The 57,671-nt window shown below is 55.3% G+C and carries 51 protein-coding genes (2 of these 51 running past the window's edge); 43 read left to right on the top strand and 8 right to left on the bottom strand.

From position 1 onward, the window contains the following. The 15 genes from H0S68_RS18775 to H0S68_RS18705 all read left to right on the top strand — a co-directional run. On the top strand, window positions 1–371 hold the 3' portion of the coding sequence (locus H0S68_RS18775) for a phage baseplate assembly protein V (RefSeq protein WP_410528928.1). The gene continues 244 nt to the left of window position 1, outside the view; 371 of the gene's 615 nt are visible here — the last part of the coding sequence; its start codon lies beyond the left edge, outside the window; the stop codon is at window positions 369–371. A 32-nt stretch (window positions 372–403) separates the two neighbouring features. Beyond that, window positions 404–754: a GPW/gp25 family protein gene (locus tag H0S68_RS18770; RefSeq protein ID WP_410528927.1), complete on the top strand. Its 351-nt coding sequence runs from the start codon at window positions 404–406 to the stop codon at window positions 752–754. Then, window positions 738–1,658 (top strand): baseplate J/gp47 family protein, encoded by a 921-nt coding sequence (locus H0S68_RS18765; protein ID WP_410528926.1) that lies wholly within the window; start codon window positions 738–740, stop codon window positions 1,656–1,658. The genes H0S68_RS18770 and H0S68_RS18765 overlap by 17 nt, the downstream gene beginning before the upstream one ends. After that, window positions 1,651–2,199, top strand: coding sequence for a phage tail protein I (locus H0S68_RS18760; protein WP_410528925.1), 549 nt, complete (start codon window positions 1,651–1,653; stop codon window positions 2,197–2,199). Before H0S68_RS18765 ends, H0S68_RS18760 begins: the two co-directional genes overlap by 8 nt. Continuing rightward, window positions 2,199–3,785: a phage tail protein gene (locus tag H0S68_RS18755; protein ID WP_410528924.1), complete on the top strand. Its 1,587-nt coding sequence runs from the start codon at window positions 2,199–2,201 to the stop codon at window positions 3,783–3,785. Before H0S68_RS18760 ends, H0S68_RS18755 begins: the two co-directional genes overlap by 1 nt. A gap of 2 nt (window positions 3,786–3,787) precedes the next feature. Further along, window positions 3,788–4,213 (top strand): tail fiber assembly protein, encoded by a 426-nt coding sequence (locus H0S68_RS18750; RefSeq protein ID WP_410528923.1) that lies wholly within the window; start codon window positions 3,788–3,790, stop codon window positions 4,211–4,213. A 55-nt stretch (window positions 4,214–4,268) separates the two neighbouring features. Continuing rightward, on the top strand, window positions 4,269–5,732 hold the full coding sequence (locus H0S68_RS18745; protein WP_410528922.1) for a phage tail sheath C-terminal domain-containing protein: 1,464 nt from the start codon (window positions 4,269–4,271) through the stop codon (window positions 5,730–5,732). Next, window positions 5,729–6,235, top strand: coding sequence for a phage major tail tube protein (locus H0S68_RS18740; protein ID WP_410528921.1), 507 nt, complete (start codon window positions 5,729–5,731; stop codon window positions 6,233–6,235). Before H0S68_RS18745 ends, H0S68_RS18740 begins: the two co-directional genes overlap by 4 nt. Before the next feature lie 42 nt (window positions 6,236–6,277). Next, entirely contained in the window at window positions 6,278–6,580 is a 303-nt protein-coding gene (locus tag H0S68_RS18735; RefSeq protein ID WP_410528920.1) for a phage tail assembly protein, read from the top strand. A gap of 102 nt (window positions 6,581–6,682) precedes the next feature. Beyond that, on the top strand, window positions 6,683–8,395 hold the full coding sequence (locus H0S68_RS18730) for a hypothetical protein (protein ID WP_410528919.1): 1,713 nt from the start codon (window positions 6,683–6,685) through the stop codon (window positions 8,393–8,395). Next, entirely contained in the window at window positions 8,395–8,865 is a 471-nt protein-coding gene (locus tag H0S68_RS18725) for a phage tail protein (RefSeq protein WP_410528918.1), read from the top strand. The genes H0S68_RS18730 and H0S68_RS18725 overlap by 1 nt, the downstream gene beginning before the upstream one ends. Then, window positions 8,840–9,055, top strand: coding sequence for a tail protein X (locus H0S68_RS18720; RefSeq protein WP_410528917.1), 216 nt, complete (start codon window positions 8,840–8,842; stop codon window positions 9,053–9,055). Before H0S68_RS18725 ends, H0S68_RS18720 begins: the two co-directional genes overlap by 26 nt. A 5-nt stretch (window positions 9,056–9,060) precedes the next feature. Next, window positions 9,061–10,176, top strand: coding sequence for a contractile injection system protein, VgrG/Pvc8 family (locus H0S68_RS18715; protein WP_410528916.1), 1,116 nt, complete (start codon window positions 9,061–9,063; stop codon window positions 10,174–10,176). A gap of 45 nt (window positions 10,177–10,221) precedes the next feature. Further along, window positions 10,222–12,378: a GDSL-type esterase/lipase family protein gene (locus H0S68_RS18710; protein WP_410528915.1), complete on the top strand. Its 2,157-nt coding sequence runs from the start codon at window positions 10,222–10,224 to the stop codon at window positions 12,376–12,378. Between the two features lie 9 nt (window positions 12,379–12,387). After that, a complete protein-coding gene (locus H0S68_RS18705) occupies window positions 12,388–13,149 on the top strand; it encodes a hypothetical protein (RefSeq protein WP_410528914.1) in 762 nt (253 codons plus the stop codon). 262 nt (window positions 13,150–13,411) lie between these two features. Here the strand turns inward: H0S68_RS18705 and H0S68_RS18700 are convergent, their stop codons facing one another. Further along, window positions 13,412–13,654: a DinI family protein gene (locus tag H0S68_RS18700; protein ID WP_410528913.1), complete on the bottom strand. Its 243-nt coding sequence runs from the start codon at window positions 13,652–13,654 to the stop codon at window positions 13,412–13,414. Window positions 13,655–14,256: 602 nt separating this feature from the next. Further along, the gene (locus H0S68_RS18695; protein ID WP_041414843.1) at window positions 14,257–15,105 is read right to left on the bottom strand and encodes a MurR/RpiR family transcriptional regulator; all 849 of its coding nucleotides are present in this window, start codon (window positions 15,103–15,105) and stop codon (window positions 14,257–14,259) included. A 168-nt stretch (window positions 15,106–15,273) separates the two neighbouring features. On the opposite strand from H0S68_RS18695, the gene murQ reads away from it, so the two are divergent. From murQ to yfhb, 3 genes are read left to right on the top strand one after another with little or no spacing between them, the layout of a single operon-like run. After that, a complete protein-coding gene (gene murQ, locus H0S68_RS18690) occupies window positions 15,274–16,167 on the top strand; it encodes an N-acetylmuramic acid 6-phosphate etherase (RefSeq protein WP_122080034.1) in 894 nt (297 codons plus the stop codon). An 18-nt stretch (window positions 16,168–16,185) separates the two neighbouring features. Beyond that, window positions 16,186–17,553 (top strand): PTS transporter subunit EIIC, encoded by a 1,368-nt coding sequence (locus H0S68_RS18685; RefSeq protein ID WP_020828195.1) that lies wholly within the window; start codon window positions 16,186–16,188, stop codon window positions 17,551–17,553. A 3-nt stretch (window positions 17,554–17,556) separates the two neighbouring features. Further along, window positions 17,557–18,213: a phosphatidylglycerophosphatase C gene (gene yfhb / locus H0S68_RS18680; protein WP_020828194.1), complete on the top strand. Its 657-nt coding sequence runs from the start codon at window positions 17,557–17,559 to the stop codon at window positions 18,211–18,213. Window positions 18,214–18,253: 40 nt separating this feature from the next. On the opposite strand, the gene yiaY is transcribed toward yfhb, so the two are convergent. Beyond that, complete coding sequence (gene yiaY, locus H0S68_RS18675) at window positions 18,254–19,405, bottom strand: L-threonine dehydrogenase (protein ID WP_122080033.1); 1,152 nt, start codon at window positions 19,403–19,405, stop codon at window positions 18,254–18,256. A gap of 199 nt (window positions 19,406–19,604) precedes the next feature. Continuing rightward, window positions 19,605–20,657 carry a DUF2157 domain-containing protein gene (locus H0S68_RS18670; protein WP_410528912.1) on the bottom strand — a complete coding sequence of 351 codons (1,053 nt, stop codon included), beginning with the start codon at window positions 20,655–20,657 and terminating at the stop codon, window positions 19,605–19,607. Window positions 20,658–20,840: 183 nt separating this feature from the next. Here H0S68_RS18670 and tadA point away from each other — a divergent pair, with 183 nt between their 5' ends. Further along, entirely contained in the window at window positions 20,841–21,353 is a 513-nt protein-coding gene (gene tadA, locus H0S68_RS18665; RefSeq protein WP_410528911.1) for a tRNA adenosine(34) deaminase TadA, read from the top strand. On the opposite strand, the gene mltF is transcribed toward tadA, so the two are convergent. Then, entirely contained in the window at window positions 21,354–22,814 is a 1,461-nt protein-coding gene (gene mltF / locus H0S68_RS18660; RefSeq protein ID WP_128865118.1) for a membrane-bound lytic murein transglycosylase MltF, read from the bottom strand. 276 nt (window positions 22,815–23,090) lie between these two features. On the opposite strand from mltF, the gene purL reads away from it, so the two are divergent. The 15 genes from purL (at window position 23,091) to H0S68_RS18585 (ending at window position 45,857) form a co-directional block, all read left to right on the top strand. After that, entirely contained in the window at window positions 23,091–26,984 is a 3,894-nt protein-coding gene (gene purL, locus H0S68_RS18655; RefSeq protein ID WP_217331814.1) for a phosphoribosylformylglycinamidine synthase, read from the top strand. A gap of 809 nt (window positions 26,985–27,793) precedes the next feature. After that, entirely contained in the window at window positions 27,794–29,230 is a 1,437-nt protein-coding gene (locus tag H0S68_RS18650; RefSeq protein WP_046372891.1) for a sensor histidine kinase, read from the top strand. 2 nt (window positions 29,231–29,232) lie between these two features. After that, window positions 29,233–30,105, top strand: coding sequence for a two-component system QseEF-associated lipoprotein QseG (qseG, locus tag H0S68_RS18645; protein ID WP_130016682.1), 873 nt, complete (start codon window positions 29,233–29,235; stop codon window positions 30,103–30,105). Further along, complete coding sequence (gene glrR, locus H0S68_RS18640) at window positions 30,102–31,439, top strand: two-component system response regulator GlrR (RefSeq protein ID WP_020828186.1); 1,338 nt, start codon at window positions 30,102–30,104, stop codon at window positions 31,437–31,439. Before qseG ends, glrR begins: the two co-directional genes overlap by 4 nt. Before the next feature lie 128 nt (window positions 31,440–31,567). Further along, window positions 31,568–33,190, top strand: a complete 1,623-nt coding sequence (locus H0S68_RS18635) for an NAD+ synthase (RefSeq protein WP_115058250.1) — start codon at window positions 31,568–31,570, stop codon at window positions 33,188–33,190. A 10-nt stretch (window positions 33,191–33,200) separates the two neighbouring features. Beyond that, the gene (gene glnB, locus H0S68_RS18630; RefSeq protein WP_004847623.1) at window positions 33,201–33,539 is read left to right on the top strand and encodes a nitrogen regulatory protein P-II; all 339 of its coding nucleotides are present in this window, start codon (window positions 33,201–33,203) and stop codon (window positions 33,537–33,539) included. A 669-nt stretch (window positions 33,540–34,208) separates the two neighbouring features. Then, complete coding sequence (locus tag H0S68_RS18625; protein WP_020828183.1) at window positions 34,209–35,132, top strand: LysR substrate-binding domain-containing protein; 924 nt, start codon at window positions 34,209–34,211, stop codon at window positions 35,130–35,132. A gap of 116 nt (window positions 35,133–35,248) precedes the next feature. Further along, window positions 35,249–36,712, top strand: coding sequence for a gamma-aminobutyraldehyde dehydrogenase (locus H0S68_RS18620; RefSeq protein ID WP_259218298.1), 1,464 nt, complete (start codon window positions 35,249–35,251; stop codon window positions 36,710–36,712). A 247-nt stretch (window positions 36,713–36,959) separates the two neighbouring features. Beyond that, window positions 36,960–38,114, top strand: a complete 1,155-nt coding sequence (gene ydcS / locus H0S68_RS18615; protein WP_259218296.1) for a putative ABC transporter substrate-binding protein YdcS — start codon at window positions 36,960–36,962, stop codon at window positions 38,112–38,114. Window positions 38,115–38,308: 194 nt separating this feature from the next. Continuing rightward, on the top strand, window positions 38,309–39,337 hold the full coding sequence (locus H0S68_RS18610; RefSeq protein ID WP_044554556.1) for an ABC transporter ATP-binding protein: 1,029 nt from the start codon (window positions 38,309–38,311) through the stop codon (window positions 39,335–39,337). A gap of 1 nt (window position 39,338) precedes the next feature. Further along, complete coding sequence (locus tag H0S68_RS18605) at window positions 39,339–40,283, top strand: ABC transporter permease (protein ID WP_046372894.1); 945 nt, start codon at window positions 39,339–39,341, stop codon at window positions 40,281–40,283. Further along, window positions 40,273–41,079, top strand: a complete 807-nt coding sequence (locus H0S68_RS18600) for an ABC transporter permease (protein WP_128865093.1) — start codon at window positions 40,273–40,275, stop codon at window positions 41,077–41,079. Before H0S68_RS18605 ends, H0S68_RS18600 begins: the two co-directional genes overlap by 11 nt. A 172-nt stretch (window positions 41,080–41,251) precedes the next feature. Next, entirely contained in the window at window positions 41,252–42,676 is a 1,425-nt protein-coding gene (patD, locus tag H0S68_RS18595) for an aminobutyraldehyde dehydrogenase (protein WP_410528910.1), read from the top strand. 86 nt (window positions 42,677–42,762) lie between these two features. Beyond that, complete coding sequence (locus H0S68_RS18590) at window positions 42,763–44,673, top strand: NAD(P)-binding protein (protein ID WP_046372897.1); 1,911 nt, start codon at window positions 42,763–42,765, stop codon at window positions 44,671–44,673. Continuing rightward, window positions 44,670–45,857, top strand: coding sequence for a c-type cytochrome (locus tag H0S68_RS18585; protein ID WP_142814573.1), 1,188 nt, complete (start codon window positions 44,670–44,672; stop codon window positions 45,855–45,857). The genes H0S68_RS18590 and H0S68_RS18585 overlap by 4 nt, the downstream gene beginning before the upstream one ends. A 163-nt stretch (window positions 45,858–46,020) precedes the next feature. On the opposite strand, the gene hmpA is transcribed toward H0S68_RS18585, so the two are convergent. Then, window positions 46,021–47,211 (bottom strand): NO-inducible flavohemoprotein, encoded by a 1,191-nt coding sequence (hmpA, locus tag H0S68_RS18580; RefSeq protein ID WP_020828174.1) that lies wholly within the window; start codon window positions 47,209–47,211, stop codon window positions 46,021–46,023. Window positions 47,212–47,584: 373 nt separating this feature from the next. Between hmpA and glyA the strand changes: the two genes are divergently transcribed. Together glyA and H0S68_RS18570 are read left to right on the top strand one after the other, a co-directional pair. Then, on the top strand, window positions 47,585–48,838 hold the full coding sequence (glyA, locus tag H0S68_RS18575; protein ID WP_020828173.1) for a serine hydroxymethyltransferase: 1,254 nt from the start codon (window positions 47,585–47,587) through the stop codon (window positions 48,836–48,838). Window positions 48,839–48,993: 155 nt separating this feature from the next. Further along, window positions 48,994–50,145 carry a 3-phenylpropionate MFS transporter gene (locus tag H0S68_RS18570; RefSeq protein WP_020828172.1) on the top strand — a complete coding sequence of 384 codons (1,152 nt, stop codon included), beginning with the start codon at window positions 48,994–48,996 and terminating at the stop codon, window positions 50,143–50,145. Here H0S68_RS18570 and csiE read toward each other — a convergent pair. Further along, window positions 50,142–51,407 (bottom strand): stationary phase inducible protein CsiE, encoded by a 1,266-nt coding sequence (csiE, locus tag H0S68_RS18565; protein WP_142814575.1) that lies wholly within the window; start codon window positions 51,405–51,407, stop codon window positions 50,142–50,144. The genes H0S68_RS18570 and csiE overlap by 4 nt on opposite strands. Before the next feature lie 144 nt (window positions 51,408–51,551). Between csiE and H0S68_RS18560 the strand changes: the two genes are divergently transcribed. Both H0S68_RS18560 and H0S68_RS18555 read left to right on the top strand, forming a co-directional pair. Beyond that, entirely contained in the window at window positions 51,552–52,220 is a 669-nt protein-coding gene (locus tag H0S68_RS18560; protein ID WP_115058255.1) for a DUF1007 family protein, read from the top strand. Beyond that, complete coding sequence (locus H0S68_RS18555) at window positions 52,211–53,233, top strand: nickel/cobalt transporter (protein WP_410528909.1); 1,023 nt, start codon at window positions 52,211–52,213, stop codon at window positions 53,231–53,233. The genes H0S68_RS18560 and H0S68_RS18555 overlap by 10 nt, the downstream gene beginning before the upstream one ends. 175 nt (window positions 53,234–53,408) lie before the next feature. Here H0S68_RS18555 and suhB read toward each other — a convergent pair whose 3' ends face one another. Further along, window positions 53,409–54,212 (bottom strand): inositol-1-monophosphatase, encoded by an 804-nt coding sequence (gene suhB, locus H0S68_RS18550; protein WP_020828168.1) that lies wholly within the window; start codon window positions 54,210–54,212, stop codon window positions 53,409–53,411. A 119-nt stretch (window positions 54,213–54,331) separates the two neighbouring features. Between suhB and trmJ the strand changes: the two genes are divergently transcribed. From trmJ to iscA, 5 genes are all read left to right on the top strand, one after another. Continuing rightward, window positions 54,332–55,066: a tRNA (cytosine(32)/uridine(32)-2'-O)-methyltransferase TrmJ gene (gene trmJ / locus H0S68_RS18545; protein WP_020828167.1), complete on the top strand. Its 735-nt coding sequence runs from the start codon at window positions 54,332–54,334 to the stop codon at window positions 55,064–55,066. Between the two features lie 195 nt (window positions 55,067–55,261). Beyond that, window positions 55,262–55,756, top strand: coding sequence for a Fe-S cluster assembly transcriptional regulator IscR (iscR, locus tag H0S68_RS18540; RefSeq protein WP_020828166.1), 495 nt, complete (start codon window positions 55,262–55,264; stop codon window positions 55,754–55,756). Window positions 55,757–55,811: 55 nt separating this feature from the next. After that, the gene (locus H0S68_RS18535) at window positions 55,812–57,026 is read left to right on the top strand and encodes an IscS subfamily cysteine desulfurase (protein ID WP_020828165.1); all 1,215 of its coding nucleotides are present in this window, start codon (window positions 55,812–55,814) and stop codon (window positions 57,024–57,026) included. 24 nt (window positions 57,027–57,050) lie between these two features. Beyond that, window positions 57,051–57,437: a Fe-S cluster assembly scaffold IscU gene (gene iscU / locus H0S68_RS18530; RefSeq protein WP_020828164.1), complete on the top strand. Its 387-nt coding sequence runs from the start codon at window positions 57,051–57,053 to the stop codon at window positions 57,435–57,437. A 125-nt stretch (window positions 57,438–57,562) separates the two neighbouring features. Then, window positions 57,563–57,671, top strand: partial view of an iron-sulfur cluster assembly protein IscA gene (iscA, locus tag H0S68_RS18525; RefSeq protein WP_004952089.1) — the start only. Its footprint extends 215 nt past the window's final position; 109 of the gene's 324 nt are visible here — the first part of the coding sequence; its start codon is at window positions 57,563–57,565; its stop codon lies beyond the right edge, outside the window.

The following is a 57,671-nucleotide window of genomic DNA, read 5'->3' as shown; positions in this document are numbered from 1 at the left end:
TTCCTGGCTGGAATACGGGTGCAATGCCGGTGCCAGAGGGCAGTGAAAGTGAACATATCACGCGTTACAGCGATGGTACGGAGATCCGCTATGACCGTGAGGCTCACGAATTAAAAATCATTATTGCCACTGGCGGCAGTTATGAAATTGTGGGCAAAGGCACCCTGCGCGGTCCTGTGGAAATCACGGAAGGGCTGACAGTGCAAGGGATAAGCCAGCTCAACTCTGACGTTAACGTTACCGGTGACCTTGCGGCAACCGGTGAAATTTCGGATAAGAAAAGCACGCTTGACCGGGTGCGAGAGATATTCAACGGGCATAACCACCCGGAGACCGGCTCCACCACGGAGAAACCAAATCAACCAATGTAACCCGCCATGAGCGGGTTTTTTATGGGGGTTATATGCAGGGAGTGAATGCCGGTAACGGCAAGCGGTTGTCCGGTGATGCGCATTTGCGCCAGTCAATTACCGATATTCTCACCACCCCAAAAAAGAGCCGGGTTTTGTTGCGTGATTACGGCAGTGACTTACCGATGCTGGTGGATAACCCCCAGGATGAATTGACCCGTGTACGGATCATCGCCGCCAGTGCATCGGCGTTGGCACGTTGGGAGCCACGTCTACAGGTGAAGCGCATTTCGGTCAGTTTCCAAAGCCACGGTGTCACGACATTGGCGATTGAAGGCGTGAATACCGAAACCGGCAAACCATTAACACTTGATGGAATTCAACTCTATGGCAACCAGCCCTAACATCATCAACCTGTCCGCATTGCCGGTACCGGATGCGGTTCAGGTTCCAGACCCCAGCGCCATCTTTTCGCAGTGGCTGATTCGTTTGCGCGAACTGGACCCGGATTTTGATGCGCTGGTGGAGTCTGATCCGGTATTCAAACAAGGGGAGATTAATGCTTATCAGATCACGTTGCTGTTGCAGCGTGTGAATGATGCGGTGCGTGCGGTGTTCCTTGCCAGTGCGAAAGGCAATGACCTTGACCAAATTGGGGCCGGATTCAATGTCGCCAGGCTGATTATCACACCGGCAGAACCGGATGCGGTACCGCCGATTGATGCCGTAATGGAAAGCAACGATGCCTATCGTGAACGCATTCAGTTGTCCTGGTCACAACTGAATACAGCCGGTTCGCGCAATGCTTACCGGTTCCATGCCAAATCTGCCGATCCTGACGTGTTGGATGCTGAAGGATATGGACCTAAAACGCACAACCGTCCTGGTGAAGTGGATGTTTATGTTTTGTCGCGTACTGGGGAAGGGACCGCATCGGCTGCGCTGCTTGCGAGGGTTTCCGGCGCGTTGAGCGAAGATGAAAAACGGCCATTGACTGATTATGTTCAGGTGAAAAGTGCCACATTAACCCGCTTCGAGACCGAGGCCGATCTGGAAATACCTGACGGTCCGGATGCAGAGACCGTTTTCAATAACGCGAAAGAGACCTATGCCAACTATTTGTCACTGGCCAAGCGTATCGGCGGCGTGGTGCCTTTGTCCGCTATTTATGCGGCATTACAGCAATCTGGCGTGACGCGCGTCCGGTTAACAAAGCCGGTGGCTGATATTGAGCGAGCAATGGGGGCTGCACCATTTTGCGCAGCTCCCACATTGACTCGCAGCACTGGGAGCAATGCCGATGTTTAAAACGTTGCTCCCTCCCAATGCCATACCGGCAGAGCGTGCGCTGGAACAGGCAACGGTAGAGCCGGTTGTTGCCGTCCCCGCCAATGTCGTCAGGGAGGTTAAGACGCCGGATAATTGCCCGGTTCATCTGTTGCCCTGGTTAGCCTGGGAATATGCGGTGGATTATTGGGACCCCGCGTGGAGTGAAGAAAAAAAGAGGCAGGTAATAAAGGATGCGGCTTATGTCCATCAGCATCGGGGAACAGCTGGAGCGGTTCGAAGAGCACTCAGTTCCGTAGGGCTTCCCACAACGATTATAGAGTGGTGGCAGGAGTCGCCGAAACGGGCGCCTTACACCTTTCGGGTTGAAGTTTACACAGCGCCGCCGATCTCCAGTGACCTTTACGACCAAATTGAACGGTTAGTAGAAGGCAGTAAAAACCTGCGTAGCGCGTTGACAACCATTGATGTGATCGCGGATGTGGGGGCTACGGGCATTTATTATATGGCCGGTGCTGTCACCGCGCATTTTGATATTGATATAACTGCAGGGGAGGCCTGATGGCGGATTATTACGCAATACTCACCAACACCGGTAAGGCGCTGGAAGCAGCAGCGACAGCCAATGGCACAAAGATAACGCTGAATAAATTTGTCGTGGGTGACGGTAACGGCCAGGCGCAAATCCCCGACCCAGCACGTACGGCATTGGTCCATGAAGTCTATCGCAACAGCATTTCTGATTTAACGGTATCAACCGAGCAACCCAATCAAATTATTGCGCAGTTAGTCATGCCAGCGAACGTGGGCGGTTTCACTGTGCGTGAGATTGGCCTGCTGACGGATAAAGGTGAGCTGTACGCTATTGCTAACTGCGCCACTTTCGATAAGCCCGTTAATGGTGTCAGTATCACCATGCAATTTCGTTTGGCTGTTTCAGAAACCGACAACGTAACGTTAAATGTTGCTACCGGAGAGGGGCTATTCTTACGCCAGGACGCAAATCTTTCTGATGTAAAAGATAAGCAAAAATCTCGGGAAAACCTTCAGCTTGGTTCTGCGGCTACAAAAGATGTCGGTATTGCTGATGGCAATGTCTTGCAGGCTGGCGCATTTGGGTTGTCATCTTCACTGCCTGCTCAATCAGGTGTGAATCTCGATACAATCGATTCCTTTGGCTTTTATGTTGTCAGGGATGCAATTAATGCACCCAATAATGATAAAGGCGTGTGGTTTTTATCGGTTCGTGTATGGGATTCAAAATCAGGTGTGGACCCGTTTCGCATCGTTCAGATTGCCGAGGGTTATGGAAATTCCGGGTCGCTTAGAAATCGCTCATTTCATCGAGTGTACTCAGGTTCGACTGTCGGTTGGTCGGCGTGGGTTGAGTTTTATTCAGAGGCCCATAAACCTTCCGCGACGGATACCGGTGCTTTGCCGATTACGGGTGGCACATTAACGGGTCAGTTGGGTATTAACCATGCCGACTTCATCAATAAAAATGGCTATACAACGTATAACGATGGCGATGGCAAACTACACCGCCAGGCAGGTGGACTACGGCTAACAATCGCTGACACTATACTTGCCGAGCTATATTACAATGAAACAGCCGGGAACAGTGCCGAGCTTTCATTTCACAACAAATATGGATCGACGGATTCATATTATTCGTTGCGTAACGATGCATTATTCAGTATTTCCGGCTCCGACCCTAGAATTGGTTTTAGTAATGGCACATTGTACGCCAGTGACGGCAATGTTAAGGGTGCTGTTTGGGATAATGGCTATTTAAGTAATTGGATTTTAAATAAAGCCAACGCGGCCAAAGATGCTGCCATAGACTGGGCAAATACTAACTGCGCGAGAAAGCCTACATCATGGCTACAACCTACAGGGTGGTTCCGTGACGCCACTACGGGGTTAATAACTCAGTGGGGGATTGTTACACGTACAGGTGATTCCACTCGTGTTCTGTTTCCTGCGGCATTTCCTAATACTTGCGTTAATGTGCAACTCACATTGAGGAATTCCAATGCCGCCGGTAGTAGCGCTAACGTTTTTGCAAATGGAGAAGACGGGCAGGGATTCAATTATATATCTCCCAGTAATGAAGTTCAGTCATTTTGGATGGCAATAGGATACTGATTATGAGTAAGTATAAATTCAGTGCAAAAACCAAGAGTTTTTACCCTGAAGTCTTACTAGAATACTACGAAGAAGCGGGTACATTGCCGGATGATTTGTTAGACGTCTCTGACGAAATATACAGTATATTCAGCGGCCCGCCGCCGGAAGGAAAAGTCCGTGGCAGTAAAAAAGGCAAACCCGTGTGGGCGAATATCCCTCCACTTACGAAAGAACAGCTACAACAACAAGCTGCAATCCAGAAACAATCTGATATGGATAAAGCAAATAATATCATCGCACCCTTGGAACGTGCAGTGAGGCTTGGCTTGGCGACAAGGGAAGAGCAATCGGCTCTTAATGAGTGGGAAACGTATAGTGTGTTACTGAGCCGTATTGATACTTCAGAAGCCCCCAACATTAACTGGCCCAATCCCCCATCGCTGTAGTCACGAAATTATAACGAACCGCCTTATTGGCGGTTTTTTTATGCCTGGAGAAAATATGTCTGAATTACATGGTGTAGAGACGATTGAGCTGATGGCGGGTACGGTGGCCGTCACCACAATTCAAACGGCTATTATTGGCCTGGTGGGAACCGCGCCCAATGCATCGAAAGGGAGTTATGCGGCGGTGGCGGTAGGGACCTCTTTGCTGGATAACGTCCTGAACTTTGCTGCAGCAGTGCAGGGGCGTGGCGGCAATGCTTTGTCGGTTAAGGCAGTGGCGGGCATTCCCGACCCAATAACGCCGAAAGAGCTACCTACAAGCGCAGCCTATGCTGGTGGTGTGCTGTCGATCACGCTGGGCTGTGACATTACCGGAAACGTTACGGCTACTGCCGCTGAGGTGGCCGCAGCTGTGAAAGCCGTGGCGACCTCCGCGATCAAGGTGGAGGAAACGGCAGCGGTTGGCATCGTTTCTCCGTTCTCTGTATCGCTGAGTGGTGGTGAAGATGAGCCGTTTCCACTTAATACGCCGGTGGCGGTCGTTGGCAGCTCGCAGGTCAGCAAGCTGGGTGCTGCTGGGTCATTGAAAGCAGCCATGGCCGATATTAACGATCAAACCACGGGGTTGGTGATTGTGGTTCGTGTCGAGGAGGACCCAGAGGTGGCCAAACAACGCGCCGCCATTCTTGACGGTATCAAGGCATGGTCAAACAGTGAATCCATCACCGGTTATAAGCCGCGCATCCTGCTTGCTACGGGATTCAGTGAAGATGATGCGGTGGGTAAGGCACTGGAAACAGCAGCCAACAAATTACGGGCAGTGGCCTATGTGGACTGCGCATCAATGGCGACGGCGCAAGAAGTTGTCCAGCGCCGACAAATTTATGGGGCCCGGACGGAGCTTATGCGCCCACGCGTATCCGTTGCTAATGCCGCCGGTGAGATTGTGTTTCGCGCCTATTCGGCCCGCGCTGCCGGACTGCGAGCCCGCATTGATGTTGATAAGGGCTGGTGGTGGAGCAAGTCCAACCAGGATATTGCCAACATCCTCGGTGTTGAACAGGTCGATGAATTCATTTTGGGTGAGCCTAACTGTCAGGCCAACCTGCTCAACATGGAAAACGTCAGCACCATCATTCGACGCGATGGCTTCAAACACTGGGGGAACCGCTTATGCACCTCCGATCCACAGTGGCGCTTTGAATCTGTCCGCCGTACCGCTGATGTGATTGAAGACAGCATTCAGGAAGCCCTGTTGCCTTACGTTGATCGGCCCCTCGATAAAGACAACGCAGATGACATCATCGGCACAATCAACGCCTATATGCGCCAGCTTGTGGGGCTTCGTGCCATTTTCGGTGGTCGTGCCTGGCTGGATGAAGAACTGAATACGGCTGAATCGTTGGCGTCAGGGGTGATTTACATCAACTACGATTTTGGTCCGAAATCCCCGACAGAACGTATTAGCCTGCGGGTTCGCGTTAATAACAACTATGCCCTTGAGGAGCTGGAAGCATGAGTTCAAAAAACACATTACGCGCCTGGACCTTCTTTTCAAACGGCATTCGCATTGAAGGGGCGCATGAGTTTACGCCGCCAGCGCTGAGTATCGTCAAGGGCGATCTTCGTACAGGCGCACAGGATGCGCCGACGCCGGTAGATGACGGCATGGAGGCGCTAACCTGCCAGGTCAAATTTTATGGCATTGATACAGATATCTTGTCCCGGTTTGGTTTTACCAGTGGCTCAACAAGTCGGTTTACTGCTTACCAGGGGTATCTCAGCAACGGTACGGCGATGGGGACGATCGAAGAGATTGAAGGGTTTGTTTTCACGGTAACCCCAGATGCACGCGGTAAAGATAACCTGAGTGAGAACGCCATCACCGTAGATATCGCGCTTCGCTATTACAAGCAGAGCAAGGACGGTCGAGAATTATTCGAAATTGATACTGAACGGTTTATCCGCCGTGTGAACGGTGTCGATCAGTTGCGAAATATCGCCTCAAAAATTCGCCTTTAATCTGACAGCGGCCTGCGGGCCGCTTTTTATTTGGAGTCACAGATGACTAACTTTCCAGGCACGACCACCGAAATCACACTCTACAGCCCCCTGACGTTGGAGAACGGCAGCAAACTGACCACCGTGACAATGCGAGAACCTCAGGTTCGGGATCGTATCGAGTTTAATAAAGGTCCGGGCAGTGATTACGAAAAAGAGGCGAAGATGATCGCCACCCTCTGCAACATGAATCTTGAGGATATCTATTCGCTGACTGCCGCTGATTACACCCAGTTCGAGGAAGCCTTCAATGTTTTTTTGCTGTCTCCCGCAAAACGACCGAAGCCGAAATCCGCAAAACGCTGAGGTTCCTCGGGCGGCGTATGCACTACACCATGAGCGATTGGTTGAGCATGCCCTTTTCTGAGTTTTATAACTTCGTCATAGAGGAAGTGGAGGATATCGCCCGTGGGGTCAATAAGCCAAAATCTTAAGGCATCTATTTCGTTTGGCGGCAATATCGATGCCAGTTGGGGACGGTCTACGGAAGGGTTGAAAAAGGGTATCAAGACCGTAGAGAAGCAGTCAGAGAAACTGACCAAACAACAGCGCGATCTGGCTGACCAGATGAAAAAGACCAAGCTGGGGGGTAAGGATATCAGCGGTCTAAAAAAAGATTACGCCGGGGTTACACGGGAAATTAAGAAGGCGGAAGCCGCACAGGAGGCGCTTAATCGCGACCTGCAGAAGGCTGAACGTTTGAAGCGGTTCGGTTCCATGGGGCGAGGGACGTTCAGTAAAGCCCTAAACATTGCTCGCCAATCCTTCCCCGGCGGCATGGCATTTGGCGGCGGTGGTCTTGCCGCTGCTGCCATCGGTGCCACTTTGTCACCGGTTGGATTGAACAGTAAGACAGCCGAGAAAGCCGGTATGGCCAGGAACTACGGTGTCGGCATTGAAACCTACAACGCCTGGGACAGCCTGGCGAAACAGATGGGTATGAACGGTGAGAACATTGGCGATCTGGCTGAGGAACTGAAAAACAAGGTCGGTGAGTACAAGTCCCTCGGTAAAATGTCGTCACTGGAAGATGCATTTTCGATGATGGGATTTGGCAGCAAATCGTTCAAAGGGCTGAACAACGAACAGCAGATGTCCAAGATTTTTGAACGTGCGTTGAAAATGCAGGATGAGCAAAAAGCCGCCTCGGCGGTGGATATGCTGATGGGTGGGGAAGCCAACAAAATCCTGACCTATATGCGTGCTACCGGTAAATCTTACCAACAGCTTATGGAAGAGCAGAAGCGCTATAACGTGGTCACCCAGCAGGGCGCGGATGGAGCACTGAAAGGCAATATTGCTTTCAGCAATCTGCAAACCGTGCTGACCAGCGGTGCAGAAGAGATCGCCGGCGCTCTAGGTGATGAACTGGCACCAGAGGTTACCAAGGTGGCCAATGACCTGAGCGGCTGGTTGAAGAACGGCGGTGTCACCAAAATCAGTAATGCCCTGCAGAATGAGTGGTATCCAAAGCTTATCGGGTTTGGCCAGGGCTTAATCTATGTCGGGAAGATTGCCTATGCCTTGGCGCAAAAGTTGTCTTGGCTTATACCCGATGATGCCGACAATAAAAAACGCATCATCCAAGGGTTGGCCAGTGGCGATACTAAACTTGATACCGCACGAATTTTTGCCAAAAACGATGGGCTTGAAGATTGGTTTTCCAAAAATCTGGATAGCCCAGAGAAGGTCAACGACTTAAGAGATAAATGGAGATCAGAAGAGGAATCTGTCGGCTTTATTGATAGAAGAACAAGCAAGTTTATGGATGCAACCACTGACAAATTATTGTTATCTATTGATGGCGAAGGAAGTTCAGATCCGTTAAGTGAGTTAAAGAAGTTAGGAGCAAATCCCCCTCCCATAGCGGCTACCACCGCGACCGCTCAAAATCAGAATGGCACCTGGCCAACGTTAACCGATGTGCTCAGTAAAGCTGATGCAGCGCCTCAACATAAGCCTGAGGTCAACGACAACCGCCGTCAACAAATGACCGTTAATGTTTATGCCTCTGAAAATCAGGACCCCAAACAGGTTGCGGAGGAAGCGATCGGCAGTGCCCGGCGCAACGATATTTTCAACGGCAATAATTCACTCTATGACATCCCGGAGGCCGGCTAATGTCTGACATTATCAATACGGTCATTGGAGGGTATGAGCAAGGTATGTCAGACCGCCGCACTACCGATGAGCCGCGGGTCATGATGATGCTGGGGGATTTTGAATTCTCCATTGATACGGCCACGTATAACCAAATTTCACGGGAGGCCAGCTGGCGCTGGGGAGAGCAGGAGCGGATTGGTAAAGCGGACCTGCTTCAATACACCGGGAAAGCGGCTCGCAGCGTAAAGATGGAAGGTGAGGCCCATGCGTTGTTCAGAAAGGGCGTCGCGTCTATTGATGCACTGTATGATCTGGCCGATAAGGCAGAGCCTCAGCAACTGGTCAGCGGGGTGGGCGACGTGCTGGGCTGGTGGGTGATCACTGATTTTAGTGATGTGACACCATCATTTTTGCCCGGCGGTGGCCCACGTAAAAAAACGTACTCAATGACGATGAAACATTATGCCGACGATATATCAAACCCGTGATGGCGATGTACTTGATGAAATCTGCGCCGACCATTACGGCATGGAGAACCTGGCTGAAACCGTTGTGATTGTCTTGGAAACCAACCAAGATCTTGCGGCTTTGGGCGCGGTGTTCAATGCCGGGGTGGTTATCACTTTGCCCGATATCACAGCACCTGTAGCTGAATCAGCCGTTCAATTGTGGGATTAATGATTATGGACACGACAACCCCGGTAGAGTATCGGCCAGAATTTAGCGTAACCGCCGAAGGAAAGGATATCACTGAGGCTATCCGTGATCGTTTGGTAGAAATTACCTTAACAGATCACGGCGGAGCGACAGCAAAGGCGGATGAGCTGCAAATTACGCTGATGTCTGAAACGTTAAAACTACCCTCTAAGGGTGCCCGACTGCAGCTTGCACTTGGCTTTAATGGCAACCTGATTAATAAAGGGTGGTTTGTCGTCAGCCGGGTGTCCAGCAGTGGCCCGCCGCGTAAAGTGGTGATCTACGGCACGGCGGCCCCGATGAATGCCGAAAAGCAGCCTGGTAACGTGCAGAGCCAAAAAACACGCAGTTGGGACAGCATGACGATCGGCGACATTGTGAAAACCGTGGCGCAGGATAATGGTCTCAAACCCCGTGTTACCGAAAAGTTGGCCGGTATCATGGTCGATCATATCGATCAGGTTCGTGAGTCAGATGCTTCTCTGTTAACACGGATTGCCCGCAACTACAGCGCGATTAGCAAACCTAGCGGTGGTTATTGGCTTTTTCTGGAACAGGCGGCAGCTGTAGCTGCTAGTGGTAAGGAGATGCCGTCGGTAACGGTCGTGCCCTCAATGCTATCCAGTTGGAGTTACTCAAGCGGCGATCGTGGCGCGAGTACAGGAAAGGTATCAGGTTCGGGTGGGGATAAAAAGAAAAGCAAGGTGGGGGTGGACTACTTCGATGAGGCCGATGGTAAAACAAAAACGGCACACGTTGACCATGACGGGCCAGATATCACCAACCCTTTCACACAGCCAAGTAAAGCCCATGCAGACCACCGAGTTAAATCTCGGGCAACGCAGGCTAACCGTAACGAATTTCGAATGACGCTGACTGGCCCCTGTCGTCCTCAATACTTGCCATTAACGGCGGAAAGCCGGGTGACAACATCCGGATTTGGTGAGGTGGAGGATCGGGATTGGGTGATTGAGTCACTTGCTTTTAGCCTTACGTCGAAGGGCATGACAATGGATTTTAATGTGGTGGACAATATCAGGAGCACGAGTAATAAAGAGAAAAAAGTGAAGAAAGAAGAAAAGAAAGGCATTGATTACTTCTAACTCAATCGTGTTGCTTTAATTTAAACTTAATAAGAGTGCTTATATATGGCAGAGCTTATCGTCATTTCTGGCGTTTTCACTACGCCAGAGGGTAAAATATTCCCAAATGTTAGAATTGGTATAACCCTAAGAAGGAATACTAATGACTCATTTAGAAAGCTAACAGCAACGCAAATAACAGATGAGTTAGGTGAGTATAGTTTTGAGTTGTTGCCAGGTGAGTATGATGTCGCTGCATTATATCCAAGTGGAAAAAGTGAAATACTTGGTTCAATAATATTATTGGAAAACAGCCAGGCTGGATCACTTAATGATTACTTAGTGGCATTTACCCCAGGGCCAAATTTACTAAAAGAGATGACTGAAATTTTGTCCCAAATGTCTGTTAGCTCTAGTGAAGCATTGATGGCAGCTAGTTTTGCCTCGGAATCAAAAGATGGGTCAAAATTCTATTGTGATCTTGCAGAAGTAAAGGCCGGTGAAGCATCACAATACAGTAATGTGGCAGTAGACAATGCTGGCATTTCTCGTGTTGCTGCTGCCATAAGCATAAACGCCAGAGATGATGCAAAGTTGGCATCAGAATCTGCGAAAGTGAGCGCAGGAAATGCCCAGAATATCGCTGATGCTAATACTTATAACATCACCCCAGAAGACCCAGATGGCACGTTAGCTGGTATTGCTGGAACTCCTTTTGGAAAGTCATTCCGTGTTGGGCTCGGTATAGGCAAGGGGTTTAAGACATATATAAATGATAACGGAGTGGCCTTAGAGATATCGGAAAGCCCATCGGCAGAGAAAGTAAACGAATTATATGGAAAAATTAAAACTGTTGAACTAGAACTAACAGAAGAGTCTTCATATCCTGTTGCAGGAAAAAATGGAGAGGCTCATATATATGTTGAAAATAAAAAAATTGGTGGTAGTGGGCTGAGTGACTCCCTTCATAAGGATATCCAAGAAAAGTTAGGAGGGAGCATACTTTCTTCTCAAGATGGAGAGTTGATCGATGAGAATGTTTGGCCAGCGCTGGTCAGGAATGGCAAGGTATTTGGTCATTTTGAAGGCAGGCGACTGAGTGTTTACGACATTATCATAGAAAACCCTGATGCCTTCGACTTGACTCAAGCAAAATCATTTGCGCCACTAATTACTAATGGTCGTACTCTATATCGCTGGCGAGCAATACGAGCGATGCTTGATAGATTGGTGAATACCCGTGGGAAAGTATTAGGTATTGGTGATAGTTATATGGATTTTGCAACCATTTTGCAGATATTGGCAAATTGGTTGTATGGTGTTCATGGCAAGTCAGCTGATGGCTGGGCAAGTGTGTGTGGCCCCGTAAGTGGCCGTAAAATGTACCTGAATGAGATGACATTCACCTTTTCCGGGTTTACGGCGTGGAGCATCGGCGGCCCCGACGATGACAGTTCGCCATACGGATGCGGAATTGATGGGTACTGCATTTACACATCGGGAACTGATGCAACGGCGAAACTGAGTAATTTCGACGGCACGCGTATTACTATCTATCACCGCGACTCCGGCAGTTTCCGCTACCGTATTGACGGCGGGGGCTGGGTAACAGTAACGACTACCGGAACGGGAGGGAAATCCAAAACGGAGATAATGGGGTTAGCTTCGGGACTTCACTCTATTGATATAGATACCTCAGTCAATACTGACGTAGTGGCCATCTATTCATTCTATGCCAAAAACTGGGATAAGGCGGGGATTGAAGTTCACAAGTGCGGACATGCGGGTGCGAGGGGCATTCAGTACCTAAACAAAATCAGCCCACATATTCCCTATTTTGCTAAAGAAATAAATCCCGACCTGGTTATTATTATCTTGGGGACGAATGACTATCGATACCCAACGAGTAATGTTTCCAACTTTATTGCGGGTATTCACTCAATTGTTTCTGCTTTTCGTTCAGTGTCGCCAGATGTCGGAATTGTATTTATTGCTCCGCCTGATACAAAAGGGATACCGGCTAACCCTGCAGTCCCCTTAATTTCATTTGTTAATGCGGCAAGGGCCTACAGTGCGGCTAACAATATTGAGTTTGTTGACTGGCATGGACTCACGCCTGATTGGGAAACGGCAAATAAGCTTGGTCAGGTTGCTGATGATTTACATGTTAATGACAACGGAGCAACAGGGTTGGTCAATAGCGTGAAAGATACTTTAATTTGAGGGCATTGAATGAAAAACTTTTACGTGGATTTTTCAAACGGTAATGGCACGCCAGATCCGGAACAACGAACAGTACTATCATTTTTCAACGCAAAACCGCAATTACCGGTAGCTAACGGTATTACTGATGGCTGGTGGCCGAGAAAAGGCCCTAACCCATATCGGAATCTTTACAACCCAAACAACCCTCTCATTCCTTATGGTATCCCCGCGCTGGAAGACACCTTCGCCACGGTTGGCCTGGGTAGGCACTTGGCTACGGGCGTTCGTCCCGGCAAGGATTGGACGTGTATCGTGATGTCTGCGCTTCGTGGGCCTGGTGTGGGTTCGGGCTATGATATCTCGAATTTTGGCAACGATAGCGTTGGCGATACGCTGGGATCAGCGGGTGGGGCGCTTAGTCCAAACAATATCTATGCAACTGCCGGGTCAAACGTTAAGTCTGGGAGCGTTCCAGTTCCTGCTACAGATACCGGCTTTTATTTTACTGCAGGTATCTTCAGCGACACCCCCTCAATCCACCTTTTTAACGGTGCTGGGAAAGTGGGTTTTGCAAATGTGGCCATGGGTGGCGTTGCACGCGTAGCGCCGCCACCGCGTGAAATGGTGCTTGGACGGTCTTACGCCTCAAACTCTCCCGCAGGCCCGCGCAACATTGGCCTGACGCTGATCTTTAACAGAGCGCTGACTGTTGAAGAGGTTGACGCCAACTGTACCTATCTATCGACGACCTGGGCAAACGCCTGGGGCGTTAAGATGGCTGGTGTATAAACAATGCCGGGAAGGACCCCGGCTATTTAAAACAGCTTGTAGTAGTCGAAGTCCATCGCAGCCTCAACAGCACTTCCTTGGGTTAGGAATGGCGTTTCTGCTATGAGTGGCCAGCGGCCCTTGTGTAGAAAGTAGACCCAGAACTTACCTTCCTCGTCTTCACGCAAGGCGAACATGGGAGGGCTGTTGATCGTTGGTGACGGGTACCGGTCGTTTTCTGTCAGAAGAAAAATCTGCCGCCCATTTATTCTAAGGCTGCCCATCAGATATCAGTGACAAGCCACTCATCGGCTTCTTCGAACATCTCTTCCAACATCCGATTCAGCTTTTCTCTGTCGCTTTTGTTTGCGTCGGAGTTAAGGCCGTTCGCCTGCATTGGCTTCACTTTCACATCGGCATCGGGGAAAATCCGATGCACTCGCTTAGTCAATTCTGCTTTGATCATCTCTGCCGCGTCAGGCAAGCCATTAACATTACGCTTATCAAAAACCAGTTCTACAAACATTTCACGCCTCAATTTATGCTGTATATATAACCAGTATTATCAGCTTTAATCTGGCATTTGATCAAGTAGCGGCATGCTGAAATTGGAAGGATTTGTGTTACTGGTGGTGCGGAATGGGAAAAATGAGGATAAAACTCAGCAACGCAATTAATAACACGAACAAATAACCAGCTGATTAACAATGTAAAAATATCAATGCTCGCACATGTCGCAGTTGATGCATTTTTTGGTAATCAGCAGTGCCATTTCAGTTATCTTTTAATCGGTGCACACGAACAGGCGCGCAATCTATCATAAAACCCATTTTATTGGGCGTTTTTCCACCGGCGCCCGCCAATGCGTTGCTGCAGAGCGCTCACCCCTTGAGATGGCCGTCATAATAACTCTGGCGGGTCATTGGCCAACTGATCGAAATCAACCATTTCCTGACCATTGAAGATGGAGCGCTCACCCGTACCAGTCGCTGCTGTATGAAGCTGCGGATATGTCGCTACCATGCCTGCCTGTTAGGCAAACAGACTGATAAATGCGAAGGCGCTGTGCGGAACCTAAAAAAGCTGCGTTTTTATACCTTGGTGTTTGTGACGCGGACACCATACGACTCAGACGAGTTTTTTCATTAATTGTTCGCTGTGTTTGATGCGTTCGGGGGCGCGATCGAGATCGTGCTGAATTAAGGCCATAAACAGCAGGTCGGTGAGGGCGTATTGAGCGGTACTGGAAGAAATGGCAGCGCTGCGGGTATTGGGCTCTTCGGCAATGGTATACAAACAGTGATCGGCACGTTGCTGCAGGCCGTTGGGTGAAAAACTGGTGAGCGCCAGCACTTTTGCGCCGGCAATGCGGGCTTCTTCCGCCGCCAGATTGATTTCCCGCCGTTCACCGCTGAACGAAATTGCCAGCAATAAATCCCGCTTATCCAGCGCCTGAACCGCCGCCAACTGAACGTGCATATCCTGCTCGGCTACGGCAATAACGCCGATTTTCAACAGCTTGTATGAGAAGTCCTTGGCGACCAATCCGGAAGCGCCGATCCCCAATAAAATAACCCTCCGCGCCTGACGCAGCATTTCCAACGCTTGATGCAGGCGCTCTTCACTGTTGATATCCAGCGTGGCGCGCAGTGCAGCCTGCTTTTCCACCAACAGTTTTTCGCCGACGGCTTTCAACGAGTCGCTGCTGAGGATCTGGTTATGCACCGTGACCACAGGTTCCTTTTGCGGCTGGGCTAGCGTTTCACTCAGTGCCAACTTTAGCGCCGGGAAGCCTTTGTAGCCCATCTTCTGAGCAAACTTCACCACGCTCGACTGGCTGATGCCGGCCAGTTGAGCCAGCTTCTGCGAACTGAGATGGCGTGCCTGCTCCGCGTTATGCAGCAGAAAGTCCGCCAGCTTGCGGTCATTTTGAGCCAGCGTTGGATACATCTGGCGAATACGAAGAAGGGTACTCATTCATTTTTCCCTTGAGGCCAGCGGCCATTCTGCCACGTGGGAGGCGAAAACGCGCGGTGAAAATTTTTTGTGAGCGAGACTTTAAAATAGCAAAAAGCGCTCGCTTTGTTGAATAAAATATTCAAATAATGATTTCAGTTTGTGAATTAAAAATTCAAAGGTGAAGAGATGAATTTAGGCGCATTAGTATCCGAAAGCCGCAACCCGGCCACGCTTCGACTCGACGAGATGACAACGTTGGAAATGGTGAGTTGCTTCAATCAGGAAGACCGCAAGGTGCCGGAGGCGATTGAAAAGGTGTTGCCGGCCATTGCACAGGCAGTGGACCTGGCTGCGGCGGCATTGAAGGCGGGCGGTCGGCTGATTTATCTCGGTGCCGGGACCAGCGGCCGCCTTGGCGTGTTGGATGCCTCTGAATGCCCACCAACCTTCGGCGTGCCGCATGGCATGGTCATCGGGTTGATTGCCGGCGGTCCGGGTGCGTTGCTCAAAGCGGTAGAAGGCGCGGAGGATGATGCGGCGTTGGGTGAAGCCGATCTTATCGCACTGGATTTGACCGCGACCGACATGGTGGTGGGGCTGGCGGCTTCCGGGCGCACGCCTTATGTGATTGGTGCGCTGCGCTATGCGCGACAACTGGGCTGCCCGACGGCGGCAATCTCCTGCAATCCGGACTCACCGATCGCCCATGAAGCGCAGGTGGCGATTTCGCCGGTAGTGGGGCCAGAGGCCCTGACGGGGTCCACTCGGCTGAAGTCGGGCACCGCGCAGAAGCTGGTGTTGAATATGTTGTCGACCGGGGCGATGGTCAAACTGGGGAAGGTCTACCAAAACCTGATGGTGGATGTAAAAGCCACCAACGTCAAACTGGTGGATCGTGCCTGCCGCATCGTGGTGGAGGCCACCGGTGCTGAACGCAGTCAGGCCGAAGCGGCGCTGACACAGACCGGTTTTGAGGTTAAACCGGCAATCCTGATGATTCTGGCCGGCGTTGACGCTGAAGAGGCGCAGTTGCGCTTAAAGCAGCACGACGGCTATTTACGCGCGGCGTTGACGCGCTAACGACACCTGGGGCGGGCGATGGACAAAACAACGGCACTGGCAACACAGATTCTGGCAGGCATTGGTGGGGAAGGGAATATCCTCCGGCTGGAGAACTGCATGACACGGGTACGCGTCGAGGTTAGCGACGAGCAACGCCTTGATCTGGCGGCGCTCAAGCAGTTGCCAGGCGTCAAAGGCTATATCAAACAGGGCGAACAGCATCAGTTCATTGTCGGGCCCGGCGCCGCCGCCAAAGTGGTGGACGCGATGCGCTCATTGCTCACGGGGGCCCCTGCGGTTGCGGCTGCCGGGGACAACATCGCCCGCAACAAGGCGCAGGCCAAGCAGAAATATGCCGCGCCGATGAGCGGCGCGCTGAAAAAGCTGGCCGATGTCTTTATCCCTTTGATCCCGGCTTTCATCGCCTCTGGCCTGATTACCGGCATCATCAACCTGTTGAAGCGGCCGGACATTGCCGGCGAGCTGGCGGTGAATTACCCCAACGTGCTTGGGCTGCTGGCCATTTTCGGCAGCGCGGTGTTCGCCATCATGAATATTTTGGTGGGGGTTAACGCCGCACGGGTGTTTGGCGGTTCGCAGGCGATGGGCGGTGTGATGGCCGGGATTCTCTCAAGCCCGGCATTGGCGCAGATTACTTTATTCGGCGAAGCGCTGCAGCCGGGGCGCGGTGGGGTGATTGCCGTGCTGTTGGTGGTGGCGTTGATGTGTTGGGTAGAAAAACGCCTGCGCAACTGGCTGCCGGAGTCGATAGAGCTGATCCTCAACCCGCTGATCACCACCTTGGTGACCGCATCCCTGGCTATTGTGATCCTGCAGCCGTTGGGCGGTTATATTTCAGACGTGATTGCCCACGGCGCCAATCTGGCGATCGATAAAGGTGGCTTACTGGTGGGCGCGGTGCTGTCCGGGCTGTTTCTGCCGCTGGTGCTGTCCGGTTTGCATCAGGGCCTGGTGCCGATCCACGTCGAACTGGTTCAGGCGCATGGTTCCAACCCGTTATTGCCTATTTTGGCGATGGCCGGGGTTGGGCAGGTCGGGGCCGCGTTGGCGGTATTGATGAAAACCCGCAATGCGCGCCTCAAAAAGGTCATCAAAGGGGCGTTGCCGGTCGGCATTCTCGGTATTGGCGAACCCTTGATTTTTGGTGTCACTCTGCCGCTGGGCAAACCTTTTATTGCCGCCTGTCTCGGCGGTGCGGTGGGCGGGGCGCTGATCAGCTATTGGAAAGTGGCAACGGTGATCACCTTTGGCATCTCGGGTTTACCTTTGGCGTTAACCATCGTCTCGGGTAAGGTGATGTTGTATCTGACCGGCCTGGTGATTACCATTGCCGCTGGATTTATTTTCACCTGGATAATGGGATTCAACGATCCTGAGGAGTAGCCCTTGAGCGAGAAACAGAGCCAGCAGGCCGGGGAAGGCCGCCGCGTGGTGTTCTTTGATCTGGACGGCACGCTGCATCAGGAAGACATGTTTGGCAGTTTCTTGCGTTTTTTGCTGCGCCATCTGCCGTTGAATCTGCTGCTGGTGGTGCCGCTGCTGCCGGTTGTCGGGTTGGCGCTGCTGGTGATGGGCCGTGCAGCCCGTTGGCCAATGAGCGTACTGCTGTGGTCGATCACCTTTGGGCGTTCGGAGGCCAGGTTAAAGGCGCTGGAGCAGCGTTTTGTGACTTATTTCCGCAATAAGGTGACCGCTTTCCCGGTGGTGCAAATGCGTTTGCGGCAGTACCTCGAGGCGCATGATGCGCAGGTATGGTTGATTACCGGTTCACCGGAACGGCTGGTGGAGCAGGTGTATCAGGATTCGGCCTTTCTGCCGCAGATTCACTTGGTGGGCAGCCGCATCCTGCGGCGTTACGGTGGTTGGGTGCTGGCTTTACGTTGCCTGGGTGTCCAGAAGGTGACGCAGTTGGAACAACGTCTAGGCACGCCGCTTAAGCTGTATAGCGGCTATAGCGACAGCAAGCAGGATAACCCGCTGTTGTATTTCTGCGAGCACCGCTGGCGAGTCAGTAAACTGGGTGAGCTGCAGCAGTTGGAATAACCAAAGGGCGGATTTTCCGCCCTTTGCCGTTTTTGATGACTTACATTGCCGCGCGGAAAATGGCGACAATCTGCGCGTGAGTGGCCTGTATTGGGTTAGTGAAGCCGCAAGCGTCTTTCAGCGCGTTGGTGGCCAACGTATCCAGATCCTGTTCTTTCACCTGCAAATCACGCAGCCCGGCCGGGATGCCAACGTCTTGTGCCAGTAATCGAATGGCGGCAATACAGGCCGCGGCACCCTGCTGATCGTTAAGGTAGCTCACATCCAACCCCATGGCGGCGGCGATATCCTTCAGGCGAGACGCACAAACGCTGGCGTTAAATTCCTGCACGTGTGGCAGCAACACCGCATTACACACCCCATGCGGCAGGTCGTAGAAACCGCCGAGCTGGTGCGCCATCGCATGCACATAACCGAGAGAAGCGTTGTTGAAGGCCATCCCAGCCAGGAATTGGGCATAGGCCATATTTTCGCGCGCTTGCATATTGCTGCCGTCGGCAACGGCGTCGCGCAGCGATTCGGCGATCATGGTGACGGCCTTCAACGCACAGGCGTCGGTAATCGGGTTGGCGGCGCTGGAAACGTAGGCCTCAATCGCGTGGGTTAAGGCATCCATGCCGGTGGCGGCGGTCAGGCCTTTCGGCATCCCGGCCATCAGATGCGGATCGTTTACCGACAGGATCGGCGTAACGTGTTTGTCGACAATCGCCATTTTTATGTGGCGTGCTTCATCGGTGATGATGCAAAAACGGGTCATTTCAGAGGCGGTGCCGGCGGTAGTGTTAATGGCGATCATCGGCAACTGCGGTTTTGCAGAGCGGTCTACGCCTTCATAGTCCTTGATGTCGCCGCCGTTGGTGGCCAGCAACGCGATGCCTTTGGCACAATCGTGCGGTGAGCCGCCCCCCAGGGAGATCACGCAGTCGCATTGATGCTCTTGCAGCAGGGCCAGGCCCTGTTTCACGTTCAGCGTGGTGGGGTTAGGGTGAGTGCCGTCATAAACGCAGCTTTCGATTTGCTGCGCGGCGAGCAACTGTTGAACCTGGGCGACTACGCCAATGTTATTCAACACTTTGTCGGTCACGATCAACGCCTGACGCAATCCCTGCTGTTTCAGGGTTTTTGCCGCTTGGTCCAGACAGCCGGAGCCAATCATGTTGACGGAAGGGATAAAGAAAGTTGAGGCAGCCATAAGTCACTCCTGGATAAAAGCTTTATTGCTTGCCCCAAACACTACTCCGCTAATTATTAAGTCATCATGATCTATCGCAACATCACAGAGATTAGGTCAGGTGATTGATTTAGTTTTAGTTTAACCACTTATACTTTGTGGGTTTGGCCAGGTCAGAGCCAAACCCAGCAGTAACTCTTACCGTTAAAACCGGCGAGCCTTAATCATCGGTTTGGTCATGCGGTTTACGGCCCCATTGCCAGACTTTTTCCGCGTAATGTCCCAGCGCCCACAGGCTCAGGCCGAGCACCACAAAGAAAATCGCCTTGGGCATGGCGTCCCAGAAAAATTCGAAGAAGCGGGTATAGAGGTTAATACCGAGGAAGGTCAACCCAAACCCACGTAGCATGGCGTCGTCGCGTTTCAGCCCCAGCCAGATGCACCCGACGGCGGCGAGGCCGAACAACAGACTCCAGTGGAGCAGTTCAATCTGACGTGCGTTATACCAGCTGTCGAGATCGCCATAATTCCCGAAAATCGACAGCAACCATAGGGCGATGAACAGATACAGCAAGCCCATCGCCAGCGAAACTCGCTCCAGTCCACGGCGAGCGAGCAGTGGTTGCAACAGCAATGCTGCGGCGATCAGCACCACGCCAAAGGCGATAAAGCGAATCGGGAAGCTCATGCCCAGCCAATAAGCCCCCCAGCCGGACAGATAGCCGGTCTCGGCACCAAAAGCATTGCCGAGCGACAGCAGGGCAAACCACCACACCAGCCCGGAACGGCTGCACCAGCCAATCACGCCATACAGCAGCGCGGCGAACGTCAACAGCAACGAGACCCGGCCACTGCCGTTATCCAGCCAGACGCCCATTTGCCACAGGGCGCAGGCGGTGAACAGCACGGCAACGAACAAGGCGGCTTCATTACCGTAGCGTTTCTCCGGATGCCGACGGCGGCGTCTCAGCGCCCAGTCATAGCAAAGCGCGGCCACTACGGCGGCGATCGCCATACGTACTGGCGCATCAAAGCGGAACAATTCCCCCAGGCGATAAAGCAATTCGCTGTCAGCGAACAGGCTGCTGATGGCAATCACCAGCGAAGCCAGCGCGGCGAGAAACGCATAACGTGCCAGCCGTCGCCAGTCGAAGGGTTGTACCTCAACGTGTTGCAGCAGCTGTTGCTGCTGTTGCGCCGTCAGCGCACCTTCATCTACCCAGCCGTCCAGCGCTTTGCGCACGACGGTGGCGTTTTTCTTGCTGAGTTTCATGTTTCCTGTCCCTGAAAAACACCGTGATTCAATCAGTATATACCCGTTGTATTTCAAGCCGCAGTGAGTCATTTCTCCGCCGCTGAGAAGGGACGGCTATATTTTCCCCGGTTAACACGGGCGCAGCATGCAGCGCCGCTACTGTGTATAATGCCCGCCGCAAAGTGCACGAGGAATAATGCAATGACTGAATATAACGATGAATACTGGATGCGTCAGGCATTGCGGCTGGCCCTGCGTGCGCAGGAAGAGGGAGAGGTGCCGGTCGGGGCGCTGTTGGTACTGGACAATCAGGTGATTGGCGAAGGCTGGAACCGGCCGATTGGCCGCCACGATCCGACCGCGCATGCAGAAATCATGGCGCTGCGGCAGGGCGGGGCCGTGTTGCAGAATTACCGCCTGTTGAATGCGACCTTGTACGTGACCCTGGAGCCGTGCGTGATGTGTGCGGGGGCGATGGTGCATAGCCGCATTCGTCGATTGGTTTACGGTGCTGCCGATGTGAAAACCGGGGCAGCGGGATCGCTGGTGGATATTTTACGCCATCCCGGAATGAATCATCAGGTGGAGATCCTCTCCGGCGTGCTGGCCGAGGAATGCGCGGCTACCTTGAGCAACTTTTTCCGCATGCGCCGTGAACAGCAAAAGGCGTTGAAGCAAGCGCAACGCGCGCAGGCAGGTAAGGATCCCGAATAATCAGAAGTTAAGTGCCAACTCCGGCGCCACTGCCGGATAGCCTTTCCCCAGCTCCGCCTGTTCGGCCGCTTCCTGCGCCGCCTTTCTTTCCCTTTCTTGCAGATACCCCACCAGGCTGACCTGATAGCGGCGGATGTTTTCCACGTAGTTATAGGCTTCGCGTCCGCGCGCATAGCCGTAGGTCAACTGCGGGTAGTAGCGCTTCTGGCTGAGCATCGGCAGGCGCTGTTTGACGTCGACCCAACTGTCCGGGTTGCCTTTTTGCATTTTGGTCAGCTTGCGGGCGTCGAGCATATGGCCCCAGCCCATGTTGTAGGCCGCCAGCGCAAACCAGATACGCTCATCTTCCGGCACGGTGTCGGGCACCTTGGCCATCAGCCGCTGTAAATAGAGTGCGCCCCCCTGAATGCTCTCCTCAGGATCGAGGCGATCGTTAACCCCCAGACCGTCGGCGGTGGCCCGCGTCAGCATCATCAGACCACGAACGCCGGTGGGTGAAGTGGCCTGCGGGTTCCAATGCGATTCCTGATAGGCAATGGCGGCCAGCAGCTTCCAGTCGATCTCGCTGGCGTATTTTTCAAACAGCGAACGGAAAGTGGGCAGTACCGAATCTATCGCCGACAGGAAGGTTTTGGTATCAACGTAATCGAAACTGCCCACGTGGCCGAGGTATTTCTCTTCCAGCCGCGCCAGCGTGCCGTCATCCACCATCTGGCTGTAAAAATCCAGCATGGCCGCGTACAGGCTGTCGTCGGTGCCGCGCTTCAGGTACCAGGTGACAGGTTCTTCATCGGTGACGTCGAAAGCCACCGCCAGCTGCGGATGGATGCGCTGCAGCAGGGCGATGGTCACGGAGTCGCCGAGGGTGTAATCCAGTTTGCCGTCGGCGACCTGCTCGAGCAGCTCTTTGGAGGTGAGATCGCTGGAAGCTTCCCAACTGAGGTCCGGGAACTTACTTTGTTTGAGCTGTTTCAGCGTGCTGACGTGTGCCGAGCCGGAGGCGACCGCCAGCTTGCCTTTAATATCGGCAAAGCTTTTGGGGCGTGCGGTGCCCAGGCGATAAACCAACTGCTGGGAAACGGAATAGTAAGCCGGGCCGGTTCGGGCGCGGCTGAGGCGATCCTGATTGTAGATCAGGCCGGCGGCCAGCAGGTCGGCATCGTCATCGTCCAGATCGTCGAACAGGTCGTTGATGTTCTTATGCGGGATCACCACCAACTTCACCCCCAGATAGTTGGCGAAACGTTTCGCCAACTCGTAGTCGAGACCACTTGGCCCCTGCTTGGTAGTGAAATAGGTTAACGGCGAGTTTAGCGTACTGATACGCAACTCGCCGCGGGATTTGATCTCTTCGAGTTGCCCGCCCTGGCCGCCGCGCCAGGTAATATTGGGCCACAGGGCGAGCGCCAGAAGCAGGGTGACAACACCGATTAGAATGTAGTTTATTTTAAGGCGTTTCAAATAGTTATCCAGTGGTGGCACAGGTGCACTGCCGATTGTCATCCCGCTTTTTCTTATGGTTAAATCACCAGTGCCGGGGCATTTTGCGCAACAAAACGCCAGCGTGCAACTTTATTGATACGTTATGACAATTCGATGGCGCGAACAGCTTTTATCAATAATAGCTACGCAAACGGTTTCGTCTGTCGCGCAGATTCTCTATAATGGCGCGCGTTTTCCCCCTGTTGCGCCCAATGAAGTGCTGAAGTCAGTTGCTTCGAAGACGAGAGAACTTTGATTATGGAAATACTGCGTGGTTCGCCCGCTTTGTCGGCTTTTCGTGTTACCAAACTGTTGTCCCGCTGTCAGGACGCCCAACTTCCGGTCAGTGATATCTACGCCGAGTACGTCCACTTTGCCGATGTCAGCGCACCGCTCAATGCCGAAGAACACGGCAAGCTCACGCGCCTGCTCAAGTACGGTCCCTCTCTCGCCGAACATGCCCCTGAAGGTCGCCTGCTGTTGGTGACACCGCGTCCGGGCACCATTTCTCCCTGGTCTTCCAAAGCCACCGATATCGCCCATAACTGCGGTTTGAAGCAGGTGGTGCGGTTGGAGCGCGGTCTGGCGTTTTACGTCAAGGCACCGACGCTGACTGAAGCGCAGTGGCAACAGCTTGCCGCATTGCTGCACGACCGGATGATGGAAACCGTTTTCAGCAGCTTGCAACAGGCAGAACAGCTGTTTGCTCAGCATCAGCCGACGCCTTATCAGGCGATCGATATGCTGGGGGAAGGGCGCAGCGCGCTGGAACAGGCCAACCTCAAGCTCGGTCTGGCGCTGGCCGAAGATGAAATCGACTATCTGCTGAATGCCTTTACCGGGCTGGGGCGCAACCCGACGGATATCGAACTCTATATGTTCGCGCAGGCCAACTCGGAGCACTGCCGTCATAAAATTTTCAACGCCGATTGGATCATCGACGGCGAACAGCAGCCGAAGTCGCTGTTCAAAATGATCAAAAACACCTTCGAGCAGACGCCGGATTACGTGCTGTCGGCTTATAAAGACAACGCCGCCGTGATGGAAGGTTCGCAGGTTGGCCGTTTCTTCGCTGCGCCGCAAAGCGGTCAGTATGACTATCATCAGGAAGAGGCCCATATCCTGATGAAGGTGGAAACCCATAACCACCCGACGGCGATCTCCCCGTGGCCGGGTGCCGCTACCGGTTCCGGTGGCGAGATCCGCGACGAAGGCGCTACAGGTCGCGGTGCCAAACCCAAAGCCGGTCTGGTGGGCTTCTCGGTTTCCAACCTGCGCATTCCCGGCTTCGAGCAGCCCTGGGAGCAGGATTTTGGCAAGCCGGATCGCATCGTAACCGCACTGGATATCATGACCGACGGCCCACTGGGCGGCGCGGCGTTCAATAATGAATTTGGCCGTCCGGCGCTGGTGGGATACTTCCGTACCTACGAAGAACAGGTTAACAGCCATAACGGCGTCGAACTGCGCGGTTATCACAAACCGATCATGCTGGCGGGCGGTATCGGCAACATCCGCGCCGATCACGTGCAAAAAGGTGAAATCACCGTCGGCGCCAAACTGGTGGTGCTGGGTGGCCCGGCGATGAACATCGGTCTGGGCGGCGGCGCAGCCTCTTCTATGGCCTCCGGCCAGTCCGACGCCGATCTGGATTTTGCCTCGGTACAGCGCGACAACCCGGAAATGGAACGCCGCTGCCAGGAAGTGATAGACCGCTGCTGGCAGTTGGGCGAACAGAACCCGATTCTGTTTATCCACGATGTGGGGGCGGGCGGTTTGTCTAACGCCATGCCGGAGCTGGTCAGCGACGGTGGCCGCGGCGGCCGTTTTGAACTGCGCGATATCCTTAACGACGAACCGGGCATGAGCCCGCTGGAAGTCTGGTGCAATGAATCACAGGAACGCTATGTGATGGCGATTGCCCCGGCGCAGATGGCGCAGTTCGACGAGATTTGCCGCCGTGAGCGTGCCCCTTATGCAGTGATCGGTGAAGCCACCGAAGAACAGCATTTGACGCTGAACGACAGCCATTTCGACAACCAGCCGATCGACATGCCGTTGGACGTGCTGCTGGGCAAAACGCCGAAGATGACGCGCGATGTGACTCGTTTGCAGGCTAAAGGCCAGCCGGTACAGCGCGACAACATTACTCTGGCCGATGCGGTAAAACGCGTTCTGCACCTGCCGGCAGTTGCCGAGAAAACTTTCCTGATCACCATCGGCGACCGTACCGTGACCGGCATGGTGGCACGCGATCAGATGGTCGGGCCATGGCAGATCCCGGTAGCCGACTGCGCGGTTACCACCGCCAGCCTGGACAGTTACTACGGTGAAGCGATGTCGATCGGCGAACGCGCGCCGGTTGCCCTGCTGGACTTTGCCGCTTCTGGCCGCCTGGCGGTGGGCGAAGCGCTGACCAACCTGGCGGCGACCGAGATTGGCTCGCTCAAGCGCGTCAAACTTTCCGCTAACTGGATGGCGGCAGCCGGTCACCCGGGTGAAGATGCCGGCCTGTATGAAGCGGTAAAAGCGGTGGGCGAAGAGCTTTGCCCGGCGCTGGGCATCACCATTCCGGTGGGCAAAGACTCAATGTCGATGAAAACCCGCTGGCAGGAAGGCAACGAGCAGCGCGAAATGACGTCGCCGTTGTCTCTGGTGATCACTGGTTTTGCCCGCGTGGAAGATGTTCGCCACACCGTGACGCCACAACTGCGTACCGACAAGGGCGACACGGCATTGCTGCTGGTTGACCTGGGTAACGGCCATAACGCGCTGGGTGCCACTGCGCTGGCGCAGGTTTACCGTCAACTGGGCGACAAACCGGCCGATGTGCGTAACGTCGAGCAACTGGCAGGCTTCTTCAACGCGATGCAACAATTGGTCGCCGACCGCGCACTGCTGGCCTACCACGACCGCTCCGATGGCGGCCTGTTGGTGACGCTGGCGGAAATGGCGTTTGCCGGCCACTGCGGTGTACAGGTAGATATTCAAGGGTTGGGCGACGACGCGCTGGCAGCGCTGTTCAACGAAGAGTTGGGCGCGGTGATTCAGGTGACGGCCGATCGGCTTGAAGCGGTCCAACAGGCGTTTGCTCAGCATGGCCTGACGGACAATGTGCACCACATCGGCAGCGTACAGGCCGGCGATCGCTTTGTGATTACCCAGGGCGACAAACCGGTGTACAGCGAAAGCCGTGCCACGTTACGCACCTGGTGGGCGGAAACGACCTGGCAGATGCAGCGCCTGCGCGATAACCCTGAATGTGCCGATCAGGAGCACCAGGCCAAGCAGAATGAACGCGATCCTGGCCTGAACGTCAAACTGAGCTTCGCACCTGAAGAAGATATTGCAGCACCTTATATCGCCAAGGGGGCTCGCCCTAAAGTGGCGGTACTGCGCGAGCAGGGCGTTAACTCCCACGTTGAGATGGCGGCGGCATTCCATCGCGCCGGTTTTGATGCGGTGGACGTACACATGAGCGATCTGCTGGAAGGGCGCCGTGACCTGCAGGACTTCCATACCCTGGTGGCCTGCGGCGGTTTCTCTTACGGTGACGTGTTGGGCGCAGGCGAAGGTTGGGCGAAGTCGATTCTGTTCAACGAGCGCGTGCGCGACGAGTTCGAATCTTTCTTCCACCGTCCGCAGACCCTGGCACTGGGCGTGTGCAACGGCTGTCAGATGATGTCGAACCTGCGCGATCTGATCCCCGGAGCCGAACATTGGCCGCGTTTCGTACGTAACCTGTCAGACCGTTTCGAGGCCCGTTTCAGCCTGGTGGAAGTGGCGGCCAGCCCGTCGCTGTTCATGCAGGGGATGGCGGGTTCGCGTATGCCGATTGCGGTATCGCATGGTGAAGGTCACGTCGAAGTGCGCGATACGGCACATCTGGCGGCGCTGGAGCATCATGGTCTGGTGGCGTTACGCTTTGTCGATAATGCCGGTCAGGTAACGGAAAGCTACCCGGCCAACCCGAACGGTTCGCCGAACGGTATCACCGCCGTCACCAGCGCCAATGGGCGTGCGACGGTAATGATGCCGCATCCGGAGCGTGTGTTCCGCACCGTGAGCAACTCATGGCATCCGGAAGAGTGGGGTGAAGACAGCCCGTGGATGCGCATGTTCCGCAACGCCCGTAAGCAGCTGGGCTAAGCGATAACGCTGTGCTAGCCGAAAGGGACGCAAGAGATTGCGTCCCTTTTCAATTTATTTATGGCCATGGTTAAGACGATGGCGATTGTCTGCATTTTGCGACAGAGGGTATTTTCATTGTCTCTAAAAAGAGACACGTAACTTATTGATTTTTAATGACCAGAAATTAATTGGCTTAAGTTGTCGGTTTTTGGCGACAGGGCGGTGTTTTTTTCTTCGCCAGCACATCTGAAAATGAGAGTGCTTTGGCATGGGTTTTGTTTTTTTTATTTTAAATTCAGTTGGTTAATAAATTCATTGAAAAGTTGGCACGTTAAGTGCATTATTCTGCTCAGTTGCTCATTCAACTTTTTATGACGGCCCCGTAAATAGACGGAACAGTTGCCTCATAAGCCCCCCGAATGATGCCAAAGAAATGGTGCCTATCGTCCAACTAAACCGATAATAGCCGCGTAAGCGCTTTATCAAGCATCGGGCGACACGTGGAGTGAGGCACCGCCTGTATCCAACTGTGATGAGTGTTCATCAATTCCGGATACTTACGGATGCTATTCGTCCTGTTCGATGCCAGCCCTTGGGCTACATCACCCTGGGGACGAGAAATTAAGGGCATCCACACTTTCTTGCGATGGGGCAGTCTTGCCCCAACGTCAAATACCAAAGCATGCTCACCACTCTTTACCGATAAGTTCTGACCCGTACTCCCTACCTATGGCCTGATTCTCCTTATTTCCTGACGCTCCGCTGAACGCCGGGCTTTCCTCTCATCGGCGACTCGGTTAGCATCGAAGCAGACTAGAGACAATGAGATGATTTCGTTGAAAAGATGGCGTTTATTTCCCCGTTCGCTACGTCAACTGGTGTTGATGGCGTTCTTGCTGGTGCTGTTGCCGCTGCTGGTGTTGGCCTATCAGGCTTACCAGAGCCTGGATCACCTCAGCGCCCAGGCGGCGGACATCAACCGCACTACGTTGGTGGATGCACGACGCAGCGAGGCGATGACCAGCGTGGCGTTGGAAATGGAGCGTAGCTATCGCCAATATTGCGTGCTGGTGGATCCCACACTGGCGCGCCTCTATCAGAATCAGCGCAAACAGTATTCGCAAATGCTGGATGCCCATGCCCCAATCCTGCCGGATGAACGCTACTATCAAACCTTGCGCGATCTGTTGACTCAACTGGCAGCGATTAAATGCCAAAGCAGCGGTCCGGATCCGCAGGCTTCCACGCTGTTAGAATCGTTTTCACGCTCCAATGCCGAGATGGTACAGGCGACGCGTGCCGTGGTGTTTTCACGTGGCCAGCAGCTACAGCAGGCGATTGCCGAGCGCGGCCAGTTCTTCGGCTGGCAGGCGCTGATGCTGTTTTTAGTCAGCGTGATGCTGGTGGTATTGTTCACCCGCATGATTATCGGCCCGGTCAAGGCGGTAGAGCGAATGATCAACCGTTTGGGGGAAGGGCGAGCCTTGGGCAGTACGGCTTCCTTTAAGGGGCCGCGTGAATTACGTTCGCTGGCGCAGCGCATTATTTGGTTGAGCGAGCGCCTGGCCTGGCTGGAGTCGCAGCGCCATGAGTTCTTGCGCCATATCTCGCATGAACTGAAAACGCCGCTGGCCAGCATGCGTGAAGGCACCGAACTGCTGGCAGATGAAGTGGCAGGGCCGCTGACCTCCGATCAAAAAGAGGTGGTGACCATCCTCGATCAAAGCAGCCGACACCTGCAGCAACTGATTGAACAACTGCTGGATTACAACCGCAAACTGGCCGATGGCCCGGCAGAACATGAAAATGTCGAGTTGACCGAAATGGTCGAGATGGTCGTGGCTGCGCACAGTTTGCCGGCCCGGGCAAAAATGATCCGCACCGAGATCCAACTGGATGCGGAAATATGCTGGGCAGAGCCTACTCTATTAATGCGCGTGCTGGATAATCTCTACTCCAATGCGGTGCACTACGGCAAGGAATCCGGTAACATTTGGATCCGCAGCCGTCAGGTTGGACAACGGGTGCAGATTGATGTCGCCAACAGCGGCACGCCAATCCCCGAGGCCGAGCAAACCATGATTTTCGAGCCTTTTTTCCAGGGTAGCCACCAGCGAAAAGGGGCGGTAAAAGGAAGCGGTCTGGGGCTGAGCATCGCGCAGGATTGTATCCGCCGGATGCGCGGTGAACTGCAGCTGGTTGAAGTCGCCGGCGCAGACGTCTGTTTCCGTATTGAATTGCCATTAACCGCCGAGAATGAATAATAATGTACACATGGTCTAAACGCCTTCGTCTTACGCAGACCGAACGTTCACCGCGTGCCGCACTGGGTACGCCACTCGGCAAGCGTCGATTTTCTTTTTTAGGCAGCGTGCTTTTTATGCCGTTTCTGTTGGCAGGCTGTGTCGATCGCGCAGTCAGCGGTGGTCTGAATCAACCGCAGCAGGAAGCGATCCCGGACACCAAAGTGGTGGATTACCGCATTGCGGCCTGTGACAGTCTGTGGGCGCTGGATGATAAAGATGCGTTGAATAATTCACTGTACTGGCTGCGCGCTATGGACTGTGCCGATCGTATCGGTTCAACCCAGGCACGTGCGCTGGCGAAAACTCTACCCGGCAACAGCTGGGACGGCATTTTCAAACAGAGCATTTTGCTGGGCAGCGCCGAACCGACTTCGGGCGAGCGACGCCAGATAATTGACCGCCTGAACAGCTATCGCCTGGAGTTCCCAAGCTCGCTGCGCCCGCTGCTGCAGCTGTGGCGTCAACAGCAGGTACTGCAGGTCACCCTGTTTGATGAAAAAGCACGTTATCAGCACCTGCAGGAAAGCTCCGACAGCCAGATAGATCTGCTACGCCAGAATCAAATACGCCTACAAGCGCAGCTGCAGGATACGTCACGCAAGCTGGAAAACCTGACCGATATCGAACGTCAGCTCTCTTCACGCAAGCAGCTGCAAAGTGAAATCCCGGATAACAACGGGACACAGCCAAAAACCGACGCAGCGGGCAAGAAAGTGGCGCCGGCCAAGGCCGAAGAATCGGACGCCGAGCCGGAAAAGGGCACCGCCCTGCCGGTCGAGCCGGAAGATACTTACGCGCCGCCCCCCGCTAATAAGGAGTCTCACGCGCAATGACAGCACGCAAACCGGCCAATTTGTTATTGGTTGACGACGATCCCAGCCTGCTCAAGCTGTTGGGCATGCGCCTGACCAGCGAAGGGTTTCATGTCACCACCGCCGAAAGCGGCCAGGAAGCGCTGCGCCTGTTAGGGCGCGAGAAGATTGATCTGGTGATCAGCGATCTGCGGATGGATGAAATGGACGGCATGGCGCTGTTTGCCGAGATCCAAAAACACCAACCGGGCATGCCGGTGATCATCCTGACCGCCCACGGTTCGATCCCGGACGCGGTGGCGGCCACTCAGCAGGGGGTGTTCAGCTTCCTGACCAAACCGGTGGACCGCGATGCGCTCTACAAAGCCATCGACGAAGCGCTGTCCCAATCATTACCGGCCGGTGACGACAGCTGGCGTGAGGATATCGTCACCCGCAGCCCCATTATGCTGCGCCTGCTGGAGCAGGCAAAAATGGTGGCGCAGTCAGACGTCAGCGTCTTGATCAACGGCCATAGTGGCACCGGTAAGGAAGTGTTGGCACAGGCGATCCACGGTGCCAGCCCGCGCGGCAAGAAGGCGTTTATCGCCATTAACTGCGGTGCGTTGCCGGAGCAACTGCTGGAGTCCGAGCTGTTCGGTCATGCCAAAGGGGCGTTTACCGGCGCGGTCAGCAGCCGTGAAGGTTTGTTCCAGGCGGCGGCAGGCGGGACGCTGTTCCTCGACGAGATTGGCGATATGCCGCTTTCGCTGCAGGTGAAGTTGTTGCGCGTGCTGCAGGAACGCAAGGTGCGTCCGCTGGGCAGTAACCGCGATCTGGACATCGATGTACGCATTATTTCCGCCACCCACCGCGATCTGCAAAAGGCGATGGCGAAAAACGAATTCCGCGAGGATTTGTATTATCGCCTCAACGTGGTGAACCTGAAGATCCCGGCGCTGAACGAGCGGGCCGAGGATATTCCACTGCTGGCCAATCATCTGCTGCGCGAATCTGCCAAGCGACACAAGCCGTTTGTCCGCAGCTTCTCTTCGGACGCCATGAAACGCCTGATGACCGCCACCTGGCCGGGCAACGTGCGCCAATTGGTGAACGTGATCGAGCAGTGCGTGGCCCTGACTTCCGCACCTGTTATCAGCGAAGCGCTGGTAGAGCAGGCGTTGGAAGGGGAAAACACCGCCTTGCCGACCTTTGTCGAGGCGCGTAATCAGTTTGAATTGCATTACTTACGCAAACTGTTGCAGATCACCAAGGGTAACGTCACCCAGGCCGCGCGCATGGCGGGCCGTAACCGTACCGAGTTTTATAAATTGCTGTCGCGCCATGAGCTGGACGCCAACGATTTTAAAGAATGATGTTTTCCGCCGCGGCCTGCGCACGCAGGTTCTCAACAAACGCGGCGGAATGATTTACACTCCGTTCTCAATTGCTGGCATGACCAAACGCAAAGCACCATGGAACGTATTAAGCGGGACCCTAAACAATGAGCAGATCACTTTCCATCGCACTGGCCCAGTTGAATCTGTTGGTCGGTGACATCGAAGGCAACACCGAACGAATGTTGCAAACCGTGCAACAGCAGCAGAAGGCGGGAGCCGATCTGGTCATGTTCACCGAACTGGCGCTGTCCGGTTATCCGCCGGAAGACCTGCTGTATCGCAACGATTTTTACCAACGTTGTGACGAGCAGCTTCTGCGTTTGCAGCAGGCCTCCACCGACGTGGCGATCCTGGTCGGCCACCCGTGGCGCGAAGGCGACAAACTCTATAATGCGCTGTCGCTGTTTTCTGAAGGGCAATTGCTGGCGCGTTACTTCAAGCAGCAGTTGCCGAACTACGGCGTATTCGACGAGAAGCGCTACTTCCAGGCCGGTAACGACACCTGCGTGGTTGAGCTGAAAGGCTACCGTTTGGGCCTGCTGATTTGCGAAGATCTGTGGTTCCCGGAGCCGGTGGATGCCGCCAAGGCCGCCGGAGCCGAAATGATTCTGTCGATCAACGCCTCGCCTTACAACCGCGAAAAACCGTACATCCGTAAAACCCTGATGGCCGGTCATTGCCAGCGCACCCATTTGCCGCTGGTCTATCTGAACCAGATTGGCGGACAGGATGAGCTGATTTTTGACGGTTGTTCGAAAGTCTTCGACGCGGCTGGCAACATGACCCATCGCCTGGCGGCGTTTGCCGAGCAGGTGACCCTGCTGGAATTCAACGAGCTGGACGTGGTGCCGATGACCGCTCCGGCCGCCGAGCTGCCGCAGTTGGCGCAGGTCTATGAAGCCCTGGTGCTGGCGGTGCGCGATTACGTGACCAAAAACGGCTTCAAGGGTGCCGTGCTGGGGCTTTCCGGCGGTATCGATTCGGCGTTGACGCTGGCGATTGCCGTCGATGCGCTGGGCAAAGACAAGGTGCAGGCGCTGATGATGCCGTTCCGTTATACCGCGGACATCAGCATTGCCGACGCCAGGGAAGAAGCAGAAATCCTGGGCATTGAATTCGATATCGTCTCGATTGAACCGATGTTCGACGCCTTTATGGGCCAGCTGACGCCAATGTTCGCTGGGACCGAGCGTGATACCACGGAAGAGAACCTGCAGGCGCGCTGTCGCGGCGTGGTGTTGATGGCGCTCTCCAACAAGCGTCGCAGCATCGTGTTGACCACCGGCAACAAAAGCGAGATGGCCGTAGGTTACGCCACGCTGTATGGTGATATGGCCGGTGGCTTCGACGTGTTGAAGGACGTGCCTAAAACGCTGGTGTTCAAGCTGTCCGAATACCGCAATACCGTCTCTTACGTGATCCCGCAGCGCGTTATCGATCGTCCACCGTCCGCCGAGCTGGCGCCGGATCAGCTCGATCAGGACAGCCTGCCGCCGTACGACATTCTGGATGCGATTCTGGAAGGTTACGTCGAGCGCGATAAATCGGTTGCCGATCTGGTGGCAGAAGGCTTCGACGAGGCGATCGTTCGCAAGGTGATACGCCTGGTGGATATTAACGAATACAAGCGGCGTCAGGCCGCCGTCGGGCCGCGCATCACCGCCCGCAATTTCGGCAAAGACCGCCGCTACCCAATCACATCCGGCTTTGGCCGCAAAAATTGGTAAAGGAAAGAAGATGAAAAAGATCGACGCTATTATCAAGCCGTTCAAACTGGATGATGTCCGTGAAGCGCTGGCTGAAGTTGGCATTACCGGGATGACCGTGACCGAAGTGAAAGGCTTCGGCCGTCAGAAAGGGCACACTGAGCTGTACCGTGGCGCTGAGTACATGGTCGATTTTCTGCCGAAGGTGAAAATTGAGATCGTCGTGGCCGACGATATCGTCGATACCTGCGTGGAAACCATCATGCAGACCGCGCAGACCGGTAAAATCGGCGACGGTAAAATCTTTGTCTTCGACGTGGCGCGGGTGGTGCGTATCAGGACCGGCGAACAAGACGAAGAAGCTATTTAATGTGATCGTCTACCGAGCACCGCCAGCTTGAGCTTGGGCTGTGCTCGGCCTCCTCGTGTACTGCGTGTACACTCCGGGGCACTGCGCGCAGGCCGCACCCAATCTGGCTGGTGCTCGCTACGCCCTTGATTCCCGAGTCTGTGATCCTCTACCGAGCACCGCCAGCTTGAGCTTGGGCTGTGCTCGGCCTCCTCGTGTACTGCGTGTACACTCCGGGGCACTGCGCGCAGGCCGCACCCAATCTGGCTGGCGCTCGCTACGCCCTTGATTCCCGAGTCTGTGATCCTCTACCGAGCACCGCCAGCTTGAGTTTGGGCTGTGCTCGGCCTCCTCGTGTACTGCGTGTACACTCCGGGGCACTGCGCGCAGGCCGCACCCAATCTGGCTGGCGCTCGCTACGCCCCAAATCTCCTTCAACCTCTCCGCTGTTCTGATTGTTTTCATCATTAGCATTCTAAAAAAGCGAAGGCTATCGCGTTTTTGATACTTTTCCCGATCGCTTTACGCGCGGCGTCTACACTCAACTCAACTATTTTGATTAAGGCGATCCCCAATGAATTTCAGGTTGCGGCTAGGCGGCAAGGGCGTGCATCCCCAGGAGCTTACTCAAGTAAGTGACTGGGGTAAGCGCACGCAGACAACAACGCAGCGGCTTAAAAGGCGATGGGGATGATGACGCTGCGCCAAATCCGCCATTTTATCGCGGTGGCCGAAACCGGCTCGATCTCTGCCGCCGCCCAGGCGGTGTTTGTTTCCCAGTCTTCGCTGACGCTGGCTATTCAGCAGTTGGAAACCGACATCGGCGTACGTCTGTTTGAGCGTCACGCCAAGGGCATGAACCTGACGCATCAGGGTCACCAGTTTCTGCGCCAGTCATATCTGATCCTTGCCACGGTGGACAACGCCAAGCGCAGTTTGCAACTGGGAACCGAAAGCCTGACCGGCAAGCTGACCATCGGTGTGACCAGTCTGGTAGCGGGCTACTTTTTGGTCGAGCTGCTTAAGCGCTTTAAATCGGCATACCCCAACGTCACCATTCAGGTGATTGAAGACGAGCGGCCCTATATTGAGCATCTGCTGGTCAGTGGGGAAATCGATATCGGCGTGCTGATCTTGTCGAACATCGAAGACCGCGATGCGCTGCAAAGCGAAGTCCTGATGCATTCACCTTATCGCCTGTGGTTACCGCCGCTGCATCCACTGCTGGATCATGAAAGCATCAGCCTGGCGGATGTGGCGAAGCTGCCGCTGATCCAGCTTAATGCCGACGAAATGGACGTGCATGCGCGGCGTATCTGGGCGCGCGCAGGCTTAAAACCGGAAATAGCCATGAAAACCGCTTCAACGGAGGCGGTACGCAGCCTGGTGGCGGCGGGAATGGGCGTTTCTATCTTGCCGGACATGGCCTACCGTGCCTGGTCTCTGGAAGGCAATATGATTGAGGCGCGCAAGCTGGCGGATCTGCTGGAACCGTTGGATATCGGTTTGGCATGGCGGCGCGGCAGTGCGCGGCCGGAGCTGGTTACGCCGTTCCTCACTATTGCGCGTGAAAACGGCAATATGCACGCGGCTGGGCTGAAGCATTCGATTTAATCGAACGCGTCGTTCAGTATTTAGAATTTGTTGGCTGCCTGATGCTCGCTTAGTCTGATTAAAACTAACTTATTTCACATTTAGTTAACGTTTTTGTCACTCAGAGGCGATACGCAATGGCAGATGTGCACCTCCTTTCAGGTTTATCCTGTCAGCAATTTATTAACGGTCAATCGGTCGAAGGCGAAGGCCAGCAAGAGTGCATCGTTAATCCGGCGAATGGCGAGACGCTGGTCTCGATCACCGAAGCCTCATCTGTCCAGGTCGGCAACGCAGTGAAAGCGGCGCAACAGGCGTTCGCTTCCTGGTCGCGGACTACCCCCGCCTACCGCGCGGCTATTCTGTTGCGTATTGCCGATGCCATCGAGCGTCAGGCCGAGCGCCTGGCCGGTCTGGAGGCGCTCAACTGCGGCAAACCGCTGCATCAGGCGCTTAATGACGACCTGCCGGCGGCCATCGACGTCTTTCGCTTCTTTGCCGGCGCGGTGCGCACCCAGCAGGGGCAGTTGGCCGGGGAATATATCGAAGGGCACACTTCAATGATCCGCCGTGATCCGATCGGCGTGGTGGCCTCTATTGCGCCCTGGAATTACCCGTTGATGATGGCGGCGTGGAAAATTGCGCCAGCGCTGGCCGCGGGCAACACCGTGGTATTCAAACCTTCCGAACACACCCCTCTGACCATTTTGGCGCTGGTGCCCGCGTTACAGGAGATCCTGCCGCCGGGGGTGCTGAATATCGTCTACGGCGGCGGGGAAGGGGTCGGCAGCCATTTGGTCGGTCACCCGCAGGTGCGGTTGGTGTCGGTCACCGGCGATATCGTTACCGGGCAGAAAATTCTGCAGGCGGCGGCGAAAAGCGTCAAACGCACGCACCTGGAGTTGGGGGGCAAGGCACCGGTGATTGTCTGCGATGACGCCGATTTGGACGAGGTGGTCAACAGCATTCGCACCTATGGCTACTACAACGCCGGGCAAGACTGCACCGCGGCTTGCCGTATCTACGCGCAGGCGGGGATCTATCCAAAGCTGGTGGATGCGTTGGGCGAGGCGGTTGCCAGCCTGCGTTTTGCCCGTAAACGCGATGAGGATAACGAAATCGGTCCGCTGATCAGCAGTCGTCAGCGCGATCGCGTCGCCAGCTTTGTCGAACGTGCGCTCAGCCAGCCACACATTGAATTGATCACCGGCGCCGCCGCGCATTCCGGTCCGGGTTTCTATTACCAGCCCACGCTGCTTGCCGGCTGTCTGCAAAACGATGAAATCGTCCAGCGGGAGGTGTTTGGCCCGGTGGTGAGCATCACCCGCTTTGAACATCTGGAGCAGGCGGTCAACTGGGCAAACGATTCCGAATACGGCCTGGCCTCATCGGTCTGGACGCAGAATATCGATCGGGCGCTGCATATCGCCGCTCATCTGCAATACGGCAGTACCTGGATCAACACCCATTTCACCCTGGCGAGTGAAATGCCGCACGGGGGCCTGAAACGCTCCGGCTACGGCAAGGATCTTTCCAGCGATTCACTGCAGGACTACAGCGTTGTCAGGCATGTGATGGCGAAATTTAAAGCCAGCTTCTAAAGGCAGCATACCCGTCGCTTTTCAAGCTGCAGCGATGTTACCTGCACTCATCCCAGTAGCTTACTCAAGTAAGCGCCTGGGGATGAGTGAGCTGGTCGCCTGGCTGTGCTGTACAGGGATGTACAAATGCCGCGAGCGCATGGACGCGCTAGAGCGGCCAACTTGAAATTCATAGGGTAAATAAAATGAGACTAGGGCGGCAGCCGTTCCCTGCCGCACACAGATAGGCCACACAGGGGTAATTACGATGGGAAAAACTACCGCAGTCACCACCACAGTTTCCGCACTTTGTTTCACCGTACTTTGCGGTTTGGCCCAGGCGGCCGATCTGCCGCAGGTGCTCGGCAAGGGCGAAGGGCGACTGGATATCATTGCCTGGCCCGGTTACATCGAACGCGGTCAGTCCGATAAAAACTACGACTGGGTCAGCCAGTTTGAGAAGCAAACCAGCTGCGCGGTGAATGTGAAAACCGCCGCCACTTCCGACGAAATGGTCAGCCTGATGGCAAAAGGAGGCTACGACCTGGTCACCGCTTCCGGCGACGCTTCGCTGCGGCTGATTTTCGGCAAGCGGGTGCAGCCGATCAATACCGCGTTGATCCCTAACTGGAAAAACATCGACCCGCGCCTGTTAAACGGTGCCTGGTACACCCTGGACGGCAAAACTTACGGCACGCCCTATCAGTGGGGCCCGAACCTGCTGATGTATAACACCAAAACCTTCCCGACACCGCCGGACAGTTGGGCAGTAGTGTTCCAGCAGCAGAACCTGCCGGATGGCAAAACCAACCAGGGCCGGGTTCAGGCCTACGATGGGCCAATCTATATCGCCGATGCGGCGTTGTTCCTGAAGGCCACGCAACCGCAGCTTGGCATCAGCGATCCGTATCAGCTTAACGAAGAGCAGTATCAGGCGGCGTTGAAGCTGTTGCGTACCCAGCATGCACTGATCCACCGCTACTGGCATGACACCTCGGTACAAATGAGCGATTTCAAAAACGAAGGCGTGGTCGCCTCCAGCGCCTGGCCGTATCAGGCCAATGCCCTGAAAGGGGAAGGCCAGCCGATCGGTACGGTATTCCCGAAAGAGGGGGTGACCGGTTGGGCCGACACTACCATGCTGCACGCCGATGCCAAACACCCGAACTGCGCCTATCTGTGGATGAACTGGTCGCTGGAACCGAAAGTGCAGGGCGACGTTGCCGCCTGGTTCGGTTCTGTCCCGGCGTCACCGGCGGGTTGCAAGGCCAGCACGCTGTTGGGTGATAAAGGTTGCGAGACCAACGGTTTCAACCAGTTCGACAAGATTGCCTTCTGGAAAACGCCACAGGCGCAGGGCGGAAAATTCGTGCCCTACAGCCGCTGGACTCAGGATTACATTGCCATCATGGGCGGTCGCTAATATCCCCTTCATACTTCAAGCTGCCTCTTCGTTGGCTGCCCGCACTTACCCCGGTCACGTACCCTTTGTACGCTCCCGGGGAGGCGCTTGGTTGCCGCCTTGATGCAACTCGAATTATTTTGCGGATAGGTTTGGCCAGGTTACGGGGTGTTGCCAAACCCGCCGAAATCATTTGATTTTTTGGAGCGCAGATCATGACCATTGCCGTGCAATTTATCGATGTTTCGCGAAGCTTCGGCGAGGTTCGCGCCGTGGACCGGGTTTCAATCGAGATACAAGACGGGGAATTCTTCTCCATGCTCGGGCCTTCCGGCTCGGGGAAAACCACCTGCCTGCGGTTGATCGCCGGTTTCGAACAGCTTACTGCCGGCTCGATTCGTATTCACGGGCAGGAGGCCGCCAATTTGCCGCCGTATCAGCGCGACGTGAATACCGTCTTCCAGGATTACGCGCTGTTCCCACATATGTCGGTGCTGGAAAACGTCGCTTACGGGCTGATGGTTAAAGGCGTCGCCAAGCGTGAACGCCTGGCCCGTGCGCAGGAAGCGCTGGACAGCGTGGCGTTGGGGTTTGTAGCCGAGCGCAAACCGGCGCACCTTTCCGGCGGCCAGCGGCAGCGTGTCGCACTGGCTCGCGCACTGGTCAATCGGCCGCGGGTGCTGCTGTTGGATGAACCGCTCGGCGCGCTGGATCTCAAGCTGCGCGAGCAGATGCAGGGGGAGTTGAAAAAGCTGCAGCGCCAGCTCGGCATCACCTTTATTTTCGTCACCCACGATCAGAGCGAAGCATTGTCGATGTCCGACCGGGTGGCGGTGTTCAACAATGGCCGTATTGAACAGGTGGACGCGCCGCGCGAACTCTACATGCGACCGAAGACGCCGTTTGTCGCCGAGTTTGTCGGCACCTCTAACGTGGTGCGCAGCGATTTGGCGCAGCGGCTGTTGGGCCAGGCCGCTACCTTCTCGATCCGTCCCGAGCATATTCGGCTCGCGGATCAGGCCGGCGCGGCGCAGGGGGAAATTCAGGTGCAGGGTACGCTGCAGGAGATCCATTACCAGGGGGCGGCGACGCGCTACGAAATTGCCTTGAACAGCGGTGAAAAACTGCTGGTCAGCCAGGCGAATCCTCAGTGGCACGCCGACGGGCAGCCACATCTGATCGGCCAACCGGTCACCGCCTGCTGGTCACGTGAGGCGATGGTGCCATTGCTGGAGGCGAGGTGAAATGGAGATGAGCATCGATTATCCCGCGCCGCGCCGCGGTACCTTGCGCACCCTGTCGACCTACCTCTATCGCCGGCCGACGCTGTACCTGCTGCTGTTACTGGTGCCGCCGCTGCTGTGGTTTGGCGCGGTCTACCTCGGCTCATTGCTGACGCTGCTGTGGCAGGGTTTTTACACCTTCGACGACTTCACCATGACGGTGACGCCGGATCTGACCTTCGATAACCTGCGGGCGCTGTTCAATCCGGCCAATTACGACATCATTCTGCGCACGCTGACGATGGCGATACTGGTGTCCCTGGCCAGCGCGGTGCTGGCGTTTCCCATTGCCTATTACATGGCACGCTACACCAGCGGCCGCACCAAGGCGTTTTTCTACATCGCGGTGATGATGCCGATGTGGGCCAGCTATATCGTCAAGGCCTACGCCTGGACGCTGCTGTTGGCGAAGGATGGCGTAGCGCAATGGTTCCTGCAGCATCTCGGGCTGGAGCCGTTGCTGGCGGCGATCCTGACCGTACCGGGTGTCGGCGGTAACACGCTATCCACCTCCGGGTTAGGCCGTTTTCTGGTGTTTGTTTATATCTGGCTGCCGTTCATGATCCTGCCGATCCAGGCGGCACTGGAACGCCTGCCCCCTTCGCTGCTGCATGCCTCGGCGGATCTGGGCGCACGCCCTGCGCAGACCTTTCGTTACGTGATCCTGCCGTTGGCGGTGCCGGGGATCGCCGCCGGGTCAATCTTTACCTTTTCGCTGACGCTGGGGGACTTTATCGTGCCGCAACTGGTGGGGCCGCCGGGCTACTTTATCGGCAGCATGGTGTACGCCCAGCAAGGGGCGATCGGCAATATGCCGATGGCTGCGGCCTTTACTCTGGTGCCGATCGTGCTGATCGCGATTTATCTTTCCATTGTGAAACGTCTGGGGGCTTTCGATGCACTCTGAACGCGCGCCGTTAGGGCTAAAACTGGCCGCCTGGGGCGGACTGATTTTCCTGCATTTCCCGTTGGCGATTATCGCCATCTACGCCTTCAACACCGAGGATGCGGCTTTCAGCTTCCCGCCGCAGGGGTTTACGCTGCATTGGTTCAGCGTTGCCGCCGGGCGCCAGGACATTATCGATGCGATGCTGCTGTCCGCGCAGATTGCCGCGCTGGCCACCGTCGTGGCGCTGGTGCTGGGCACGCTGGCGGCAGCGGCTCTCTACCGGCGTGACTTCTTCGGCAAAGACAGCATTTCGTTGCTGCTGCTGTTGCCGATCGCGCTGCCGGGCATTGTCACCGGTCTGGCACTGCTGGCGGCGTTTAAGGCGCTGAATATCGAACCTGGGGTGCTGACCATCGTCATTGGCCATGCCACCTTCTGCGTGGTGATCGTGTTCAACAACGTGATTGCCCGTTTCCGCCGAACCTCCTACAGCCTGATCGAGGCCTCTATGGATCTCGGTGCCGACGGCTGGCAAACCTTCCGCTACGTGATATTGCCCAACCTTGGCTCGGCGCTGCTGGCCGGGGGCATGCTGGCGTTCGCGTTGTCGTTTGATGAAATCATTGTCACCACCTTCACCGCCGGCCATGAGCGCACGCTGCCGCTGTGGTTGCTGAACCAGCTCGGTCGCCCACGTGACGTGCCGATCACCAACGTGGTGGCGCTGTCGGTGATGCTGCTGACCATGATCCCGATTTTGGGGGCCTATTACCTGACCAAAGGTGGCGAAAGCGTCGCCGGCAGCGGCAAATAGCTTTCCCCTTCGTCTTTCAAGCTACAGCGTTGTTGGCTGCGAGCGTAAACCCCAGTCACTTATTTTGTATAAGCTCCGGGGGATTTACGCTCTTGCCGCCTAGCTGCAACTTGAAATCCATTGGGGAAAGGGATCATGTCGCTAAAAATAAATAACTGAGGGGTTCGTCTATATGCAAAGCCAATTGTTGATTAACGGCCAACTGGTTGCCGGCCAGGGGGCGTTGTTGCCGGTGTATAACCCGGCGACCGGAGAGGTGGTGGTGCAAGTGGCTGAAGCCAGTGTGGAGCAGGTCGATCAGGCTGTGTTGGCAGCCGACGCCGCGTTTGTCGAATGGGGCCAGACCACACCGAAAGAGCGTGCCGAGCACCTGCTGAAGCTGGCGGACCTGATCGACCACCATGCGGAAACCTTTGCCCGTCTGGAGTCGCTTAACTGTGGCAAACCTTACCACTGCGTATTGAACGATGAACTGCCGGCGGTGGCGGATGTCTTCCGCTTCTTCGCCGGTGCCAGCCGTTGCCTGAGTGGGCTGGCGGCCGGTGAATACCTTGCTGGGCACACGTCAATGATCCGCCGCGATGCGTTGGGGGTGGTTGCTTCAATCGCTCCCTGGAACTACCCGCTGATGATGGCGGCGTGGAAGCTGGCTCCGGCATTGGCGGCAGGTAACTGCGTGGTGCTTAAGCCTTCGGAACAAACCCCGCTGACCACCTTCAAGCTGGCGGAGCTGGCCGCCGATGTGTTCCCTGCGGGCGTATTCAACGTGCTGTTTGGCCGCGGCGCCAGCGTCGGTGACCGACTGACCGGCCATGACAAGGTGCGCATGGTGTCGCTGACCGGCTCAATCGCTACCGGCGAACATATCATTGCCCATACCGCGCCCGGCATTAAACGTACCCATATGGAACTGGGCGGCAAGGCGCCGGTACTGGTGTTCGACGACGCCGATCTGCAAAAGGTGGTGGACGGCATTCGCAGCTTTGGTTTCTACAACGCTGGCCAGGATTGCACCGCCGCCTGCCGGATTTACGCCCAGAAAGGCATTTACCCGCAGTTGGTAAAGGCCTTGGGTGAGGCTATTGGCAGCCTGAAGATAGGCCCGCCGGAAGATCCAGACAGCGAGCTGGGCCCGTTGATCACCGCTCAGCATCTGGAGCGGGTGGTGGGTTTTGTGGAGCGAGCCAAGGCGCTGCCGCACGTGCAGGTGGTAACCGGCGGTGCGCGAGTCAACGGCCCCGGCTACTATTTCCAGCCAACGCTGCTGGCCGGTGCGCGTCAGGAAGATGAGATTGTGCAGCGTGAAGTGTTCGGGCCGGTGGTAACCGTCACGGAGTTCGAGGATGAGGCGCAGGTATTGGCCTGGGCCAACGAGTCACAGTATGGCCTGGCGTCGTCGTTGTGGACCCGGGATGTTGGTCGGGCACACCGTCTAAGCGCTCGTCTGCAGTATGGCTGCACCTGGGTGAATACCCATTTCATGCTGGTGAGCGAGATGCCGCACGGTGGCCAGAAGCTGTCCGGCTACGGCAAGGATATGTCGATGTATGGCCTGGAAGACTACACTGCGATACGCCATGTGATGTTCAAACATTGATTTTACAGTATTTATCCGCAAAATAACGCGGCCTTCAGACCGGCCCCGCCGGTCTGATGATAATAAAAACTGAAAGGAAGCCAATTATGGGTATCACCAGACGCGATTTTCTTAATGGGGTGGCGATCACCATCGCTGCCGGGCTGACGCCGATGCAGATCCTGCGGGCATCGCCGCAAACCGCCAATCAAACCCTCTACTATCCGCCGACGCTGACCGGACTGCGGGGCAACCACCCCGGTTCCTTTGAACATGCGCACCAATTGGGGCGTGACGGCCGAGCCTTCGATTTTGCCGCCGTACCGGCGACGGAAGAGTTTGATCTGGTGGTGGTCGGTGCCGGGATCAGCGGGCTGGCCGCGGCCTGTTTCTGGCAGCAAATGAAGGGGACGCAGCAGCGTATTTTGCTGATCGACAACCATGATGATTTTGGTGGCCATGCCAAACGCAATGAATTCAGCAGTGAGAACGGGACCATCCTCGGCTATGGCGGCAGCGAGTCGCTGCAGTCGCCGCGTTCCAACTTTAGCCCGGTAGCGATGGGGCTGCTGAAAAAACTGGGTGTCAGCATCGACAACCTGGAAAAGGCTTTCGACACCACTTTTTACCCCAATCTGAACCTGAGCCGCGGTGTCTACTTCGACCGTAAGAACTTTGGCGTCGACAAAGTGGTGAGCGGCGATCCCGGGCGTATGGTGGCGGACGATATTCCGCATGACCGACTCAACGGCCGTTCCTATGAAGCTTTTATCGGCGATTTCCCGCTGCCGGAAAGCGACCGTCAGGCGCTGATTGCACTGCATACGGTGGACAAGGACTACCTGCCGGAAATGAGCCAGGAGCAGAAAAGCGAATGGCTCGACAAGCACAGCTATACCGAATTCCTGCGTGAAAAGGTGGGGCTGAGCGAAATGGCTATCCGCTATTTCCAGCAAACTACCAGTGACTTCCAGGCGGTGGGCATTGACGCGACTTCATGCAGCGACGCCCGTATTTGTGACCTGCCGGGCCTGAACGGCATGAACCTGCCGCCGCTGGACGAAGAGTCGCAGGCGGATCTCGACGATCCTTACGTGTTCCACTTCCCGGACGGCAACGCTACCCTGACGCGTCTGATGGTACGCCATCTGATCCCGGCGGTTTCACCGGGCGGCAAAGACATGAATGACATCGTTCTCGCCAGGTTCGATTACAGCCAGCTAGACCGGGCCGATTCGCCGGTAAAACTGCGATTGAACAGCACCGGATTGCACGCGGCTAACGTCGGTGACAAGGTCGAAGTGACCTATATGACCGGCGAAAAAATGACCAAGGTGCGCGCCGGGCAGGTGGTGATGGCCGGGTACAACATGATGATCCCGTACCTGGTACCGGAAATGTCGGCCGAACAGCAAGAGGCGCTGAAGCAGAACGTGAAGTCACCGCTGGTGTACAGCAAAGTGGTGATCCGCAACTGGCAGCCGTTTATCAAACTGGGCGTACATGAAGTTTACTCCCCAACCGCCCCTTATTGCCGCGTGAAGCTGGATTATCCAGTGAGTATGGGCGGCTATCAGCACCCGCGCGATCCCAACCAGCCCATTGGCCTGCATATGGTATACGTGCCGACGTTGGCGGGCAGCGGACTCAGCCCGCGCGAACAGTCACGTAAAGGCCGTGCCTTACTGTTGGGTACGCCATTTGAAGTGCATGAGCAGATGATCCGCGAACAATTGCAGGGCATGCTGGGGTCGGCCGGGTTCGATCACCAGCGTGATATTGAAGCCATTACCGTCAACCGCTGGTCGCACGGTTACTCCTATTTCCTCAACGGCTTGTTTGACGACGAGGACGAAGCGAAGAAAATCATTGAGACGGCGCGCCAGCCGATCGGCAAAATCGTGATTGCCAACTCGGATTCAGACTGGAGCCCGTACGCCAACTCGGCGATCGACCAGGCATGGCGTGCGGTCAATGAGCTGGCCTATGGCAAGGTTGCCGCGAAGGAGGGAGCATGAGAATGCGTTCACTGTATTTGCTGACCTTACTGGCGGCGGGCGGTTCGGCCCAGGCGATGTCGGACGGGGAATACGTGGCCAAGGCCGGTGACTGTACCGCCTGCCATACCTCGCCAGGCGGCGCATTGTTTGCCGGCGGCATGAAGTTCCCGACGCCGCTGGGCAATATCTACGCCACCAATATCACGCCGGACAAACAGCAGGGCATCGGCGCTTATTCTTTTGATGAGTTTGACCGCGCCATGCGTCAGGGGATCGCTAAAGACGGCCACCGGCTTTATCCGGCGATGCCGTATACCTCCTACGCCAAAATGAATGCGGAAGATATGCGCGCGCTGTATGACTACCTGATGAACGAAGTGCCGGCGCAGAATACCGCCAACCGCGCCAGTGACATCAGTTGGCCGTTGTCGATGCGTTGGCCGCTGGCGGTATGGAATCAGCTGTTCCATGACGATACGCCTTACCAGCCTGACCACAACCAGAGCGCAGAGTGGAATCGCGGCGCCTATTTGGTTCAGGGGGCGGGGCACTGTGGCAGTTGCCATACGCCGCGTGGCTGGGCGATGCAGGAAAAAGGTCTGGACAGCAAAGAGCCGGCCTTCCTGAGCGGCGCCGAGCTGGACGGTTGGTACGCTTCCGGGTTACGCGGAATGAAGCAGGACGAAGTGGTTGCCCTGTTGAAAACCGGGCGCAGCCAACATGCCGCGGTTTCCGGGCCGATGAGCGAAGTGGTGAGCCACAGTACGCAGTATCTTACCGACGGCGATCTGAACGCTATTGCCACCTATTTGCACAGCCTGGCGGCGGAGCAACCCGCGGCGCAGAAAGTGACGCCGCTGGCCGCCGACCATCAGCAGGCGGGGCAGCGCAGCTATGCGATGTACTGTTCAACCTGTCATGGCAATAAGGGCGAGGGCAGCGCCAACACCATTCCTGCGCTGGCGGGCAACACGACGGTGACGGCGGAAAATCCGATCACTGCGCTACGCGTGGTGCTGGAAGGTGCACACACGCCAATCACCCAGCACGCCACCGCGATCGCCATGCCGGGCTACGCCTGGACGTTGAACGACCAGCAGGCAGCCGATCTGATGAGCTATCTAAGAGGCAGTTGGGGGAATCAGGCTGCACCGTTGACGGCGCAGCAGGTGCAGGAGACACGCAAGCTGGCGGAGAAATAATCATACCCGTCATACTTGAAGCTGCCTCTTTGTTGGCTGCCTGCGCTTACCCCAGTCACGTACTTATTGTACATTTCTGGGGATGCGCTTAGTTGCCGCCGCGATGCAACTCCAATTATTTAGCGTATAGGGCGCGGTTGTGGATGAACTGCGCCCTTTTCAATTACATCACCTTGTGTGGGCCGAAGCATTCGTAGTGGATACGATCGGCGCTGACGCCCATCTCCAGCAACTGTTTGCCCACGTGTTGCATAAACGGCACCGGTCCGCAGAAGTAGTAATGCATCTGCGGGGTGCTGAGCGTTTCGCGCAGGGCGCTGAGATCCATCAGGCCACGGCTCTGATAGTCTCGGCCTTCCACATCATTAGCATTCGGTTGGTTGTACCACACGTGGCGGCTCAGGTTTGGCATGCGCCCGGCGATGTCCGCCACTTCATCGGCAAAGGCGTGAACGCTGCCATTTTCCGCCGCGTGCAGCCAGTGCACGTCCGCCTGATGCTGGTTATCGTGCAGGGTATTGAGCATGCCGAGCATAGGCGTTTGGCCAACGCCGGCGGAGATCAACGCCACCGGAGTATCCGGTTTGGCTTCGAGGAAGAAATCCCCGTGCGGCGGAGCAAGGTAAATTACGTCGCCTTCTTTGGCCTGCTGATGCAGGAAATTCGAAACCTTACCCTGATCTTCACGCTTCACCGCAATGCGATAGTATTCGCCGTTCGGTGAGGTGGTCAGCGAGTATTGGCGAATCTCCTGATTCTCCATGCTGTCGTGCTTGATATAGACCGCCAGGTATTGCCCCGGTTTGAAGTCGATCACCCGGCCACCGTCAACCGGCGCCAGCACGAAGCTGCAAATCACCTCGCTCTGCGGCTGTTTTTTGACGATGCGGAAAGCGCGCAGATCGCGCCAGCCACCGTCGGCGCTTTCGCTGGCCTGATAAATCTGGCCTTCACGCTGGATAAATACGTCCGCCAGTACGCCATAGGCTTTGCCCCAGGCGTCCAGCACTTCCTGACCCGGGCTGAACATTTCGTCCAGGGTCGCCAGTAAATGGCCACCGACAATCTGATATTGATCCGGCTGAATATTCAGGCTGGTGTGCTTCTGGGCAATACGTTCTACCGCCGGCAGCAGCGCCGCCAGATTTTCGATATTCGCGGCATAGGCGCAGATCGCATCGAACAGCGCCTGACGCTGATCGCCATTGCGCTGATTGTTCATATTGAACACGTCTTTGAGCTCGGGATTGTGCTCGAACATACGATCGTAGAAATGTGCGGTCAGCTTCGGCCCGGTAGCGGCCAGCAGGGGAATAGTAGATTTTACGGTGGCGATGGTTTGGCTATCCAGCATGGCAGCGCTCCTTGGTCGATCATTATTGGAATAATGTAATGATGCATTTTAAATGCATCTTTAAGTTTAAGCGCATCCTAACGGTTTCTGTGGTGGCTGTAAATACCCCTGTTTTTGTTGCGGGGTCGGCGAGCGGCGATCCCGCTCACAGAACATGAAAAAACCGCATTCCCAGCATGAGTAAAAGTCCGTTGCCGAATGGGGAGATTTATCGGATCAAAGCCTTGCCGCGCCTAATGCCAATCGTTTGCGTAAAAACCTCTGTCAAGGCCTATCCTCGGTGGGGGGAAACAGTTTACACTGTGCCCCAGAACCCAAACGGGTAGTTATTTGGTGATTTTTTAGTTAGCCGATTTAAGTCAGGAGAAGCCGGATGTTAAAGCGTGAAATGAACATTGCTGATTACGATGCCGAACTGTGGCGTGCAATGGAGCAAGAAGTGGTGCGTCAGGAAGAGCACATTGAGCTGATTGCGTCTGAGAACTACACCAGCCCGCGCGTAATGCAGGCTCAGGGTTCCCAACTGACCAACAAATACGCTGAAGGTTATCCGGGCAAGCGTTATTACGGCGGCTGCGAATACGTGGATATCGTTGAGCAACTGGCTATCGACCGTGCCAAAGAGCTGTTCGGTGCCGATTACGCCAACGTACAGCCGCACTCCGGCTCCCAGGCTAACTTTGCCGTTTACACCGCGCTGCTGCAGCCGGGCGACACCATTTTGGGGATGAATCTGGCGCACGGTGGCCACCTGACCCACGGTTCTCCGGTTAACCTGTCCGGCAAACTGTATAACGTGGTGCCTTACGGCATCGACGATAAAGGTCAAATCGATTACGAAGATCTGGCCAAGCAGGCGCAAACTCACAAGCCAAAAATGATCATCGGCGGCTTCTCTGCCTTCTCCGGTATCGTTGACTGGGCAAAAATGCGTGAAATCGCCGACAGCATCGGCGCTTACCTGTTCGTTGATATGGCGCACGTTGCGGGCCTGATCGCCGCCGGCGTTTATCCGAACCCGGTTCCACACGCTCATATCGTGACCACCACCACTCACAAAACCCTGGCGGGTCCGCGCGGCGGCCTGATCCTGGCGAAAGGCGGTGATGAAGATCTGTACAAGAAGCTGAACTCCGCCGTGTTCCCGGGCGGCCAGGGCGGCCCGCTGATGCACGTGATTGCCGGTAAAGCGGTAGCGCTGAAAGAAGCGATGGAGCCTGAGTTCAAGATCTACCAGCAGCAAGTGGCCGATAACGCCAAAGCGATGGTGGAAGTGTTCCTGGAGCGCGGTTACAAAGTGGTTTCCGGTGGCACCCATAACCACCTGTTCCTGTTGGATCTGGTTGACAAGAACCTGACCGGTAAAGAGGCCGACGCCGCCCTGGGCCGCGCCAACATCACCGTGAACAAAAACAGCGTACCAAACGATCCTAAGAGCCCGTTCGTCACCTCAGGTGTGCGTATCGGTACTCCGGCTGTAACGCGTCGCGGCTTCAAAGAAGCGGAAGTGCGTGAGCTGGCCGGTTGGATCTGCGACGTGTTGGACAACATCAATGATGAGGCCACCATCGAACGCACCAAGAAGAAAGTGTTGGATATTTGCGCCCGCCTGCCGGTTTACGCTTAATTCCGCTTTCTGTTTAAAAACCCGCTTCGGCGGGTTTTTTTATGCCCGCGGCAGGCAAACTGTGAACTGCTTAGCAGTCTATGGCCTCGTACCTGAATGTACATTGCTAGCCAGTGTGAGCTCTGTCAAAGTATTGCCTTCACACCGGAGGGATCATGGTTCTGCAATCAACGCGTTGGCTCGCTCTCAGTTATTTCACCTACTTCTTTTCTTACGGCATTTTCTTACCCTTTTGGGGCGTTTGGTTAAAAGGCGAGGGGATACCCCCTGAAACCATCGGTATTCTGCTCGGTGCCGGGTTGGTTGCGCGTTTCCTCGGAAGTTTGCTGATTGCTCCCCGGGTTAAGGATCCCTCTCATTTGGTGACGGCTTTGCGGCTGCTGGCATTGCTGACGCTGGCTTTTGCCATCGGGTTCTGTTTCGGTAACGGCTGGGGCTGGCTGATGCTGGTGATTGCCGGTTTCAACCTGTTCTTTTCGCCGCTGGTGCCGCTGACCGACGCACTGGCTGCGACCTGGCAAAAACAGATCACCATGGATTACGGCCGGGTCAGACTGTGGGGCTCGCTGGCGTTTGTCATCGGTTCGGCGCTGACCGGACAGATGGTTTCCGTCTGGGGGCATAACGCGATCCTTTACAGCCTGATCATCAGTATTTTGGCGATGCTGTTGGGCATGATGCTGAAACCGAGCGTGATGCCACAGGGAGAAGCGCGCAGCCACAGCGAAGCCGACCGTTCATTGTGGGAGATGTTAAAAGAGGGGCCGGTCTGGCGCTTCCTGCTGTGCGTCACCTTGTTGCAGGGCGCACATGCCGGCTATTATAGCTTCGGTTCGATCTATTGGCAGGAAGCGGGGTATTCGGCTTCGACCATTGGCTACCTGTGGTCGTTGGGTGTGGTAGCGGAAGTGATCATTTTCGCTAGCAGTAATTTCCTGTTCCGTCGCTGGAATGCCCGCAATCTGCTGCTGCTTTCCGCCTGCTGTGGCGTACTGCGCTGGGGCCTGATGGCGTCTAGTACCGAACTGGGGTGGTTGCTGGTGATCCAAATTCTGCATTGCGGCACTTTCACCGTTTGCCATCTGGCGGCCATGCGTTTTATCGCCGCGCGCAAGGGGCCGGAAGTGATCCGGTTGCAGGCGGTCTACTCGGCGCTGGCGATGGGCGGCGGCATTGCGATTATGACGGTGATTGCCGGCTTCCTGTTCGAACATCTGCAGGGCGGGGTGTTCTGGGTGATGGCAGCGGTGGCTCTGCCGGCGATGTTTATTCGCCCGCCGGCGGTGGCAGTCAGCGGCAGCCGTTAAGAGGTTTCCAGCAGCGCACGGATGGCTTTGCGCTGCTGGCGTTCCAGCGGTAATTCGGTGTAAATCAGCGGTGGCTCCGACTCGGTGTGTTCTGCGGCATAAGGGGTAATCACCAGCGTGATGCCCTGCGGCGCGCCAGAGCGCAGATAATCGCGTAGCGGCAAATATTTGATGTTCAACGGCAGCAGCGTTAATTCACGGATTTGATACTCCACTTGCTCTTCCAACTGCGGGTTGTCCAGCGTCAGCAACAGCACCTGCTTTTCCTGTAGCGCATTGCCCTGCATCAGCCAGGCGCCAAAACTGATGGCGACCAAGCCCGCCTCCTCACTGGAAAAATGAATATCGTACTCCTGCTCCAGCGGCGCCAGTGCCTCCTGAGCGGTACGCATCAGGCGTGGATACTTACGTTCGACCTCTTCCAGCAGTTGGTTATCGATGCCAATCTCAAAGCGACAGCGCTCCACCGCCGGCGCCAGATGAGCAAATAACTGGCTAATCAAATCCTCTTCACTGCTGAAGGTCATGCCGGAGATCTGTTGGAAGCGATCGACCATGTTTTTTATCGCCGCCATCAGCCGCAGATCTTCCGCTGAGTCGTTGCTGTGGTAACTGTGGTTTTTCAACATGGTGAACGTCAATACCAAAAAGTCACTTTCGTTGGCCACGGGCGGCAGGGTAAAGAGCTGATTTAACGAATGATGCAGCAAAGTGGCCGCCTGGTATTCCGGTTTCTGATGCAGCCAGTCGTGCTGAGCAGGGGTGAAAACAGGGTGTCGTTGGCGCTGGTTTTCCCAGACACAAAAGCGCAGGTAGTGCTGCAGAAACTGACGATCGCGTCGATCAAAACTGCGGTTGAGCAACGCTTCGCATTCGCCGATGCACTGCTCCAACTCTGGCGTCAGCTCTGCACCCCGTCCCAGCGCCTGCTGTAACCACTGGGAAAAGTGACGTTCGACAAACTCCGGGCTACAGCGCAGGGCTCGTCGCAGCCAGTGGATCAGGCAGAGGCGTTGGTTGAGCGCGCTGCCTCTGATCCGGTAGCCTTCGTCGGGATTGCCGTCAATTTCCAGGTGATGGAAACGCTGGATTTCACTGGCAACCTCGGCTATATCTTGCCGGGTGATGAGGGGGGCGACGCCATTAATTTGGCTGATAGTCTCCAGTTGTACTGCGGGCACCGGCGCGTACAGCATCAATAACAGATGGCAGCGTCGCTGTTGACCGGAGAGCTCAGGCACGGGGGAAGTGTCCAGGCTCATATCACCTTCTGGCGGGTAACGATTAAATTATGAATAAGCATAGCAAAAGGCGATGCGCGGCGCGGCGACGGCACCCGGTTTTACTTCGGCTTACAACTTTCGTCACAATTATTGGCTGTAATGGCGACGGTTTAAGGTTGGTTGATGTTACTTTATAACAATAATGAGTATCGTTTGATGATGAAGTTACGATTTATTCTGGCCGGTTTTTTGACGCTTTTCAGCACCGGTGCTGTCGCTCACCCACACAGCTTTATTGATATGAACACCACTTTCGTGGCTAAGGATCAACAGCTGGTTGGCTTGAAAATGGTTTGGGTTATGGATGAAATTACCTCGGCGGATCTGCTGTACGATGCGGAAAACGCCAAAGACGACTCGGAAGTGTGGAAGAAGTTGGCGGCGCAGGTGATGGCCAACGTGCTTGGCCAACACTATTTCACCGACATGTATCGCGACGGCAAACGAGTGAAGTACCTGAACCTGCCGACTGAATATCACCTGTCGCGTCAGGGGCATCAGGCGGTGCTGGAGTTTGTGTTGCCGCTGGCCGAGCCGCAGCCGCTGGCGGGCAAGCCGTTTGAAATCGCCACCTACGATCCCACCTACTTTGTCGATATGACCTATAAAGATAAAACGGCGCTGCATTTGCCGCCGGAAATGGCCGCTCAATGCAAGTTCAAGCTGATGACGCCAAAACCGAACTCCTCCTTGCAGGCTTATGCGTTATCCCTCGATAAGAACGATTCACCCGGTGAAGATATGGAGCTGGGGCAACAGTTTGCGCAGAAGGTCAGCCTGCAATGTCAGTAAATCTCAGCCAGCCCGCCACGCGTAAACGGCACTGGGTCTTCAGCCTGTGGCCGCTGTTGCTGTTTGCGCTGCTGCTGGCACTGGGGGCCCGGTTGGCGTGGCACTATTGGCCGCAGTTGCTGTTGCAAAGCGTGATGTGGCAAAAAGGATTGCATCTGCAGATGGCCGGTCTGTTGCAGCAGGTCAAAGCGGCACCGCAGCAAGCCGGATTGGCTTTGATGCTGTTCAGCCTGAGCTATGGGGTGTTGCATGCGCTCGGCCCCGGTCACGGCAAGGTAGTGATTGCCACCTATCTGGCTACCCATCCGGCGCGGCTGAAAAGCAGTCTGAAACTGACTTTTGCCGCCTCACTGGTGCAGGGGCTGGTGGCCATCGCCCTGGTAACGCTGATGCTGGTGGTGCTGCAACTGTCATCACGGCAGTTGCATCAGAGCAGTTTCTGGTTGGAGAAGGGCAGTTTTGTTCTGGTGATGTTGCTCGGGGTGCTGCTCACTTGGCGTGCGTTGAAGCGTTTGTATCACGCGGTGAAAACCCTGCGTCCGCAACCGGCGTTGCGAATCAACAGCCTGCAACCTCTGCCGGCGGATCACGTTCACAGCGAGCATTGTGGCTGTGGTCACCGCCATTTGCCGAGTGATACAGATCTGCAGGCCGGCAGCGATTGGCGTACACAGACTGCCATCGTACTGGCGATGGGTATGCGGCCCTGCTCGGGGGCGATTCTGGTATTGCTGTTTTCCAAAGTGATTGGCGTTTTCGCCTGGGGAGTTATTTCGGCACTGGCGATGGCGCTCGGCACTTCACTGACTATCTCGTTGTTGGCCTTGCTGGTGCATTACAGCCGCCGACTGGCGGTGCGACTCAGCCGTTCACGCGCTCCCGCTGCCTGGAGTGCGGTGGCCTGGGGTTCGCTGGCGCTGGCCGGCGGTTTGATTTTGCTGTTTGCCGGGTTGTTGTTATACGCCAGTGCCCAGCCGGAATTCGGCGGCGGCATTCGGCCTTTCTCCCGCTAGCAGGCATAAAAAAAGCGCTGCAGTGATTGCAGCGCTTCATTATTCAAAACAGGTTCAGGCGTGATGAGCGCAGGCAGTTTGGGTACGGCCAGCGCGGAGAACCCGGAGCGTACACGCAGTACGTGAGGAGTTCGAGCACTGCCCAAGCCTAAAATGGCCAGCGTAATAGCCTGAATTAACGCTTCAGCGCTTCGCTCAGTTCATCACGCATGGTAGAAAGCATGGCTTTCACTACGCGTGGGTTACCGGCTACCACGTTGCCGGAGCTGAAGTGGTTGTGGCCGCCAACGAAGTCGGTCACCAGGCCGCCAGATTCGCGCACCAGCAGTTCACCCGCGGCGAAATCCCATGGCTTCAGGCCAATTTCGAAGAAACCGTCCACGCGACCGGCAGCCACGTAGGCCAGATCCAGTGCGGCAGAACCGGTACGACGGAAGTCGGCACATTGGGTAAACAGCTTGCCAACCACGTTGATGTATGGCGTTGCGTGCTGCTTAACTTTGAACGGGAAGCCGGTTGCCAGGATGGTGCCATCCAGGTCTTTGGCGTTGGTGCCGCGCAGACGGTAACCGTTGAGCTGTGCGCCCTGACCGCGGGTAGCGGTGAACAGTTCGTTACGCATTGGATCGTAAACCACAGCGACTTCGGTACGGCCTTTAATGCGTACAGCGATAGAGACTGAGAAGTGTGGGAAACGTTTGATGAAGTTTGATGTGCCATCCAGTGGATCGATCACCCATTGTACGTCTTTATCTTCGCCGACCAATTCGCCGCGTTCTTCGGTAACAATAGTATGTTGCGGATAGGACTTGCGAATGACTTCGATGATCAGATGCTCTGCATCGCGATCGACGTTAGTGACAAAGTCATTGGTCCCTTTTTGACTCGCTTCTACAGCGTCTGGGGTTTCGTAGTTTTTGGCAATCAGGTTACCGGCCTTGCGCGCAGCGCGCACGGCGATCGTCAGCATCGGATGCATGGGTATCTTCCAACTAGGATGTTAAAGAACAGGAAACGGCGCGAAGTATAGCAGGTGTTCGGTAAAATGCCTACGGCTGTGTTAAGATGCTGTGATTTTCCGCTACGCTCAGAGTTTGTATGCTGCATAACATCCGCATTGTTCTGGTAGAAACCTCTCATACCGGCAACATGGGCTCGACCGCCAGAGCCATGAAAACCATGGGGCTAACCAACCTTTATCTGGTTAACCCGCTGATAAAACCCGATTCTCAGGCGATCGCCCTGGCCGCTGGCGCCAGCGACGTGATCGGCAACGCCACTATTGTTGACACTTTGGACGACGCCATTGCCGGCTGTAGCCTGGTGGTGGGTACCAGCGCGCGTTCACGCACTTTGCCGTGGCCGATGCTGGAACCCCGTGAATGCGGCGTACGCGCGGTGCACGAAGGTGAGCATGCGCCAGTGGCGTTGGTCTTCGGCCGTGAACGTGTCGGCCTGACCAATGACGAACTGCAAAAGTGTCATTATCACGTCGCCATTCCTGCCAACCCGGATTACAGCTCGCTGAATCTGGCGATGGCGGTGCAGATCCTGGCCTATGAAGTGCGCGTGGCTTACCTCGATCGTCAACAGGCGGGCGTGCCGCCGTTGGAAGAAACGCCGTATCCGCTGGTGGATGACCTCGAACGTTTCTATCAGCATCTGGAACAAACGCTGCAAAATAGCGGCTTCATTCGTCCGTCCCATCCGGGGCAGGTGATGAGTCGTTTACGCCGTTTATTCACCCGCGCACGGCCGGAAGCTCAAGAGCTGAATATTCTGCGCGGCATGCTGACGTCGATAGAGAAACAGGACAAACAGCAAGGTCATTAATTTTGGGGCTGCGTAACGGTTAACGGTAATAGCATTAGTTATCCAAGGGTTATAACATGTATTTTATATGCATTTTGCATGGCTAAGTACAAAATGTGCTAATACTTGAGTAAATTACTAGGTTAAATAGTTGACTGATTTACTCGGGAATGTCAGACTTTCGGCCATGTTTGACCAACAGGTAACCACTTAGCTATGAGACTGACATCTAAAGGCCGTTATGCCGTAACCGCTATGCTTGACGTGGCATTGCACTCCCAGGAAGGGCCAGTCCCTCTGGCGGATATTTCTGAGCGCCAAGGTATCTCGCTCTCTTATCTGGAACAATTATTCTCCCGTCTGCGTAAAAATGGCCTGGTTGCCAGCGTACGCGGACCGGGCGGTGGTTATCTGCTGGGCAAAGACGCGGGTGAGATTGCCGTTGGTGCAGTTATCACTGCCGTCGATGAATCGGTAGATGCAACCCGTTGCCAGGGTAAAGAAGGCTGTCAGGGGGGCGATCGCTGCCTGACCCATACCCTGTGGCGCGATCTGAGTGAGCGCATCAGCGGGTTCCTGAACAACATTACGCTGGCTGAACTGGTGAACAACCAGGAAGTGCTGGTGGTGGCGGACCGTCAAAACAACGATACCCGTCGCACGGCCAACGGTCGTCCGCAAGAAACTATCAACGTTAATCTGCGCGCATAAGCAGCTGGCGATACTTTTTTTAGTTTTTGGAAGTGATGTACGGAGCACAAGAGCAATGAAATTACCGATTTATCTGGATTACTCAGCAACGACGCCGGTTGATCCGCGCGTCGCTGAGAAAATGATGCAGTTTTTGACTCTGGACGGGACTTTCGGTAACCCGGCTTCCCGTTCCCACCGTTTCGGGTGGCAGGCGGAAGAAGCGGTAGATATCGCCCGTAACCAAATTGCTGAACTGGTTGGCGCTGACCCGCGCGAAATCGTGTTCACTTCCGGAGCAACCGAATCCGACAACCTGGCGATTAAAGGCGCTGCCAATTTCTATCAAAAGAAAGGCAAGCACATCATCACCAGCAAAACCGAACACAAAGCCGTGCTGGACACCTGTCGCCAGCTCGAGCGTGAAGGCTTTGAAGTGACCTACCTGGCACCGCAAAGCAACGGTATCATCAGCCTGCAAGCCCTCGAAGCCGCGATGCGCGACGACACCATTCTGGTTTCGATCATGCACGTGAACAACGAAATCGGCGTGGTGCAGGATATCGAAGCGATCGGCGAAATGTGCCGCGCACGCGGTATCATCTACCACGTTGATGCGACCCAGAGCGTGGGCAAACTGCCTATCGACCTGAGCAAGCTGAAAGTCGATCTGATGTCCTTCTCCGGCCACAAAATTTATGGCCCGAAAGGTATCGGTGCGCTGTACGTGCGTCGTAAACCGCGTATCCGTATCGAAGCCCAGATCCACGGTGGCGGTCATGAGCGCGGTATGCGTTCAGGTACGTTGCCAGTGCATCAGATCGCCGGTATGGGTGAAGCCTACCGTATCGCCAAAGAAGAAATGCCGACCGAAATGGCGCGTCTGCGTACGCTGCGTGACCGCCTGTGGAACGGCGTGAAAGATATGGAAGAAGTGTATCTGAACGGCGACCTGGAACACGGCGTTCCTAACATTCTGAATGTCAGCTTCAACTATGTTGAAGGTGAATCGCTGATCATGGCGCTGAAAGACCTTGCCGTCTCTTCAGGCTCCGCCTGTACCTCCGCTAGCCTTGAGCCATCTTACGTGCTGCGCGCGTTGGGTATGACCGACGAGTTGGCGCATAGCTCGATCCGTTTCTCCCTGGGGCGTTTCACCACGGAAGAAGAGATCGATTACACCATTCAACTGGTGCGTAAATCCATTGGCCGTCTGCGCGACTTGTCTCCACTGTGGGATATGTTCAAGCAGGGCGTGGATATCAACAGCATCGAATGGGCACATCATTAATTCTCAGGATTCAGGAGCAAGGTCATGGCTTACAGCGAAAAAGTAATCGATCACTATGAAAACCCGCGTAACGTGGGTTCTTTCGACAACGAAGATCCTAGCGTCGGTAGCGGTATGGTTGGCGCACCGGCTTGTGGCGACGTCATGAAGCTGCAGATCAAGGTCAACAATGAAGGCATCATTGAAGACGCGCGTTTTAAAACGTACGGCTGCGGCTCCGCCATCGCTTCCAGCTCGCTGGTGACCGAATGGATGAAAGGCAAATCTCTTGATCAGGCCGAAGCGATTAAAAACACCCAAATCGCCGAAGAACTGGAATTACCGCCGGTAAAAATTCACTGCTCTATCCTGGCGGAAGACGCCATTAAAGCAGCGATTGCCGACTACAAGAGCAAACATAACGCCAAGTAATTCTTGTGTAGGGGCGCTGTATGCCGCGCCCGCATTGATTGGGGCGAATATATTCGCCCCCTACACCGGTTAGCCCCCCAACATCGGTTTTGCTACAGGTTGGGAATATTGAGTATGAGGTTGTGATGTCAATTACCATGAGCGACAGCGCTGCGCAGCGTGTTCAGGCATTTATGAATAACCGCGGCAAGGGTCTTGGCCTGCGTCTGGGGGTGAGAACCTCTGGCTGCTCCG

The sequence above is a fragment of the Serratia sp. AXJ-M genome (genome assembly GCF_046531865.1).
Taxonomy (GTDB): domain Bacteria; phylum Pseudomonadota; class Gammaproteobacteria; order Enterobacterales; family Enterobacteriaceae; genus Serratia; species Serratia liquefaciens.
This window is presented reverse-complemented; position numbering and strand designations above follow the sequence as displayed.

Excerpts from the sequence above, each read along its gene's own strand:
- H0S68_RS18770 (WP_410528927.1), top strand. The coding sequence starts at position 404 with ATGCAGGGAGTGAATGCCGGTAACGGCAAGCGGTTGTCCGGTGATGCG.
- H0S68_RS18765 (WP_410528926.1), top strand. The coding sequence starts at position 738 with ATGGCAACCAGCCCTAACATCATCAACCTGTCCGCATTGCCGGTACCG.
- H0S68_RS18760 (WP_410528925.1), top strand. The coding sequence starts at position 1,651 with ATGTTTAAAACGTTGCTCCCTCCCAATGCCATACCGGCAGAGCGTGCG.
- H0S68_RS18755 (WP_410528924.1), top strand. The coding sequence starts at position 2,199 with ATGGCGGATTATTACGCAATACTCACCAACACCGGTAAGGCGCTGGAA.
- H0S68_RS18750 (WP_410528923.1), top strand. The coding sequence starts at position 3,788 with ATGAGTAAGTATAAATTCAGTGCAAAAACCAAGAGTTTTTACCCTGAA.
- H0S68_RS18745 (WP_410528922.1), top strand. The coding sequence starts at position 4,269 with ATGTCTGAATTACATGGTGTAGAGACGATTGAGCTGATGGCGGGTACG.
- H0S68_RS18740 (WP_410528921.1), top strand. The coding sequence starts at position 5,729 with ATGAGTTCAAAAAACACATTACGCGCCTGGACCTTCTTTTCAAACGGC.
- H0S68_RS18735 (WP_410528920.1), top strand. The coding sequence starts at position 6,278 with ATGACTAACTTTCCAGGCACGACCACCGAAATCACACTCTACAGCCCC.
- H0S68_RS18725 (WP_410528918.1), top strand. The coding sequence starts at position 8,395 with ATGTCTGACATTATCAATACGGTCATTGGAGGGTATGAGCAAGGTATG.
- H0S68_RS18720 (WP_410528917.1), top strand. The coding sequence starts at position 8,840 with ATGCCGACGATATATCAAACCCGTGATGGCGATGTACTTGATGAAATC.
- H0S68_RS18715 (WP_410528916.1), top strand. The coding sequence starts at position 9,061 with ATGGACACGACAACCCCGGTAGAGTATCGGCCAGAATTTAGCGTAACC.
- H0S68_RS18710 (WP_410528915.1), top strand. The coding sequence starts at position 10,222 with ATGGCAGAGCTTATCGTCATTTCTGGCGTTTTCACTACGCCAGAGGGT.
- H0S68_RS18705 (WP_410528914.1), top strand. The coding sequence starts at position 12,388 with ATGAAAAACTTTTACGTGGATTTTTCAAACGGTAATGGCACGCCAGAT.
- H0S68_RS18700 (WP_410528913.1), bottom strand. The coding sequence starts at position 13,654 with ATGTTTGTAGAACTGGTTTTTGATAAGCGTAATGTTAATGGCTTGCCT.
- H0S68_RS18695 (WP_041414843.1), bottom strand. The coding sequence starts at position 15,105 with ATGAGTACCCTTCTTCGTATTCGCCAGATGTATCCAACGCTGGCTCAA.
- murQ (WP_122080034.1), top strand. The coding sequence starts at position 15,274 with ATGAATTTAGGCGCATTAGTATCCGAAAGCCGCAACCCGGCCACGCTT.
- H0S68_RS18685 (WP_020828195.1), top strand. The coding sequence starts at position 16,186 with ATGGACAAAACAACGGCACTGGCAACACAGATTCTGGCAGGCATTGGT.
- yiaY (WP_122080033.1), bottom strand. The coding sequence starts at position 19,405 with ATGGCTGCCTCAACTTTCTTTATCCCTTCCGTCAACATGATTGGCTCC.
- H0S68_RS18670 (WP_410528912.1), bottom strand. The coding sequence starts at position 20,657 with ATGAAACTCAGCAAGAAAAACGCCACCGTCGTGCGCAAAGCGCTGGAC.
- tadA (WP_410528911.1), top strand. The coding sequence starts at position 20,841 with ATGACTGAATATAACGATGAATACTGGATGCGTCAGGCATTGCGGCTG.
- H0S68_RS18650 (WP_046372891.1), top strand. The coding sequence starts at position 27,794 with ATGATTTCGTTGAAAAGATGGCGTTTATTTCCCCGTTCGCTACGTCAA.
- qseG (WP_130016682.1), top strand. The coding sequence starts at position 29,233 with ATGTACACATGGTCTAAACGCCTTCGTCTTACGCAGACCGAACGTTCA.
- glrR (WP_020828186.1), top strand. The coding sequence starts at position 30,102 with ATGACAGCACGCAAACCGGCCAATTTGTTATTGGTTGACGACGATCCC.
- H0S68_RS18635 (WP_115058250.1), top strand. The coding sequence starts at position 31,568 with ATGAGCAGATCACTTTCCATCGCACTGGCCCAGTTGAATCTGTTGGTC.
- glnB (WP_004847623.1), top strand. The coding sequence starts at position 33,201 with ATGAAAAAGATCGACGCTATTATCAAGCCGTTCAAACTGGATGATGTC.
- H0S68_RS18625 (WP_020828183.1), top strand. The coding sequence starts at position 34,209 with ATGATGACGCTGCGCCAAATCCGCCATTTTATCGCGGTGGCCGAAACC.
- H0S68_RS18620 (WP_259218298.1), top strand. The coding sequence starts at position 35,249 with ATGGCAGATGTGCACCTCCTTTCAGGTTTATCCTGTCAGCAATTTATT.
- ydcS (WP_259218296.1), top strand. The coding sequence starts at position 36,960 with ATGGGAAAAACTACCGCAGTCACCACCACAGTTTCCGCACTTTGTTTC.
- H0S68_RS18610 (WP_044554556.1), top strand. The coding sequence starts at position 38,309 with ATGACCATTGCCGTGCAATTTATCGATGTTTCGCGAAGCTTCGGCGAG.
- H0S68_RS18605 (WP_046372894.1), top strand. The coding sequence starts at position 39,339 with ATGGAGATGAGCATCGATTATCCCGCGCCGCGCCGCGGTACCTTGCGC.
- H0S68_RS18600 (WP_128865093.1), top strand. The coding sequence starts at position 40,273 with ATGCACTCTGAACGCGCGCCGTTAGGGCTAAAACTGGCCGCCTGGGGC.
- patD (WP_410528910.1), top strand. The coding sequence starts at position 41,252 with ATGCAAAGCCAATTGTTGATTAACGGCCAACTGGTTGCCGGCCAGGGG.
- H0S68_RS18590 (WP_046372897.1), top strand. The coding sequence starts at position 42,763 with ATGGGTATCACCAGACGCGATTTTCTTAATGGGGTGGCGATCACCATC.
- H0S68_RS18585 (WP_142814573.1), top strand. The coding sequence starts at position 44,670 with ATGAGAATGCGTTCACTGTATTTGCTGACCTTACTGGCGGCGGGCGGT.
- hmpA (WP_020828174.1), bottom strand. The coding sequence starts at position 47,211 with ATGCTGGATAGCCAAACCATCGCCACCGTAAAATCTACTATTCCCCTG.
- glyA (WP_020828173.1), top strand. The coding sequence starts at position 47,585 with ATGTTAAAGCGTGAAATGAACATTGCTGATTACGATGCCGAACTGTGG.
- H0S68_RS18570 (WP_020828172.1), top strand. The coding sequence starts at position 48,994 with ATGGTTCTGCAATCAACGCGTTGGCTCGCTCTCAGTTATTTCACCTAC.
- csiE (WP_142814575.1), bottom strand. The coding sequence starts at position 51,407 with ATGAGCCTGGACACTTCCCCCGTGCCTGAGCTCTCCGGTCAACAGCGA.
- H0S68_RS18560 (WP_115058255.1), top strand. The coding sequence starts at position 51,552 with ATGTTACTTTATAACAATAATGAGTATCGTTTGATGATGAAGTTACGA.
- H0S68_RS18555 (WP_410528909.1), top strand. The coding sequence starts at position 52,211 with ATGTCAGTAAATCTCAGCCAGCCCGCCACGCGTAAACGGCACTGGGTC.
- suhB (WP_020828168.1), bottom strand. The coding sequence starts at position 54,212 with ATGCATCCGATGCTGACGATCGCCGTGCGCGCTGCGCGCAAGGCCGGT.
- trmJ (WP_020828167.1), top strand. The coding sequence starts at position 54,332 with ATGCTGCATAACATCCGCATTGTTCTGGTAGAAACCTCTCATACCGGC.
- iscR (WP_020828166.1), top strand. The coding sequence starts at position 55,262 with ATGAGACTGACATCTAAAGGCCGTTATGCCGTAACCGCTATGCTTGAC.
- H0S68_RS18535 (WP_020828165.1), top strand. The coding sequence starts at position 55,812 with ATGAAATTACCGATTTATCTGGATTACTCAGCAACGACGCCGGTTGAT.
- iscU (WP_020828164.1), top strand. The coding sequence starts at position 57,051 with ATGGCTTACAGCGAAAAAGTAATCGATCACTATGAAAACCCGCGTAAC.